We start from the raw sequence: 56457 nt of genomic DNA on the forward strand, positions 1-56457 counted from the left end.
ACGTAGCCCGAGCGCGGCATGATGTCGGCCCAGTCGCTGGCCTCGTTCTGCTGCAGCAGCCGGAAGTGCTGGTGCTCCTGCGCCAGCAGCCAGCCGACCGCGCGCTGCACGCCGTCGGCCCAGTGCGTGGCGCCCACCTTGCCGTGGCGGCGCACGTGGTCCACCGCGATCAGCCACCACAGCGTGGCGTCGATGCAGCCCAGATACCAGAAGTCGGCGTCCTGGCCCTCGGGGTCGACGTATTTCGGGATCTGCCCGTTGGCCGCCTGCTGCGCCGCGAGCGCGTCGAGGCTCGCGACCGCGCCCTGCTCGAGCGCAGGCACGCCGCTGCCGCACATCGCCATCACGCAGATCGCCGCGTCGCGCCCGAAGATGCGCGTGTAGCGCCGCGCCACCGCGGCCTCGGTGCGGCTCGCGGCCAGGATGCCGTGCGGCGTGAGGTTGGCTTCGAGCAGCGCGAGCGAGGCCTGGGTGCAGGCGTCGGCGAGCGCGAGGGAGGAGGTGTCGAGCGTCGTATCGGTCATGGGTCGGTGCGTTCGCTGGAGATCGTGGCTTCGGCCTCGGCCGCGCCATGGTGCAGGCCCATGCCGGCCCCGAGGCCCGCGCCCATGCCGGCGCCCATGCCGCCGCCGCCCATGCCGCCGCCTCCGCCCTTGCCACCGCCACCACCACCGGCACTGCCGCCGCCACCGCCCGCGCGCTCGCCGCGCGTGGCCGTGCCCTTGAGCCGCAGCGGCCCCTGCTTCGGGATGCCGAGCGTCGGCGGCACCGGATCGAGGTCGAGCACCGCGCGGATGAAGGTGCGCAGCGAGACCACGAGCTCGGCCGTCTCCACGCTGCGGCCCGCGACCATGTCTGCCGCGGCCTTCGCGGCCAGCCGCACCTGCTCCTCGGTGCCGAGCAGGATCACGTCGGACAGCGCGGTCTCGACCGCGTCACGGATGCGGCGGCGCCGGTCCGAGGCGGGCAGGCCGGCGTCGGCGCCGCCTTCGGCCTCGGCCTGCAGGCCGCGCGTGCGCAGCTCGCGCAGATGGCTGGGGTCGACCGCGAGCTCGCCGGTGAACGAGCCGCCGAGCACCTTGTAGGCCGCGATCAGGGTCTTGAGCCGCTCGTTGATCTGCCGGTTCTGCCGCTCGCGCCGCTGCTGCACGCTGAGCATCACGACGATGCGGATGCCCACCGCGACCAGCGACACGAGCACCAGGCCGAGCAGGGTCGAGAGCAGGCCTTGCCAGGATGTGAAGTCGAGTGAGTTGCGCATCGGGAAGCCGTGGCGTTCTGAAGAAAAGGCCCGCATCGCGCGCGGGCCGTGCGTCGGTTCACAGTATCCACAGGCGGGCAGCGCCCGGCTGTAGGTCGCGGCGCACGATGCGGCCCGCCCGAAAAAGCAGGCCGTCCCTCAGGGACACACCAGCTCCGTCTTCGCCACCGCGCACAGCCGCGCCTTCTCGGCCTCGGTCAGCGCCGGCCCCTTGACCATCCCGTCGAGCATCAGCACCGCGGGATAGAGCCGCCGGTCGCGCGGGTTCTTGCGGTAGGCCTGCATCACGCGCTGCTGGCTCTCGTCCTTGCAGACCTTGGCCATCTCCCGCTTCACCTCGCGGTCGCGCGCCGAGCCGTCACCGCCGAATTCACCGGCGAAGTGAAAGCACATCGCGGCATCCTCGACAGCCTGGCGCAACGGCTGCTCGTCCTTCGAAAAACGCGGCGGCGGCTCGCCAGCCGCGGCGGCAGGCAGCGAAACCAGCGCCGCGAGGGCTGCGGCAACGAAGGGGCGAAAAATGCGCTTCATCGAACGGATCCTCCAAGAAAAAAGGCCGCCCCGAAGGCGGCCTTGCCTGCATCGCGACGCGAAGCGGTTTGCTTGTTTACTTCTTGTCGCCGCCCGGCACCTTGCCTTCGACGCCCTTGACGTAGAAGCTGATGCCGGTCAGGAACTTGTCGTCGGCGACCGCGTCCTTGGCGACCACTTCTTTGCCGTCCTGGCCGAGGATCGGGCCCTTCCAGATCGAGAAGCTGCCGTCCTTCAGGCCCTTCTTGACCTCGTCGACCTTGGCCTTGGCCTCGGCCGGCACGTCCTCGGCGATCGACACGAGGTCGATGGCGCCTTCCTTGACGCCCCACCAGGCCTGGCCGGTGGCCCACTTGCCGTCGAGCGCGTCCTGGGTGGCCTTGATGTAGTACGGCGCCCAGTTGATGGTGGCCGAGCCCAGGTGGGCCTTGGGACCGTAGGCGGTCATGTCGGAGTCCCAGCCGAAGGCGCGCTTGCCCTTTTCCTGCGCGGTCTTGAGCACGGCCGGCGAGTCGGTGTTCTGGAACAGGATGTCGGCGCCGCCGTTGATGAGGGCGGTGGCGGCCTCGGTTTCCTTCGGCGGGCTGAACCACTCGTTGACCCACACGACCTTGGTCGTGATCTTCGGGTTGACCGACTGGGCGCCGAGCGTGAAGCTGTTGATGTTGCGCAGCACTTCGGGGATCGGCACCGAGCCGACGACGCCGAGCGTGTTCGACTTGGTCATGGCGCCCGCGATGATGCCGGCCATGTACGCACCTTCGTAGGTGCGGCTGTCGTAGGTGCGCATGTTCTCGGCGGTCTTGTAGCCGGTGGCATGCTCGAACTTGACGTCCTTGCTGTCGTTGGCGACCTTGAGCATGGGCTCCATGTAGCCGAAGGTGGTGCCGAAGATCAGCTTGTTGCCCTGGCCGACCATGTCGCGGAACACGCGCTCGGCGTCGGCGCCCTCGGGCACGCTTTCCACGAAGGTGGTCTTGATCTTGTCGCCGAATTCCTTCTCGAGCGCCTTGCGGCCGTTGTCGTGCGCGAAGGTCCAGCCGCCGTCGCCCACGGGTCCGATGTATGCGAATGCGATGTTGAGCGGCGCTGCCGGGGCCGGCGCGGCGGCGGCGGGTGCCGGAGCCGGTGCGGGCGCGGCGGCCGGTGCTGCCGCTTCTTCTTTCTTGCCGCAGCCGATCAAGGCTGCCGAAGCGACCGCCGTGAGGGCGGCGAGCTTGAGCAGGGAGCGCTTGTTCAGATCATTCATTGTCGGAAATCCTCAAAAAGGACGGGTTGGCGGAAAAACGAAAACCGCGATTATGAGCCGGGGTAGAACGGTTTCCCGATCGAAGCCGGCATGTTGACGCGAATGAATGCGGGGTTGCGCGAGATCAGGGCCAGCACCACGATGGGCGCGATGTACTGCAACATGCTGAGGAACTGCGAGGGCACGTCGACGCCGCTGCTCTGCAGGTGGAAGCCCAGCATCGAGACGCCGCCGAACAGGTAGGCGCCCAGCAGCACGCGCATCGGCCGCCAGGTGGCGAAGGTGGTGAGCGCCAGCGCGATCCAGCCGCGGCCCGCGACCATGCCCTCGACCCACAGCGGGGTGTAGACGGTCGAGAGATACGCGCCCGAAAGGCCGCACAGCGCCCCGCCCGCGATCACGGCCATGAGGCGGATGCGCCGCACCGGATAGCCCAGCGCATGCGCCGATTCGGGCGACTCGCCGACCGAGCGCAGCACGAGGCCGGCGCGCGTGCGGTAGAGAAACCAGATCAGGCCCACGGTCAGCAGCACGGCGACGTAGACCATCGGGTGATGGCGGAACAGCGCGGGGCCGAGCAGCGGAATGTCGGCCAGCACAGGAATCGCATAGCTGGCGCTCTCGGGCAGCTTGGCCTGCACGAAGTTGATGCCGGCGAAGGCCGAGAAGCCGACACCGAACAGGCTCAGCGCGAGGCCGGTGGCGTACTGGTTGGTGTTGAGCCAGATGACGAGCACGCCGAAGAAGGCGGCCAGCAAGGCCCCGGCGGCCATGCCGGCGAGCAGGCCGAGCCAGGGGTTGTGGGTGGTCACCACGGTGGCGAAACCGGCGATGGCGGCGCACAGCATCATGCCCTCGGCACCGAGGTTGACGATGCCGGCCTTCTCGTTGATGAGGAGGCCGAGCGCGGCGATGGCCAGGACGGTGCCGGCGCTCAGGGTGGAGCCGAGCAGGAGTGCGTAGCTGTCCATTTTTTTAGTGGCTCCTGTTGGTGTTCGAGAGGATGCGTTCGGGGCGCGTGCACAGGACAGCGGGTGCTTCCCTCCGCGAATGTCCCCCGCCTTCGGCTCCTCCTTTATTTCGCTGCGGGAAGCACCCACTGCCCTGTGCACGTAGGCGCAGTCGTTGTGTCGGCCGGTTCAACCGACCTGCCCCAGGCTCACGTCGATGGCGTACTCCCCGCAGCGAAATAAAGGAGGAGGCCGCAGGCCGGGGGACATTCGCGGAGGGGAGTACGCCGTCGGCGTGAGCCCACCCCGAACGAACCAGATCGAAAGCGCAGGACAACATCACAGCGCCCCCTCGGTCGTACGCGCAACCGGCGCAGTCAAAGGCGTACTCGCCTGCAAGGAACTCGTCGTGAGCACCGCAGCCTTCGCAGCCGCCTTGCGCCGAACCCGGTAGGCGATCAAGGTATCGCAAGCCAGCAGCGTGAACAGCAGCAGCCCCTGGAACACCCCCGTCAGCGACTTCGGCAGCCCGAGCCGCGACTGCGCGAGCTCGCCACCGATGTAGAACATGCTCATCAGGATGGCCGAGAACACCATCCCCACCGGATGCAGGCGGCCGACGAAGGCCACGATGATGGCCGCGAAGCCGTAGCCGGCCGGCACGTAGGGCGTGAGCTGGCCGAGCGGGCCCGCCACCTCGAGCGCACCGGCCAGGCCGGCCGCGCCACCCGAGGTCAGCAGCGCGATCCACACCGCGCGGCGCGCCGAGAAGCCCGCATAGCGCGCCGCCGCGGGCGCGAGGCCGCCGACCTGCTGCGCGAAGCCCGCGCGCGTGCGGAACAGGAACACCCACAGCGCCCCCACCCCCACCAGCGCGATGATCACCCCGATCGTCACGCGCGAGCCCTTGAACAGGCGCGGGATCTGCGTCACCGCCTCGAAGGTCTTCGACTGCGGGAAGTTGTAGCCGTTGGGATCCTTCCAGGGGCCGAACACCATGTAGCTCAGCAGCAGCGTCGCCACGTACACCAGCATCAGGCTCACCAGGATCTCGTTCGCGTTGAAGCGGTCGCGCAGCCAGGCCACGATGCCGGCCCAGACCATGCCGCCCAGCGTGCCCGCCACCAGGATCGCCAGCACGATCCAGCCGCCCGTGGTCTTGTCGGCCATCAGCGCCACGCCGCCCGCGGCGATCGCGCCGAACACGAACTGGCCCTCGGCGCCGATGTTCCATACGTTGGAGCGAAAGCACACCGCCAGGCCCAGCGCGATGATCAGCAGCGGCGTGGCCTTCACCGTCAGCTCGCCCAGCGCATAGCCGTTCTTGATCGGCTCGTAGAAGAACACCAGCAGGCCCTTGACCGGGTCCTTGCCGAGCGCGGCGAACAGCGCCACGCCGATCAGCACCGTGATCAGCAGCGCCAGGATCGGCGAGGCGAAGGTCCAGAAGCGCGAGAGCTCCGGACGGGGTTCGAGCTTAAGCATGGGCGGCCTCCTCGTTCTTGTTGCTCTTGCCGGATGGGCCCGGCCACAGCCCGCTCATCCATTCGCCGATCTGCGCCAGCGTCGCCGCCGCGCGGTCGATCGAGGGCGACAGCCGCCCCTTGGCGATCACGTGCAGCCGGTCGCTGATGTTGAAGAGCTCGTCGAGCTCCTCGCTGATCACCAGCACCGCGCAGCCCGCGTCGCGCAGCGCGAGGATCTCGGCATGGATCAGCGCGGCCGCGCCCACGTCCACGCCCCAGGTCGGCTGCGAGACGATGAAGAGCTTGGGATTGGCGTCGATCTCGCGGCCGACGATGAACTTCTGCAGGTTGCCGCCCGACAGCGAGCGCGCCGCCGCCTTCGGGCCACCGGCCTTGACCTTGAAGCGCTCGATGATGGATCTGGCCTGGCGCTCGAGCGCGCCGGTGCGGATCCAGCCGCCGCGGCCCACCGCGTCGCCGCGCGTCAGCAGCAGGTTGTGCGCGAGCCCCAGCGTGGGCACCGCGCCGCGGCCCAGCCGTTCCTCGGGCACGAAGTGCAGGCCCAGCGCACGGCGCGCGCGCGGGCGCAGCCGGCCGGCCGGCTGGTCGAACACCCGCACCATCGCCGCCTCGGCGCGCACGTCCTCGCCCGAGAGCGTGTAGAGCAGTTCCTTCTGGCCATTGCCCGACACGCCCGCAATGCCCACCACCTCGCCCGCGCGCACCTCGAAGGACACGCCCTCGAGGTCCACGCCGAACTGGTCCTCACGCGCCAGCGTGAGGCCCTGCACGCGCAGCGCCACCGCGCCCGCATGCACCGGCCGGTGCTCGAGCGGCGGCGGCTCGCTGCCGATCATCAGCCGCGACAGCGACTCGTTGCTCTCGTTCTTCGGGTTGCACACCCCCGTGACCTTGCCGCCGCGCAGCACCGTGCAGGCGGTGCACAGCTCGCGGATCTCGTGCAGCTTGTGGCTGATGTAGAGGATGCTGCAGCCCTCGGAGGCCAGCTTGTTGAGCACGCCGAACAGCTTGACCACCGCCTGCGGCGTGAGCACCGAGGTCGGCTCGTCGAGGATCAGCAGCTTGGGGTCGGTCAGCAGCGCGCGGATGATCTCCACGCGCTGCATCTCGCCCACCGACAGCGTGTGGACCGGCCGCGCGGGATCGATGTCGAGGCCGTATTCGCTCGCCTTGGCCGTGATGCTGCGCGCCACGTCGGCCAGCGCCAGCGACTTGTCGAGGCCGAGCCAGACGTTCTCGGCCACCGTGAGGGTGTCGAACAGGCTGAAGTGCTGGAACACCATGCTGATGCCCAGCGCGCGCGCCTGCTGCGGGTTGCGCAGGTTCACCGGCTGGCCGTCGAAAGCGACGCTGCCCTCGTCGGGCTTGACCGAGCCGTAGATGATCTTCATCAGCGTCGACTTGCCGGCGCCGTTCTCGCCGAGCACGGCGTGGATCTCGCCCGGTTGCACCGCCAGCGAGATGTCGCTGTTGGCGACCACCGCCGGGTAGCGCTTGGTGATGTGCGCGAGCTGGAGTCTGGGTGTTGTCATGCCGGTTCCGTGGGTTGTCTCGTTCGGTACAGGAATGGGCCTCGTCTCGCGGGTTCCGATGTACGTCGATAGCTATAAGTTTAATAGCGTCCCTGCGGAATCCGGACGATGGAAGACCCCGACTCCGGGGCTTGCGTTCGGTTTCCGGCTCAGTGGCCGGTCACATAGACGAACTTGAACAGGAAGATGGCGGCGATGACCCACACCATGGCATGCACTTCCCGTGCCCGGCCGGTGAACAGCTTGAGCACGGCGTAGGTGATGAAGCCGAAGGCCAGGCCGTTGGCGATCGAGTAGGTGAAAGGCATCGCCAGCGCGGTCACGGCCGCGGGGATGACCTCGGTGGTGTCCTCCCAGTCGAGCTCGACCAGGTCGCGCAGCATCAGGCAGCCCACGAACAGCAGCGCCGGCGCGGTGGCATAGGCCGGCACCGAGCCCGCGAGCGGCGAGATCATCAGGCAGGCCAGGAACAGCACCGCCACCACCACGGCCGTGAGGCCGGTGCGCCCGCCGGCCTGCACGCCGGCCGCGCTCTCCACGTAGGCCGTGGTGCTCGAGGTGCCGAGCAGCGAGCCCGCGAAGATCGCGCCGCTGTCGGCCAGGAGCGCCTTGTTCATGCGCTCCATCTTGCCGGGCACCAGCAGCCCGGCGCGCTTGGCCACGCCCATCAGGGTGCCGGTGGCGTCGAACATCTCGACCAGGAAGAACACCAGCACCACGTTGAGGATGCCGCCCTTGAGCGCGCTCAGGATGTCGAGCTGCATGAAGGTGGGCGCGATCGAGGGCGGCGGCGCGAACACGCCGTGGAACTTGTTGCCGCCGAAGAAGAAGGACAGCACCGTGACCGTGACGATGCCGATCAGGATCGCGCCGCGCACCTTGAGCTTGTCGAGCACCACGATGATCAGGAAGCCCAGCGTGGCCAGCACCACCGGTGCCGAGTGCAGGTCGCCCAAGGTCACGAAGGTGGCCGGCGAGGCCGCGACCACGCCCGCGCTCTTGAGCGCGATCAGCGCGAGGAACATGCCGATGCCCACCGTGATCGCCGTTCGCAGCGACTGCGGTATGCCCTGGATGAACAGCTCGCGCAGCCCCGTGACCGTGACGATCAGGAACAGGCAGCCCGAGATGAAGACCGCGCCCAGCGCGGTCTGCCACGTGTAGCCCATGCCGAGCACCACCACGTAGGCGAAGTAGGCGTTCAGGCCCATGCCCGGCGCCATCGCGATCGGGTAGTTGGCGTACAGGCCCATGATCAGCGTGCCCAGCGCCGCGATCAGGCAGGTGGCCACGAAGACCGCGCCCTTGGGCATGCCCGCGTCGCCGAGGATCGAGGGGTTGACGAAGATGATGTAGGCCATCGTCAGGAAGGTGGTGAGCCCCGCGATGACCTCGGTGCGCACGGTGGTGTTGTGTTCGTTGAGCTTGAACACCTTGTCGATCCAGTTCATGGGTTTCTTGTCTCCGGGATGTGTTGTCTCGTGTCGCGTCGTGCGGCGTTGTTCTGAAGAAAAAGCGGGCCGAGCCCGTCCCTGGCGCGAGCTCGGTCGCGCCTCGAGGTCCTTGGGGTTCTGGTGAGGGGGCCGGCGCCGTCAGGCGCCCAGGGGCGGCGGATCGCGCGCATCGCGCGCGGGCGGGGTGGGCGGACGCAGCGAGGCCGCCACGTCCTTGATGCATTCGCGCAGCCAGCGCGCCGAGCTCGACGAGTGGGTGCGCTCGTGCCAGAGCTGGTAATACATGAGCCGCGGCAGCGCCACCGGGCAGTCGAGGATCTTCAGCGGCAGCCGCGCGGCGAAGCGCTCGCAGTACTGGCGGCCGGTGGTCAGCACCAGGAGGCTCGAGGCCACCATGTCGGGGATCAGCCCGAAGTGCGCGCAGCGCGCCGTGATGTTGCGCTGGCGCCCGAGCTCGTCGAGCATCTGGTCGATGATGCCGCGCCCGCCCGGGTGCATGGGCGTGGGCGCGATGTGCTCGGCCTGCAGCCAGGTCTCCAGGTCCCAGCCGCGGCGCACCGCCGGATGGTCCTGGTTCACCAGCGACACCACCTCGTCACCGAACAGGCGTGCCATGTGCAGGTCCTCGGGTGGCTTGAGCCAGTTGCCGATCACCACGTCGACCTGCCCCAGCGACAGGTGGCCGTGGTAGTCGGAGTCGGGCGACAGCGGATGGATCTCGATGTGGCACAGCGGCGCCTCGCGCTTGACCTGCGCCACCAGCATGGGCAGGAAGATCGGGTCCATGTAGTCGCTGGCCGCGATGCGGAAGGTGGTGCTGGCCGATTGCGGGTCGAAGCCGCGCGCATCGGAGAACAGCATCTCGGCCGCGCGCAGGATGCTCGCGGCCGGCTCGATCATGCGCAGCCCCGCATCGGTGGGCACCATGCCCGAGCCCGAGCGCACCAGCAGCGGATCGCCCGAGAGCTCGCGCAGCCGCTTGAGCGCGGCCGACACCGCCGGCTGGTACATCCCCAGCCGGATCGCGGCGCGCGAGACGCTGCGGTCGGTCAGCACGGTGTGCAGCACCCGGATCAGGTGAAGGTCGATCTTGTCGAAAAGCGCCTGGTCTCTCATGGCCGCTCGCACGGAAGTGGTCGATGCGAGGCGTTATACAGCCGGGGAGCGGGATCGGACAGCCGGACGCAGAGGACGCGAAGGATCCGCGAAGGACGCAAAAGGAAGACATGGTGATGTTCAATCTGGCTTCTTTTGCGTTCTTTGCGAAATCTTCGCGTCCTCTGCGTCCGGAAATCCGTGTTCTCGGCGCTCATTCCACCTGCGATGTCGTCACGGCCGTCACGGCGCGCAGGATCGATTCGCTCGTGGCGGGCGCGCGCAGCGGCGGGTCGACACGGTGGCCGCCCGCGGCCGACACGGCGTCGCGGATCGCGAAGAAGACCGAGAACGGCAGCAGCAGCGGCGGCTCGCCCACGGCCTTGCTGCGGTGGATCGAGTCCTCGAAGTTCTGGCCCTCGAACAGCCGCACGTTGAACACCGGCGGGCAGTCGTTGGCGGTCGGGATCTTGTAGGTGCTGGGCGCGTGGGTCGTGAGCTTGCCGCTCTGCGGATGCCACACCAGCTCCTCGGTCGTGAGCCAGCCCATGCCCTGGATGAAGGCGCCCTCGACCTGGCCGATGTCGACCGCCGGGTTCAGCGACTTGCCCGCGTCGTGCAGGATGTCGGCGCGCAGCAGCTTCCATTCGCCGGTCAGCGTGTCGACGATCACCTCGCTGACCGCCGCGCCGTAGGCGTAGTAGTAGAACGGGCGGCCCTGCATCTTGTCCTTGTCCCAGCTCAGGCCGGGCGTGGCGTAGAAGCCGTCGGACCACAGCTGCTTGCGGTCGAGGTAGGCCTCGCCCACCACGGTGCTGAAGGCCAGCGTGCGGCCGTTGACCTCGACCTTGTCGTTGGCGAAGCGCACCGCGCCGGGCTCGCCGCCATGGCGCTCGGCCGCGCTCTGCGCCAGCCGCTCGCGGATCTGGCGCGCGGCGTCCTGCGCGGCCTTGCCGTTGAGGTCGGCGCCGGTCGAAGCCGCCGTGGCCGAGGTGTTCGCGACCTTGGTCGTGTCGGTGGCCGTGACGCGCACGCGCTCGAAGCTCACGCCGAGCTCGTGCGCCACCACCTGCGCCACCTTGGTGTTCAGGCCCTGGCCCATCTCGGTGCCGCCGTGGTTCACCAGAATCGAGCCGTCGGTGTAGACGTGCACCAGCGCGCCGGCCTGGTTGAAGTGCTTGACGTTGAACGAGATGCCGAACTTCAGCGGTGCCAGCGCCAGCCCGCGCTTGAGCACCGGGCTCGCGGCGTTGAAGCCGGCGATCTCCTCGCGCCGCGCGCGGTAGTCGCTCGTGGCCTCGAGCTCGGCCACCAGCTCGTGCACGATGTTGTCGGTCACGGTCTGGCGGTAGGGCGTCACGTTGTTCTCGCCCTTGCCGTAGAAGTTGACGCGCCGCACGTCGAGCGGATCGCGGCCCAGCGCGCGCGCCACCGAGTCCATGATGTTCTCGATCGCGATCGCGCCCTGCGGGCCGCCGAAGCCGCGGAAGGCCGTGTTGCTCTGCGTGTTGGTCTTGCCCGAGTAGCCGTGCATGCTGACGTTGGGCAGCCAGTAGGCGTTGTCGAAGTGGCACAGCGCGCGCGTCATCACCGGGCCCGACAGGTCGGCCGAGTGGCCGGCGCGCGAGACCATGGTGATCTCGGCGCCGAGCAGGCGGCCCTCGTCGTCGAAGCCCACCTCGTACTCGTACCAGAAGCAGTGGCGCCGGCCCGTGACCATGAAGTCGTCGTCGCGGTCCAGCCGCAGCTTGACCGGGCGGCGCAGCTTGCTCGCGGCCACCGCGGCCACGCAGGCGAACAGCGCCGACTGCGACTCCTTGCCGCCGAAGCCGCCGCCCATGCGCCGGCACTCCACGTGCACCTCGTTCGACTGCAGGTGCATCGCGTGCGCGACCAGGTGCTGCATCTCGCTCGGATGCTGGGTCGAGCAATGGATGTGCAGCGCGCCGCCCTCCTTCGGGATCGCGTAGCTGATCTGGCCCTCGAGGTAGAACTGCTCCTGCCCGCCGACGTCGAGCGTGGCCTTGAGCCGGCGCGGCGCGGCCGCGATGGCGGCGCGCACGGCGGCCTCGTCGCCGCCGTTGGCGGCACCGCCGCTGCGCACGATGTGCATCGGCGGCACCACGTACTGGCCGCGCGCATGCGCGTCCTGCGGCGTGAGCACGGGCGGCTGCGCCTCGATGGTCAGCGCGTCCTTGGCGCGCGCGGCGGCGCGGCGCGCGGCGTCGCGGGTGCGCGCGATCACCGCGAACACCGGCTGGCCCAGGTAGCGGATCTCGCCGCCGTCCTTCACCGACAGCAGGATCGGGTCGTCGTGGATGATCGAGCCGCAGTCGTTGGTGCCGGGGATGTCGTCGGCCGTGAGCACCGACACCACGCCCGGCATGGCGCGGATGGCGTCGAGCGAGAGCGCCGTGACGCGCCCGTTCGCCGCGGGCGACAGGCCCAGCGCGCAGTGCAGGGTGCCGGCGATCTCGGGGATGTCGTCGATGTAGGTGGCCTCGCCGGCCACGTGCAGGTGCGCCGATTCGTGCGGGCGGCTGATGCCCACGCGCACGCCCTGGTCGTGGGCGAGCGCCTCGGCACCCTGGTCGATGCGGGCGGCGGTGTTCTTCAGGTAGTCGGCAAAGGCCTCTGCGGGTTGCAGCAGGCGGGCATCGAGGGGCTTGTTCATGGTCTCAGACTCCTTGCGCGGCCGGCTTGGCGGTGGCGGCGTGCGGCATCACGCTCCAGACGCTGGTGGCGCTGCCGGGCAGCGCATCCTCGGCCCGGGTCTCGAGCCACAGGCGCTGGATCAGGTTCTGCGCCACCTGCATCCGGTAGTCGGCCGAGGCGCGCATGTCGGACAGCGGCTTGAAGTCCTGCGCCAGCGCCAGCTTGGCGGCATTCACGCTGGACTGGGTCCAGGGCTTGCCGACCAGCGCGGCCTCGGCCTGCGCCGCGCGCTTCACGGTGGCGGCCATGCCGCCGAAGGCCAGGCGCACGGCCTTGACCTTGTTGCCGCCGGGCTCGAGCTCGAGCGCGAAGCCCGCGCACAGCGCCGAGATGTCGCAGTCGAAGCGCTTGCTGATCTTGTAGGCGCGCACCTGGCGGCGCATCGCGGCCAGCGGCAGCCACAGGCCCTGCACGAATTCGCCGCTCTGCAGCTGGTTCTTCATGTAGTCGACGTAGAAGTCGGGCAGCGGCATGCGGCGCACCTCGGCACCGCGGCGCAGTTCGATCTCGGCGTCGAGCGACATCAGCACCGGCGGCGAGTCGCCGATCGGCGAACCGTTGGCGACGTTGCCGCCCATGGTGCCCGCATGGCGGATCGGCGGCGAGGCGAAGCGCAGCCAGACGTCGGCCAGGCTGGGCACGCGCTCGACCAGCGCCGCGAAGGCCGATTCGAGCGAGGCGCCGGCGCCGATGTAGAGGTGGTCGCCGCGGACCTCGACGGTCTTGAGCTCGGGCACGTCGCCCACGTAGATGATGTCGCCGAGGTCGCGGAACTGCTTGTTGACCCACAGGCCCACGTCGGTCGAGCCCGACAGCAGTTGCGCGCGCGGCTTCTGCTCGCGCAGCGCGGCCAGCTGCTCGAGCGAGCGCGGCGCGTGGAAGCGGTCGATGCGCGCGCCCAGCGGGGCCGCGTACTCGAAGCCCGCGGCGTCGGCGGGCGGGTTCAGCGCGGTGAGCGCGGCCACCACCGCGCGGCTGTCCAGCCGCACCGGCGGCAGGTCGAACATGCGCTGGCCCGCGTCGAGGATCGGGCGGTAGCCGGTGCAGCGGCACAGGTTGCCCGAGAGGTCGTCGGCCAGTTGCTGGCGCGAGGGCTGCGTGCCGCGCGCCTGGTGATGCTCGTAGGCCGACCACAGCGACATCACGAAGCCCGGCGTGCAGAAGCCGCACTGCGAGCCGTGGCAGTCGACCAGCGCCTGCTGCACCGGGTGCAGGCAGTGCACGGGATGCGGGCGCTTGTCGCCCTCTTGAAGCGCGGGGGCCGGGGCTGCCTGCGAAGCTTGGCACTGGTCCTTGAGGTCCTCGACCGTGAACAGCGCCTTGCCGTTGAGCGTGGGCAGGAACTGGATGCAGGCATTGACCGTCTGCAGCCGCAGGCCGCCGACCGCGTCGGGCGCGCCGGCCTCGGCCAGCTCGCCGATCACCACGGTGCACGCACCGCAGTCGCCCTCGTTGCAACCCTCCTTGGTGCCGGTGCAGCGCGCGTCCTCGCGCAGCCAGTCGAGCACCGAGCGGGTCGGGTGGACGCCACTGACGTCGACGACCTGTCCGCGATGGAAGAATCGGATGGGCTGGCTGGGGCTGTGGCTGCTGCTCTCGGTACTCATGCTGTCGTGCTCGTGGGGTGGCGCGTGGTGGCCAAGCCTGGACGTTAGCGGCTTGCGCCGCCGCACGCATACCGTGGTGCCCATATTGCGTATGCGGGGCCCGGTATGCGACGTACGGGGAAACCCTGGATTCCGGGGCAATTCTCGTGCCATGGGGGCGCGGGCGCCATGGCCGCGCCGAAAAAACGGGCCTGGCGCCCGCTCAGCCGCCGGTGCCGTGCACCAGCCGTTCGAACACGTCCTGCGACCCCATCTGCCCGCCCTTGAGCATGATCTCGACCCCGTCGAGCCCCGGCGCCTCGCTGTGCAGCCGGCACAGCGCGGTGCCGGGCGCGAGCTGCGCGAGATAGGACAGCCCCCAGGCGTCGAGCGCGCCCACGGCGAGGCTGGAGGTGTCGCCGCCGGCCACGCCCACGCGCGACAGCGGCACGGCCGCGAGCACGCGCGCCAGCAGTTCGCCGCCGGCCTCGGCCAGCGCGCGCGCGGGCACGCGGGTATGGCCGGCGCGCGCCGCCTCGGTGGCGGTGCAGGCCAGCACATGGGCGCCGGTCGAGAGCCGGTCGGCCAGCTCGCGCGCGGACTGCGCCAGGTGATCGGAATGGGGGTCGACCAGCCGCGCCGCGTCGAGCCAGACGGTCTCGAAGGACCGCGCGGCCGCCACCTGCCGCGCCGTGACCGGCGAGAGGCTGCCGGCCAGCACGAACACCGGGCCGCGCGCGGGCACCACGGCGGCCGGCGCCGCGGGCGCATCCGCCAGCCGCGGCGCGAAGGCCTGCACCACGCTGCTCGGGCCGACGGCCAGCAGTGGCGCTTCGGCGGTGGCGAGCGGCCACAGCGCCGCGCCGATGGCCTCGAGGTCCTCGGGCCGCGCGACATCGAACAGCACGGCCTCGGGCTGCTCGCCCAGCACGGCGGCCAGCGCCTCGCCCGTGGCCGCATGCCGTGGGTATGGCAGCAGCGCGGTCTCGCCCAGGCCCTGCGCCTGTAGATGCAGCCGCAGGTCCGACTCGCGCATCGGCGTGACCGGATGGCGGCTCATGGTCGGGTGGCGGTCGATGCGGTGCACCGTGCCGCCGCTGCCGGCCGCGGCGAACAGGTGGCCGAACAGGCAGTAGCGCTCGAGGTTCGGCTGGCCGCCGACGATCGCGGTCCAGGGCTGGCCGGCGGCGGGGCGCAGCGCCTCGATGGCGACGGCGATGTTGCCGACGCCGGGCGCGCTGTCGAAGGTGGAGCAGGTCTTGTAGTGCAGAACGCGCGCGCCGAGCCCGGCCATCAGCCGCGCGACCGGCGCGAGTTCCGCGCGCATCTCGTCCGGCGCCATCGAGCGCGCCGCGCCCGCGATGCCGAGGCAGTCGAGCGCGCCGGCGCGCGCGAGCAGCGCCTCGTCGGGCACGCGCAAAAACAGCAAGGCGCGCAGCCCGGCACGCGCCGCGGTGGCGAGCGTGTCGGTGGCGCCGGTGAAGTCGTCGCCGTAGTAGGCGAGCGGCACGGACGTGCCCGCTGCCGCGCTCATTTGGCGCCGAAGAAGGCCAGCGCCTGCGCCAGCTCCGGCGCTTCGCGCGCGGCGTCGGCCACCGGCACGCCCGCGCGCGCCGCGGCCCAGGCCTGGCGGATGCTCGCCACGCCCGCGGCCGCGCCGCCCGGATGGGCCAGGATGCCGCCGCCCGACATGAACAGCAGGTCGTCGCTGCCGACCGCGGCCCAGGTCGGCGCCACGGTGCCAGCCCACTGGCCCGAGGAGAAGGCGGGCATCACGCGGTCGTCGACGGCGCCCTCGCCCGCCACCAGCGGCGCCAGGCAATCGCGCGCCGACTCGATCACTTCCTCGTCGGGCTGCGAGAACTTGCCCTGCAGCCCGTGCACGTGCATGTGGTCGACGCCGGCCAGCCGCCACAGCGCCTGGTAGGCCTGGAACGAGATGCCCAGCAGCGGATGGCGCGACAGCGCGCCGTAGCCGTTGCGGTGGCCGTGCAGCGCCAGAGGCGTGTGGCGCCGCAGGGTCTGGATGCCCGAATGGCCGCACCAGTTGAGGCTGGCCATCACGCAGCTGCCGCCCTCGCGCTCGACCAGGTCGGCATGGCGCTTCATGGCGTCGGTCTCGTCGGTGATGTTGAAGGCCACCATCACCTGCTTGCCGGTGCGCTGCGCATGATCGCGCACCACCGCCATCACGGCCGGCACGCGCTCGGCCAGCGGCGCATGCAGCGGATCGGCCGAGACCTCGTCGTCCTTGATGAAGTCCACGCCGGCGGCGCACAGCCGCGCCACCAGCTCGGCGGTCTGCGCGGCCGAGAAGCCGACGTTGGGCTTGATGATGGTGCCCACCAGCGCGCCCGTGGCCACGCCGGTGGCGCGGCGGGTGCCGGCCACGCCGTGGCTCGGCCGCTCGAACTGCGCGCGGTAGGCCGCGGGCAGCTGCAGCGATTCGAGCCGCAGCCCCGTGACCTCGCCGAGGTCGTAGAGGTTGCCCGCGACCGTGGCCGCCAGCGTCGGCAGGTTGGCGCCGATGTTGGCGACGGGAAAGGAGATGTCGACCAGCGCGCGCCGCCACGGCCCGCGCCGGCCCTGGCGCTCGAGCAGCGCATTGGGCAGGCTGGGCGCCGCGGCCGGCTCGAGCTCGTCGATGGCCTCGACGGTGGCGCGCGCCCGCGCGCGCAGGTCGTCGGTCTCGCCCTCGACGCGCGTGAAGGTGCCGCACGACTGCTCGCCCGCCATCACCTCGGCCACCGCGGCCGGCTCGAGCGGCGTCTCGATGCGGTAGCGCGCGCGGATGCGCTGTTCTGCCTGCGCCATCGTCATCAGAGCTTCGACAGGTCGGGGAAGGGCCGCACCGGCTCGCTGCCGTCCCAGCCTTCGGAGGCCGCGCGAATCAGGTCGAACATCTTCCCCTTCGGCCCGGCCACTTCCGACAGCTCGATCACGGTGCCCGGGTGGTATTCGGTGTCGAAGTAGATGAAGCGGCCGCGCTCGCCCACCTCGCCGCTCATCACCGGCTTGAAGCCCTGCGCCGTGAGGCGCGCGAGGTCGGCGTCGTAGTCGGCGGTCCAGTAGGCCACGTGCTGCAGGCCGGTGCGGCCCGCGCGCAGGAAGTCGCGGTACATCGAGGGCACGTCGTTGCGGGTCTGGATCAGCTCGACCTGCACATAGCCCGAGTTGGCCAGCGCCACCGAGTTGTGCGGCTCGTGCGCTTCGCCGTTGTAGCGGTAGTTGCGGATCGGCACCTTGGGGTTGTAGAACCAGGGACCGACGCCGAGCTCGCGGCTCCAGTAGTCCATGGCGGCCTCGATGTCGGGCACCACATAGCCCAGTTGGCGGATCTCGCCGAGGAATCGACTCATTTTCTTGCGCGCTCCGTTGTGCGTGTTGTTGTCAGACTTTGAGAAAACCGGTGGAGAACCACGGGATCGCGGCGACCAGCACCAGCCCCGCGAGCAGCGCGGCCATGTAGCCCCAGATGTGGCGGATGCCCTCGTCGGGATCGACCTTGCTGACGGCGCAGGCGCCGTAGTAGCCGACGCCGAAGGGCGGCGCGAACAGGCCGATGCCCATCGCGAAGATCACGACCATGGCGTAGTGCACCTCGTGCACGCCGGCCGCCTTGGCGATCGGGAACAAGAGCGGCCCGAACAGCACGATGGCCGGGATGCCCTCGAGCACGCTGCCCAGCACGATGAAGGCCACGATCGAGACCGCGAGGAAGCCGTAGGCACCGCCCGGGATGCCGGCCATGAGCTTCGCGAGGTCCTGCGAGAAGCCCGACTGCGTGAGCCCCCAGGCCATGGCGGTGGCGCAGCCGACGATGAAGATGATGGCGCCCGAGAGCGAGGCGGTCTCGACCAGCATCGGGCGCAGCCGGCGCCAGTCGAACTGGCGGTAGATGAGCAGGCCGACCAGCGCCGAATAGACGATGCCGATGGTCGAGACCTCGGTGGCCGTGGCCACGCCCTCGACCACCGCGGCGCGGATCACGAAGGGCAGCAGCACCGCGGGCAGCGCCACCAGCAGCAGCTTGCCGATCTCGCGCGCGCCGTGGCGCTTCACCCGGCTCAGGTCCTCGCGGCGGTAGCGCCACCAGACCACCACGCAGAGCATGGCGCCGAGCACCACCGCGGGCATCAGGCCGCCGGTGAACAGCGCCGCGATCGAGATGCCGGTGACCGAGCCGATGGTGATCAGCACGATCGAGGGCGGGATGGTCTCGGTCTGCGCGCCGGTGGCCGACAGCAGCGCCACCAGGTCGCCGGGCTTGGCGCCGCGCTGGGTCATCTCGGGGAACAGCACCGGCGCGATGGCCGCCATGTCGGCGATCTTCGAGCCCGAGATGCCCGAGATCAGGTACATGGCGCCGATCAGCACGTACGACAGGCCGCCGCGCACATGGCCCAGCAGGCTCGCGAGGAACTGGATCATGGCGCGCGCCATGCCGGTCATCTCGATCAGCGCGCCGAGGAAGATGAACAGCGGCACCGCCAGCAGGATCAGGTGCGACATGCCCTCGTCGAGCCGCCCCACCATCACCAGCATCGGCGTGCGCGTGGTCAGCGCCAGGTAGCCGAAGGTGGCGAGCGCGAACGAGAAGGCGATCGGCACGCCGGCGAACACGGTGAAGGCCACCACGCCGACGAAGAAGATCAGCAGGTTGAGCTTGCCCAGCGGCGCCAGCACCGGCCCCGCGAGCCAGAAGGCGGCCACCAGCGCCACGGTGCCGAGCGCGGCCACGGCGATCTGCCGCAAGGTGCACACGCGCAGCAGGCGCAGCAGCGCCACCACCCCCATCAGCGCGATGCCCGCGGGGATGGCCGAAGCGCGCCAGGCGTTGCTGATCTCGAGCGCGGGCGTGACGACGAAGGACTCCTCGTGCGCGTAGTCGATGGCCGGCCAGGCCACCAGCGCGAGGAAGGCCACCGAGGCCGTGATGGCGAAGGTATCGAACAGCGCGCGCGTGTCGGGCCGCAGCCGCGCCACGAAGGCCGTCATGCGCATGTGCTCGCCGCGGCGCAGCGCCACCACGGCGCCGAGCATCGACAGCCACAGGAACAGGATCGAGGCCAGTTCGTCGGACCACACCAGCGGCGCATGGAAGGCATAGCGCGCCGTGACGCCCGCGAACAGCACCACGATCTCGGCCAGCACCAGCAGCGCGGCCAGCGATTCCACCGTGCCGCCGAGCCAGCGGTCGAGGCGGCCGGCCAGCGGCGCCAGCGCGTTCGGATGGGCCACGGCGGCGCCACCAGGGGCGAGCGCGTCGGCGGGAAGCACGTGCGAGGACATGGGTGACGCTCAGGCCAGCTTGCCCACGGCCTCTTCGAGCAGCGCCCAGGCCTCGGGGCCGAAGCGGCCCTTCCACTCGCCGTAGAAGCCCGAGTCGCGCAGCTTGGCGCGGAAGCTGTCGGCCGCCGGGCGGTTGATGGTCAGGCCCTTGGCCTGCAGGTCGCCCACCACCGACTCGTTGAGCTTGCGGATGTCCTCGCGCTGCTGCAGGCCGGCCTCGTTGACGGCGCGCGCGACGACGGTCTTCAGGTCGGCGGGCAGCGCGTCCCAGGCGCGGCCGTTGGCGATGAACCAGTAGCCGTCCCAGATGTGGTTGGTGAGCGAGCAGAACTTCTGCACCTCGAACAGCTTGGCGACCTGGATGATCGGCAGCGGGTTCTCCTGCGCGTCGACGATCTTCGTCTGCAGCGCCGAGTAGACCTCGCTGAACTGCAGGCTCGCGGGCGCGGCGCCCAGGCCCTTGAACATCGAGATCGACAGCGGGCTCACGGGCACGCGGATCTTCAGGCCGTCCATGTCCTTGGCGGTGGCGACCGCGGCCTTGCTGCTGGTGGTCTGGCGGAAGCCGTTGTCCCACATCTTCTCGAAGGCGTAGAGGCGCGACTTGGCGATCGCGCCGCGCACATGGGCGCCGAGCTTGCCGTCCATCGCGGCCCAGACCTGCTTGTAGTCGGCGAAGGCGAAGCCCACCGCATTGATCGCGGCCACCGGCACCAGGGTGGCGATCACCAGCGCCGAGGGCGTGAAGAACTCGATGCCGCCCGAGCGCACCTGGGCCAGCATGTCGGTGTCGCCGCCGAGCTGGTTGTTCGGGAAGATCTTGATCTCGACCCGGCCGTTGGTCTCCTTGGCGATGCGGTCGGCCGCCTCCTGCGCGCGGATGTTCAGCGGATGGCTCAGCGGCAGGTTGTTGCCGTACTTGTACGAGAACTCCGCCGCGCGGGCCGTGCGCGGCAGGGCCGAGAACACGCCGGCGGCCGGAACGGCCGCGATGGCGGGAAGGGCGGACAGGGTGCGAATCGCGCTGCGGCGGGTGACCGGTGCCATGCTGTGTCTCCGTTGTGTGGATGATGCGAATTGATGCATCATTGATTGAATTTCCTCGAAGATATAGGCCTCACCCTGTACCGTCAAACCACGGTTTGATGGTTTTTGATGTATGCGGGTTAACCCTTCAAACCAATCCTCCGAATCGGCCGACGGCACCGCGGCACGCGCCACCGTGGCCGACATCGCGCGCGCCGCGCAGGTCTCGACCGCCACCGTCGACCGCGTGCTCAACAAGCGCCCCGGCGTGCGCGACGCCACCGTGCAGCGCGTGCTCAAGGCCGCCGCCGAGCTCGGCTACCTGCCCGAGCGCGACCTCTACGCGGCGCTGGCGCCGCGGCCGCTGCGGCTGGTGTTCCTGCTGCCCAGCGGCACCAACCGCTTCATCCGCATGCTCGGCGACATGGTCGGCTACGCGCAGGAGCACTGGGCGCCGTTCAACGTGGTGTGCCGCACCGAGCTCACCGAGAGCTTCAACCCCGAGGCGCTGGCCGCCGCGCTGCTGCGCCTGGGCGGGCGCTGCGACGGCATCGCGATGATGGCGCTCGAGCATCCGGCCGTGCGCGAGGCCGTGGCCGCGCTGGCCGCGCGCGGCGTGCCGGTGGTGACGCTGATCTCGGACCTCGCGAACTCGCAGCGCGCGGCCTACATCGGGCTGGACAACCGCGCCGCCGGCCGCACCGCGGGCTACCTCATCGGCCGCTTCATCGGAGCGCGCGCCGCCAAGGTCGCGCTGATCGCGGGCAGCCTGCGCTACAGCGCGCACCAGGAGCGCGAGGCCGGCTTCCTGCAGGTGATCGACGAGATGTTCGAGCCGCTGCAGGTGGTGGGCCTGCGCGAGGGCCAGGACGATGCCGACAAGAACTACCGCCAGACCCGCGCGCTGCTCGAGCAGCATCCCGAGCTCGCGGGCATCTACAACATCGGCGGCGCCTCCGACGGCGTGGCGCGCGCGCTCAAGGAAGCGCAGCGCGACCAGAAGGTGGCCTTCATCGGCCACGGCCTCACGCCCGACACGCGCGCGCTGCTGATCGACGGCAGCATGGACGCGGTGATCACGCAGAGCCCGCATGCGACCCTGATGAGCTGCGTGCGCATCTTCACCAACCTGCGCGAGGGGCGCGACGTGCTCAGCGGGGTGGAGACGACGCGCAGCGTGGTGATCTTCAGGGAAAACCTGCCTTGAGGCGCGGGGGTATTCGCGGCTGATGGAAACTAGCATCGATGCCGCAAACCCCGACCCCACGCCCCTGCTACGCGATCAAGACCGAGGTCGCCGACCCGCGCGCCACGCGCTTCGAATTCGCGGCCCAGAAGACCATGTACGGCGGCAAGCAGATCGCGCCCGGCGACACGGTGTTCGTGTTCGCGAGCGAGAACGCGGGCGGCGCCGGCCTGGTCGCGATGGGCATCGTGACCGCGGCCGAGGCGCTGCCGCTGCTGCCCGACCTCGAGCGCCAGACGCCGCGCGTGAGCATCGCGGTACGGCGCACCGCGCTTGCCAAGGCCCCCCGCTCGGGCGGCGCGAGCTCAAGCCCCATGCCGACTGGAACGACGGCCGGCCCGAGACCGAGCTCAACTTCAAGTTCTACCGCCAGGCCACCGACAAGATCGTCGGCCTCTCCGACGCCGCGGCGGACTACCTGCGCGCGTTCTTTCGCTGAGCCGGCTCAGCGCTCGGCACGGCCCGCGCGCTCGGCGAACAGCTCCGCGATCACCTGCCGCAGCCAGCGGTTCGCGGGGTCTGCCTCGAAGCGCTTGCTCCAGTGCAGCGACACCGTGAAGTCGCGCAGCGGAAAGGCCGGCTCGACGATCGCGTAGCCGCCCTCCTGCGCGAAGCCGCGCGCGATGTTGCGCGGCATCACCACCGCGAGGTCGGTGGCGCGCACGATCGCCGGCAGCACCATGAAGTGCTCGGTGGTCAGGCGCACGCGGTCCTCGAGGTTCAGCAGCTGCAGGATGCGCAGGGTCTCGGCATGGGTGCGCACCGCCACGTACTCGAGCGTCTGCAGCGCCTCGATCAGCGCCTGGCTGGTGCGCCGGCCGCGCGCGAACGGGTGGCCCTTGCGCAGCAGCACGATGTAGCGGTCCTTCAGCAGGTGCAGGCGCTGCGTGTCGCGCACCTTGGGCAGGAAGCCGAAGGCGAAGTCGACGCGGCCGCTGTCGAGCGCGGGCGCGATCTCGCCGGGCGCGAGCGGCAGCGTCTCCATGCGCACGCCGGGCGCGAGCTCGCCGAGCCGCGCCATCAGCGCGGGCAGGAAGCGGCCCTCGCCGATGTCGCTCATGTGAATACGAAAGACCTTGCGCGAAGCCTGCGGCTCGAAGCGCGCGGGCTCGTGCAGCGCCTCCTCGAGCAGTGCGAGCGCGGCCTGCACGGCCGCGGCGAGGCGCTCGGCGCGCGGCGTGGGCGCCACGCCGCCGGGGGCGCGCGTGAACAGCGCATCTTTCAGCAGCAGCCGCAGCCGGCCCAGGCCGTGGCTGGCCGCGGGCTGGGTCAGGCCCAGCGACTCGGCGGCACGGCTCACGCTGCGCGCGCGGTAGACGGCATCGAAGAGGCGCAGCAGGTTGAGGTCTATGGTTTCAATATGCATGCCGTTCATATTGCTTAGCTCGCTTATTTTATTGAAGCCGGGCCGCAAGCTCCGCACACTGGCGCCCGGCGTGAATTCGCCGCCCCCGACGAAAGCGCCACCACGACGAGAAGGAGACACGACATGGCCAGACTGCGCCCGCATTCGATGTCAGCGGTGCTCGCGACCCTTGCAACCTCCCTGCTCCTCGCGGCCGGCGCCGCCTGGGCCCAGCAGCCGCCCACCGAGGAACCCGGCTGGGCCAAGGGCCGGCCCAAGAACGACGCGGCCACGCGGCTGGCGCCCGTGCCTTCCTTTCCGATCCCCACTGCGGCCGACCAGTTGCCCACCGCAAAGTTCAAGCTGCCGCCGGGCTTCAAGGTCGAGACCTGGGCCTCGGGCGTGCTCGATGCGCGCTCGCTGCGCCAGGGCGCCAAGGGCACGGTGTTCGTGAGCACGCTGTTCGTCGGCAACAAGGTCTATGCGATTGCCGAGAAGGGCGACCGCAAGCCGAAGACCATCGTCGACAAGACCGAGTTCGCCACCGGCATCGAATTCCACAAGGGCGCGCTCTACCTCGCGACGCACAAGCAGATCCAGCGCTACGACGGCATCGAGGACAAGCTCGACAACCCCGGCCAGCCGGTGGTGCTCTACGACAAGCTGCCCGGCGGCCAGGACCACAGCTGGCGCTACCTGCGCATCCGCGACGAGAAGCTCTACTACGCGGTCGGCGCGCCCTGCAACCTCTGCGAGCCCGACGATGCGCATGCGCGCATCTTCCGCATGAACCTCGACGGCAGCGGCATCGAGACCATCGCGCGCGGCGTGCGCAACACGGTGGGCTTCGACTTCGATCCGAAGACCGGCAACCTCTGGTTCACCGACAACGGGCGCGACTGGCTCTCCGAGGACCTGCCCAACGACGAGCTCAACGTGGTGACCAAGGCCGACCAGCACTTCGGCTATCCGTACTGCCACCAGGGCAACATCCTCGATTCGGAATTCGGCTGGGGCAAGAGCTGCGCCGACTACGTCAAGCCCGCCGCGCTGCTGGGCCCGCACGCGGCGGCGCTGGGCATGACCTTCTATCAAGGAAAGATGTTCCCGGCGAAGTACCGCGGCGCGATGTTCATTGCGCGCCACGGCCCCTGGAACCGCACCACCAAGTACGCCGACATCGCGGTGGCCTGGCCCGACGGCAAGGGCGGCGCGAAGGTCGAGCCCTTCATGACCGGCTTCGTCGAGAACAACACCTACCTGGGCCGGCCGGTGGACTTCCTGGTGCTCAAGGACGGCTCGATGCTGGTGAGCGACGACCACGCGGGTGCGATCTACCGCATCAGCTACGGCGGCAAGTGAGGCGCGCCGGATGACGAGGCACACGGCGATGGCGGCGACGGTGGCGATGCTGTGGGCGCTGGCCCTGCCCGCGTTCGCGCAGGCGACCAGGGGCGCGCAGCCCAAGGCCGCGCCGGCGGCGGCATCGGGCGCCAAGGTCTATGCCGAGCGCTACGCCGCGCTGTGCGCCGCCTGCCACGGTGCCGGCGGCCGCAGCGAGATGCAGGGCGTGCCCTCGCTCGCGGGCCAGCATTCGTTCTACGCGATCACGCAGCTGTTCCTGTTCCGCGAGGGCCGGCGCGCCAACGAGGCCATGACCGCGGTCGCCAAGACGATGAAGGACGAGGACCTGCGCGGCTTCTCCGACTTCATCGCGACGCTGCCCGCGCTGGCGCCGGCCGCCGCCGCACCGCCCGACGCGGTGCGCCTGGCGCGCGGCCAGGCGCTCGCGCAGGAGAACCGCTGCGTGATCTGCCACGGCGCCGACCTGAGCGGCGGCCAGCAGGTGCCGCGCATCGCGCACCAGCGCGAGGAATACCTCGCGCTCACGCTGCAGGAGTTCCGCACCGGCAAGCGCCCGGGCTACACGCAGGCGATGGGCGAGGCCGTGGGCCGCATGGCGCCCGAAGACCTCGACACCCTCGCCTACTACGTGGCGCGTTTTCCCACCGCGCCGCCCAAGCCCGGCGGCAAGTAGCACCGCCTCCAGCAACGATCAACGCCGGCCCGCACCCGGTGCGGGGACGCCTGCGTCCGCGCATTCCTTCATCCACCCACGCATCAACCCATCGGAGCCGATTCTTTTGGAAGTCTCATTCAGCAAGGAAGTCGAGGCGCTGCGCCTCGGCGAGGGCGACACCTTTCACGGCGAGGGCATCCTCGCGATCACCAAGGGCCTGCTGCAGTCGGGCGTGGCCTATGTCGGCGGCTACCAGGGCGCGCCGGTCTCGCACCTGCTCGACGTGATGGTGCAGGCCAAGGGCTACATGGACGAGCTCGGCGTGCACGTGGAGGCCTGCTCGAACGAGGCCTCGGCCGCGGCCATGCTCGGCGCCTCGATCCACTATCCGCTGCGCGGCGCCGTGACCTGGAAGTCCATCGTCGGCACCAACGTGGCGGCCGACGCGCTGTCGAATCTGTCCTCGCCCGGAGTGACCGGCGGCGTGCTGATCGTGGTCGGCGAGGACTACGGCGAAGGCGCCAGCGTGATCCAGGAGCGCACCCATGCCTATGCGCTCAAGTCGAGCATGTGCCTGCTCGACCCGCGGCCCGACCTGGCCGTGATGGTGCGCATGGTCGAGCAGGGCTTCCAGCTCTCGGAGACCTCGAACATGCCCTGCCTGATGGAGCTGCGCATCCGCACCTGCCACGTGCGCGGCAGCTTCGCGTGCAAGGACAACCTCGCGCCCGCCGTGTCGACGCGCGCGCTCATGACCGACCCCGCGGGCTTCGACTACATGCGGCTCGCGCATCCGCCCGTGACCTTCCGCCACGAGAAGCTCAAGGGCGACGAGCGCATTCCGGCCGCGCGCCGCCACATCGTGGCCCAGGGCCTCAACGAGCTGATGCCGGGCGGGCGCCATGCCGAGCTCGGCATCGTGGTGCAGGGCGGCCTGTACAACGCGCTGATCCGCGGCCTGCAGCAGCAGGGGCTGGCCGATGCCTTCGGCGAGAGCGAGATCCCGATCCTGGTGCTCAACGTCACCTATCCGCTGGTGCCCGAGCAGCTGGCCGACTTCTGCCTCGGCAAACGCGCGGTGCTGGTGGTGGAGGAAGGCCAGCCCGAGTACATCGAGCAGGACATCGCCACGCTGCTGCGCCGCCGCGACATCCAGACGCCGCTGCACGGCAAGGACCTGCTGCCCTCGGCCGGCGAGTATGGCGTGGAAGTGCTCTCGGGCGGGCTCGCCGCCTTCGTCGCGAAGTACGTCGGCGAGGGCGAGACGGCCGCATCGGCGCTGTCGGCCCAGGCATGGCTGGCCGGCAACCGCGAGCGCCGCGAGGCGGTGGCGCGCCGGCTCGACGTGCCGCTGCCGAACCGGCCGCCGAGCTTCTGCGTGGGCTGTCCCGAGCGGCCGGTGTTCTCGGCCCTCAAGCTCGCGCAGCAGACCACGGGCCCGGTGCACATCGCGGCCGACATCGGCTGCCATGCCTTCGGCACCTTCGAACCGTTCTCGATGGGCCACTCGATCCTCGGCTACGGCATGAGCCTCGCGAGCCGCGCGGGCGTGTCGCCGATGATGAACCGGCGCACGCTGTCGATCATGGGCGACGGCGGCTTCTGGCACAACGGCCTCTTGACCGGCGTGCAGAGCGCGCTGTTCAACGGCGACGACGCGGTGCTGCTGATCTTCAAGAACGGCTACACCTCGGCCACCGGCACGCAGGACATCATCTCCACGCCCGACGACGAGGCGAAGGAGCGCGCGGTCGACAAGCAGCAGAGCCTGGTCGACAAGAACCAGACCATCGAATCGACCTTGAAGGGCCTGGGCGTGCAATGGATGCGCACCGTGACCACCTACGACGTGGAGCGCATGCGCCGCACCCTGACCGAGGCGCTGACCAGCGACTTCGACGGCCTCAAGGTGGTGATCGCCGAGGGCGAATGCCAGCTCGAGCGGCAGCGCCGCATCAAGCCCTGGATCGCGGGCCTGCTGCAGCGCGGCGAACGCGTGGTGCGCGTGAAGTACGGCGTGGACGAGGACGTGTGCAACGGCGACCATGCCTGCATCCGGCTCTCGGGCTGCCCCACGCTCACGCTGAAGGACAACCCCGATCCGCTCAAGCTCGACCCGGTGGCGACCGTGATCGACGGCTGCGTGGGCTGCGGCCTGTGCGGCGCCAACGCGCACGCCGCCACGCTGTGCCCGAGCTTCTACCGCGCCGAGGTGGTGCAGAACCCGAAGTGGCACGAGCGGCTGCTGCATGGCCTGCGCGGCGCGGTGGTGCGCGCGCTGCGCCCGGCTTGAGGAGGAACAGACGATGGAACGACATTCCTCCCCGGCATCCACGCAGCGCCCGATCACGCTGCTCGTCTGCGCCCTCGGCGGCGAAGGCGGCGGCGTGCTCACCGAATGGCTGGTGGAGACCGCGCGCCACGCGGGCTTCGCGGCGCAGAGCACCTCGATCCCCGGCGTGGCGCAGCGCACCGGCGCCACCACCTACTACATCGAGGTGTTCCCGGTGCCACTCGAGCAACTCGGCGGGCGCCGGCCCGTCTTCAGCCTGAGCCCGGTGCCGGGCGCGCTCGATGCGATCGTGTCGTCGGAGCTGCTCGAGACCACGCGCCAGATCGGCAACGGCATGAGCGCGCCGCCGCGCACGCTGGTCATCAGCTCGTCGGCGCGCGTGCTCACCACCGCCGAGCGCATGGTGCCCGGCGACGGACGCGCCGATGCGCAGCGGCTGATCGACGTGGTCAAGGCCTTCAGCCGCGAGCACCACGTGCTCGACATGGGCGCGATGGCGCGCGAGGCCGGCACCGTGGTCAGCGCCGTGATGCTCGGCGCAATCGCGGGCAGCGGGCTGTTCCCGTTCGATCGCGCGGCCTACGAGCACGCGGTGCGCGGCGGCGTCGCGCACGACAAGGTCGGCAAGGCGGCCGCGGCCAGCCTGCGCGGCTTCGCGGCCGCCTTCGAGGCCGTGAGCGCGCCGCGCGCGCAGGCCGCCTTCGTGCGTGGCGTGCTGGCCGAGGAAGGCCGCGATGCTCCGCCGCCCGCGCGTGCGCTGCCCGCCGAGCTGGCGCAGCGCTTTCCGCCGGCCGTGCACGACCTGCTGGCGCTCGGCCATGCGCGCGTGCTCGACTACCAGGACGAGGCCTACGCCGCGCTCTATGCGCAACGGCTGGCGCGCGTGCTCGATGCCGAGCGCGCGGCCGACCCGGCCGGCGCACGCGGCTTCGCGATCGTGCGCGAGACCGCGCGCTGGCTCGCGCTGTGGATGGCCTTCGACGACATCGTGCGCGTGGCCGCGCTCAAGGGCCGCGCCAGCCGCGCGCAACGCGTGCGCCGGGAAGTGCGCGCGGGCGAGGCCGACATCGTGAAGGTCTACGACCACTTCAAGCCCGGCGCGGCCGAGTTCGCGGCGCTGCTGCCGCCCACGCTCGCGCGCCGCGTGACGGCCTGGGACCGCGCGCGCCAGGCGCGCGGCCGCGAGCCCTGGGCGCTGCCGCTGCAGGTGGGCAGCCATGCCGTCTGGGGCATGGCCTCGCTGCGCCTGCTGGCCTCGCTGCGCTGGCTGCGCCGCCGCGGCAGCCGCTTCGCGGAGGAACAGGCGCTGATCGAGCGCTGGCTCGCGGCCGTGGAAGCCGGCGCGCGCGAGAACTGGGTGCTGGGCCGCGAGCTCGCGCTGTGCGGCCGGCTCATCAAGGGCTACGGCAGCACCAACGAGCGCGGCAAGCACACGCTGCTGCACCTGGTCGGCGAACTTGCGGGCCGCACGGCGATGCCCGCGCCGGCACGCGCCGAGGCCATCGGCGCCGCGCGCGAGGCCGCGCTGGCCGACGAAGGCGGCAAGGCGCTCGATGCCGCGCTCGCGCAGCACGGCGCGGCGCCACGGCCGGTGCAGGCGCAGCCCATCCGCTGGATGAAGCGGCCGCCGGCCGCCACGCCCTCGCGCCCCGCCTGAGCCTCATCGCATCCCCAAGAAGAAACCGGAGACACACCATGACCCTCGACGCTTTCCCCTGGCGACGCCGGCTGCTGCTGGCGGCCGCTCTCGCCTCTCTTGCTTGTGCCTCGGCGCAGGCCAACACCGCCACCGCCTGGCCCGCCAAGCCGGTCAAGGTGATCGTCAACTTCCCGCCCGGCGGCGCGGCCGACCAGATCGCGCGCGCCGTCGCGCAGCCGCTGCAGGAGGCGCTCAGGCAGCCGGTGGTGATCGAGAACCGCGGCGGCGCCAACGGCAACGTCGGCGGCGAGGCCGTGGCGCGCGCGCCGGCCGACGGCTACACGCTGCTGATGAGTTCGGGCGGCATGGTGTCGGTGAACCCGCACCTCTATGCGCGCATGAGCTTCGACCCGGCAAAGGACCTGGTGCCGGTGGCGGCCGCGGCGCGGGTGCTGGTGTTCCTGGTCGCCAAGCCCTCGCTGCCGCCGGCCAACGTGCGCGACTTCATCGCCTATGCCAAGGCCAACCCGGGCAAGCTCTCGTATGCCTCGCCGGGCAGCGGCAGCTCGCCGCACCTCGCGGGCGAGATGTTCAAGAGCCAGGCCGGCCTGTTCGCGCTGCACGTGCCCTACCGCGGCGCCGCGCCCGCGCTGCAGGACCTGCTGGCGGGCCAGGTCGACTACGCCTTCGATCCCGGCATCGGCCTGCAGCAGGTGCGCGCGGGCAAGCTGCGCCTGCTGGCCGTGGGCAGCCCGCAGCGCTCGCCGCTGTTCCCCGACGTGCCCACGCTCGACGAGGCCGGCCTGCGCGGCTTCGACGCCGACACCGTGTTCGGCTTCTACGCGCCGGCCGGCACGCCGCCCGAGGTGGTGGCGCAGCTCAATGCGCAGATCAACCGCGCGCTCGCATTGCCGGCCGTGAAGGAACGCATCGCCTCGCTGGGCGGCGAGGCCGTGCCCGGCACGCCGGCCGAGTTCCAGCAGCGCGCCGCGGCTGATTCGCAGCGCTTCGGCGCGCTGATCCGCGAACGCCGCATCGCGGCGGACTGAACACGCGAGGAGCCCAACCAGACCTCGAGACCTTGCCCGATCCCCTTGCTCACTGAATCCACAACACGCAGAACGAAAGAGAGACAAGCCATGCAGACTTCCTTCCATCGCCGCCCCGGCGCCCTCGCGCTCACGCTGGCACTCGCGGCCTCGGCCATGGTCCCCGCGCTCGCGCAGGACAAGCCGGTGCAGATCAAGCTGTCGAGCTGGGTGCCCGCGCAGCATCCGCTGAACCCGGCCCTGCAGGCCTGGGCCGACGACATCAAGAAGGCCTCGAACGGCTCGATCACCGCGATCCTTTTCCCGTCGGAGCAACTGGGCAAGGCCTTCGACCACTACGACATGGCGCGCGACGGCATCGCCGACTTCTCGTACGTGAACCCCGGCTACCAGCCGGGCCGCTTCCCGGTGATGGCCGGTGCCTCGCTGCCCTTCCTGTTCGCCAACGGCAAGGAGGGCTCGGCCGCCATCGACGACTGGTACCGCGCCTATGCCGCCAAGGAGATGAAGGACGTGAAGTACTGCTTCGCCTTCGTGCACGACCCCGGCACCTTCCATTCGCGCAAGAAGATCGTGCTGCCCGCCGACGTGAAGGGCATGAAGGTGCGGCCCGCGACCAGCACCGTGGGCCAGCTCATCACCTCGCTGGGCGGCACCAACGTGCAGGCCTCGGCGCCGGAGTCGCGCGACATGCTCGAGCGTGGCGTGGCCGATGCCATCACCTTCCCCTGGGGATCGATCGGCCTGTTCGGCATCGACAAGGTGGTCAAGTACCACATGGACGTGCCGCTGTACGTCACGCCCTTCGTCTGGGTCATGAACAAGGGCAAGTACGACGCGATGTCGGCCGGCCAGAAGAAGGTGATCGACGACCACTGCACCAGCGAATGGGCGCAGAAGGTGGCCGCGCCCTGGGCCGACTTCGAGTTCGCGGGCCGCGGCAAGATCGCCGCGCAATCGGGCCACGAGGTCTACAAGCTCACGGCCGAGCAGCTCGAGGCCTGGCGCAAGGCGGCCGCGCCGTCGGAGGCGCAGTGGTCCGACAGCGTGAAGAAGACGGGCGAGGATCCGAAGGCCGTGATGGACGCGCTGAAGGCGAGCCTGGCGAAGCACAAGTCGGCGCTGTGACGTCCATGAGCACGCGTCCGGCCAGTGCCATGGACCGCGTGATCAACACGATCGAATGGCTGGCCGCCATCTTCGTGGGGATCGTCGCGCTCAACATCTTCGTGGCCGTGGTGCTGCGCAAGTTCTTCGACACCTCGATCCCCGACGCCTACGACTTCGGCCGCATGCTGCTCGGGATCCTGATCTTCTGGGGCATCGCGGCCACCAGCTACCGCGGCGGCCACATCACGGTCGACCTGGTCTGGACCGCGGCAGGCCCGCGCATGCGCCGCGCGATCGACATCTTCGCCACGCTGGTGCTGCTGCTGGTGGTGGCGGTGCAGACCGCGATGCTGTTCGACAAGGTGCGGCTCACCTACACCGACAACGTGCTGACCTACGACATGAACATCCCCACCTGGCCGTTCTATGCCGTGGCCTGGGCCGGCGACGTGTCGGCCGTGATCCTGATCGCGGTGCGCACCTGGCGGCTGATCTTCCATCCCGAGCTGCTGCACGACGAGCACGTCGAAGAGAAGGTGAGCGAATGAGCACCGATGCAGTCGCCCTGCTGGGCTTCGTCGCCCTGTTCGTGCTGATGCTGCTGCGCGTGCCCGTGGGCATGGCGATGGGGCTGGTCGGCGTCACCGGCTACAGCTACCTCGTGGGCCCCGGCCCCGCGCTCAAGCTGGTGGGCCAGACCTCGATGCGCACCGTGACCGACTACACCTTCGGCGTGATCCCCATGTTCATGCTGATGGGCGCGCTGGTCTCGGTGTCGGGCGTGAGCCGCGAGCTGTTCCGCGCCGCCAACTCGATGATCGGCCACCTGCGCGGCGGCCTCGGCGTGGCCACGGTGGTGGCCTGCGGCGGCTTCGCCGCGATCTGCGGCTCCTCGGTCGCCACGGCCGCCACCTTCTCGTCGGTGGCCTATCCCGAGATGCGGCGCTTCGGCTACCCGCAGTCCTTCGCCACCGGCGTGATCGCCGCGGGCGGCACGCTGGGCGCGATGCTGCCGCCGTCGACCGTGCTCGCGGTCTACGCCATCCTCACGCAGCAGGACATCGGCAAGCTGTTCATGGCCGGCATCGTGCCGGGCCTGCTTGCGATGCTGATGTACGTGCTGACCATCGTGGTCATCGTGCGCGTGAAGCCCGGCTGGCTGCCGCGCGGCGAGGCGCGGGCGTGGAGCGAGCGCGCGGCCGAGCTCAAGAACGTGTGGGCGCCGATCGTGCTGTTCCTGTTCGTGATCGGCGGGCTGTACGGCGGCTTCTTCACGCCCACCGAGGCCGGCGGCGTGGGCGCGAGCGGTGCCTTCATCCTCGGCGTGCTGCGCGGCCGGCTCGACCGCGCGAAGATCCGCGAGGCCCTGCTGTCGGCCACGCGCACGGCGGCGGCGGTGTTCACCGTGCTGATCGGCGCGCTCTTGTTCGGCTACTTCCTCACCATCACGCAGAGCCCGCAGAAGCTCACCGAGTTCCTCACCGGCCTGGGCGTGGGCCGCTACGGCGTGCTCGCGCTGATCATGGTGATGTACCTGGTGCTCGGCTGCCTGATGGACGCGATGGCGATGATCATCCTCACGGTGCCGATCATCTATCCGGTGATCGTGCACCTGGGCTTCGACCCGATCTGGTTCGGCATCATCATCGTGATGACGGTGGAGCTCGGGCTGATCCATCCGCCCGTGGGCATGAACGTGTTCGTCATCAAGAGCGTGGTGAAGGACGTGAGCTTCACCACCATCTTCAAGGGCGTGCTGCCCTTCGTGGCGACCGACATCCTGCGGCTGGTGATCCTGATCGCGTTCCCGGCGATCGCGCTGTGGCTGCCCGGGCGCATGGGATGAAGGCAGCAAGCAGAATCGAACACATGAGCAACAAGGAAATCGTCTACACCGTCCGCGTCGAATTCGGCGACTGCGACCCCGCCGGCATCGTCTGGTTCCCGAACTTCTTCCGCTGGATCGACGCGGCCTCGCGCCACTTCTTCCACCAGTGCGGCGTGCCGCGCTGGGAGGAGACCACGAAGACGCTCGGCGTGATCGGCACGCCGCTGGTCGACACCCACACGCGCTTCGTCAAGACCGCGAGCTACGGCGACACGCTCGAGATCGCGGTGCGCATCGCCGAGTGGCGCGAGAAGAGCTTCGTGCAGGCCTACCGCGTGACGCGCGGCGCCGACCTCATCCTCGAATGCGAGGAGGTGCGCATCTTCGGCGGCAAGCGCGAGGACGGCAGCCTGCGCGCGCTGCCGGTGCCGCCGTCGATCCGCGCGCTCTGCGAATAGGGCGGCGCCGGGGCCGCGAGGGGCGGCGGGCGGCTTTCATCGCGGTGTCATGGCGCTCGCGCAGATTCGTGCGCGCCCCGCCATCGACCCCACACGCGAAAAGAAATCCCCCATGGAAAGACGTTCCTTCCTGCGCCGCGGCCTGTTCTACACGGTCGCCGCCGCCACCCCTCCCGTGCTGAGCGCCTGCGGCGGCGGAGGCAGCGACGGGATCGTGTTCCCGATCGTGCCGCCGCCCGCTCCCGCGCCGGCACCGCCGCCACCCGCGCCCGAACCCGCGGGCCGCTATGCCTTCGGGCAGGGCGTGGCCTCGGGCGACCCGAAGGACACGAGCATCGTCTTCTGGACCCGCTGCGTGCGCACCGGCACCGCCGCCGACAGCGCGGCCATCGCGCTGCGGCTCGAGGTGTCGGACACCTCGGGCTTCGGCAACCTGGTGGCGAAGGTCGCGCTCGAGGCCTCGGACCGCTTCGACCGCACCGTGCGCGCCAAGGTCACGGGCCTCTCGCCCGACACGCGCTACTTCTTCCGCTTCGTCGCGGGCAGCGACGTCAGCGCCACCGGCCGCACGCGCACCGCGCCGGCCGCCGACAGCCAGCGCCAGCAGCTGCGCTTCGCCTGGTTCACCTGCCAGGACTGGCTGATCAACCACTGGGGCGCGCTCGACCTGCTCGCGGCCGAGGACGACCTCGACTTCACGGTGCACGTGGGCGACTACGTCTACGAGACCGTGGGCGCGAAGTTCCAGGCCGGCGTGGCCGAGCCCGCGCACCAGGCGATCCAGCTGCCCAACGGCGTGGCGCTGGCCGACGGCAGCGTCTACGCCAACACGGTCGACGACTACCGCACGCTCTACCGCACCTACCGCGGCGACGCGCGGCTGCAGGCGGTGCATGCGAAGTTCCCGCTGATCGCGATCTGGGACGACCACGAGTTCTCGGACGACTGCTGGCAGGACCACCAGACCTACACCAACGCCAACACCCAGCAGACCGCGCGCCGCCGCGGCGCGAGCCAGGCCTGGGCCGAGTACATGCCGGTGGACTTCGGCGATGTCTCCTTCGACATGGCAAACCCGGCCTACGACAACATCAAGATCTACCGCGACTTCCGCTTCGGCCCGCTGCTGCACCTGGTGATGACCGACGAGCGGCTGTACCGCGACGACCACGTGATCTCCGAGGCGCTGGTCGCGCAGCAGACGGGCGGCGATCCGGTCAATGGCAACAGCTCGATCGGCTCGCGCTACTTCGCGCCGCAGACGACGCTGCTGGCGCTGGAGGCTCAGCGCACGCAGCAGCTCGGCCGGGCGCCGAGCATCCTCGGCCCGACGCAGACCGACTGGTGGAAGACCACGCTGAAGAACTCGAACGCCACCTGGAAGGTCTGGGGCAACGAGGTCTCGCTGAGCCGCATGTGGGTGGACCTGACGCAGATGGCGCCGCCGCCCTACAACCAGCGCTACGTCGTCAACTGCGACGCCTGGGACGGCTATCCGAGCCACAAGGCCGACCTGATGGGCTACCTGAAGGCACAGAACATCCGCAACGTGGTGGCGATCACGGGCGACCTGCATGCCTTCCAGTGCGGCCTGATCCGCGACCTGCCCGATCCCGCGGCCGGCACGCCGGTGCTGGTCGACTTCGTCTGCGCGGGCGTCAGCAGTTCCTCGTTCTACAGCTACATCAAGGCCGGTTCGCAGGGCACGCCGCTCACGGCGCTGACCGCCACGCCCGCGGCCTTCGAGCAGGTCATGCGCGGCAACAACCCCGACCTGCTGTTCTCCGACCACGACGCGCAGGGCTACGCGAGCGCGACGGTCACGGCGCAGGCCTTCACCGTGGTCTTCAACAAGGTCAAGCCGCTCGACGCGGGCAAGGCGCCCGCGAGCCCGCTGCTCAAGCGCACGCGGATCCGCGTGAATGCCGGCAGCACGACGCCGGTGATCGAGGACAACGTCTGAGACGGACGGGCTGCGGATACGGACAGCCGAACGCAGAAGGAAGACCAAAGCGCGCAGAGGTCGCAGAAGGAACAACCGATCTCCAGATGTCCTTCTGCGACTTCTGCGAGACCTTCGCGCCTTCTGCGTTCGGCTGCCCGCCTTTCCTGCGACCTCAGGATCTCGTGACCGTCAGCTTCGCGAGCAGGCCGTCGACGCCGCGCTCGATCAGGTCGAAGGCCTCGACGAAGGCCTGCCGGTCGCCGTACCAGGGATCGGGCACGTCGCCCGAGAGCCCGTCGGCGAAGTCGGTCAGCAGATGGATCTTGTGCGCCGTGCCCGCGGGCGCGAGGCGGCGCAAGGCCGCGCAGTGCTGGCCGGTCATGCCGACGATGGTGTCGAAGCGCTCGAAGTCCGAGGCCCGCACCTGCCGCGCGCGATGCGCGGGCATCTCGATGCCCCGCCGCCGCGCCTCGGCCACCGAGCGCGGGTCGGGCGGATTGCCGCGCTCCTCATCGGAGATCGCGGCGCTGTCGACCTCGAGCGCGAGCTGCGCGGCGCGGGCCTTGTGGGCGAGCAGGGCGTGGGCGGTGGGGGAACGGCAGATGTTGCCGGTGCACACGAACAAGATGGCGGTTTTCTTCAACGGATGTTCCTGCTGGCGTGACTCTGGCGCATTGGCTGATCATGTCCGATGGGCCTTTTGTCCCATCGGCCCTCCTTTGTACACACAGAACATTAGCAACGCTTGTCGATAGTAACGCCAAGCGTTACTATTCGTCCTCATGACAATCCAGAGCTTCAAATGCGAACAGACTCGCCAGCTGTTCGAGGGCGGCCGGGTTGCTCGCTGGGTGAATATTCAGACCGTCGCGATGCGAAAGCTGGCCATGCTGAATGCCGCTGTCGTTCTCGGCGATCTGCGCATTCCGCCGCAGAACCGATTGGAAGCACTGGCCGGCGACCGCAAGGGACAGCACAGCATCCGCATCAACGACCAGTGGCGCGCTTGCTTCAAATGGACCGCCGCGGGTCCCATCGAAGTGGAGATCGTCGACTATCACTGAGTTCGCGACCGACCTCGCCGGCTTGACGAGGCCCTGTTCAACCTCATCTGCTACGCAGGAAGACACCATGACGCGCCAAGTACCCTACCCGCACCCCGGCGAGATCCTCGCCGCGGAGTTCCTGGAGCCGATGGGCATCACCGCCTACCGTCTCGCCAAGGCGATCCACGTGCCGCAGACGCGCGTGGCCGCCATCATCGCCGGCACCCGCGGCATCACGGCCGATACCGGCCTGCGCCTGGCACGTGCATTCGGCGTGAGCGACGAGTTCTGGATGAACCTTCAGCGCGACTATGACGCCGCGCAGGCGCGCGATGCGCTCGGGGATGAGTTGAACGAGATCGAGCCCCTGACCGCTTGATGGAGCGTACCGACTTAACGCAGCCTGACCACCACACGGGCCCGTGTCGCATCGAGGCGCCATCGCAACACCGTGGCCTTAAAACCCTGCATCGAACGCTGAAACGCGCATTTCGGGTTGCCCTCGCGATGACGCAGTGCAACAATCCTGCATCTTCACTTCGGAGCCTCGTGCGTGGACAGTGCCAGTTGGATCAGTGACCAGACGCGTGCCGTGGCATGCGCGGCACACCCGGCTCCGTAGCGCAGGCTTCTTGCGCGCCGCGGCCGACGTGCCCGCGGCGTGATGCCTGCCCTCCCCGGCAGGCTCTCCCTCCCCCGACATCCGTTTCGTCACTGGCGTCTCTTTGCCAGCCAGCGTGGTCCATGCCACGAGGTCCTCTCGCCCGTCACGGGTCGAAGGAGCCTTGTCATGCGTCAACTCGTTCTTCATCGCCAGCCCCTGCATCGTGGCCACGTCGCCACGCATGACGCCGACCCGCGCGCCGCGTCGGCGCGCCAGCCCGCGGCCGACGTGCTGCAGCCCGAGGCCGACCAGGAGCTCGACAAGTCCGCTTCGTTCTGGAGCACGCGGCGCATCCGCTGCTTCCTGCTGCTGGTGCCGGGCCAGGGCAGACGTTCGTAGCGCCTGTCCACCGGCACGTCGCACCGACCGTTGCATTCGAACGAAGCACCGCGCTTCCATCCACCCATCTTCACGGAGGCCTCATGGACCCAGACCCTCGCTGGCGCCGCTGCGCGCCTCCCCTGCCTGACCGCGCCATGCGCCGGTCGGCCTTCATCGCCATGAACCATCCGCGGCACACCGAGCCGCGAAGGACCGTCACCTCCGGCTGACCCGCGGGAGGTTCTCCTTCGCGCGCCCCGTTGCGCGCATCGCCAGGAGAACTTCGAATGAACCGCCAACAATGCCTGCGGCCCGCCACCAAGGCCGCCCTCCTCGTCCTCATGGTCCGCCTTGCAGGCGACCCGCGTCCTCCACGCCACGAAGGAGAAGGCGCATGAAGAACGTCTTCAAGTCCTTCTTCGAAAGCTTCCTGCGCAGCCGCCGCATGCTGCATCACTTCGAGCGCTGGCAGACGCTGCTGGGCTCGAAGCCGGTGGGCACCGCCTCGGCCGCGATGCCGCCCGAGATCGCGAACGCGCTGAGCGCCGCCTCGCTGGCCGATGCAAGCGACATGCTCGCGCAGCTCGACAGCTCGCCCCAGGGCCTGAGCGAGGAACACGCCACCGCGCTGCGCAAGCGTCTGGGCGGCAACGAGGTGAACCACGAGAAGCCGCTGCCGTGGTGGACCCACCTGTGGCAGTGCTACCGCAATCCATTCAACCTGCTGCTGACCGTGCTCGCGCTGGTCTCCTACGTCACCGAGGACATGAAGGCCGCGGTGGTGATCGGCAGCATGGTGGTGCTGTCGACGGTGCTGCGCTTCCTGCAGGAGTCGCGCTCGAACAAGGCGGCCGACGAGCTCAAGGCGATGGTCAGCAACACCTCGACCGTGCTGCGGCCCGAGGAAGGCACGGGCGGCGCGCTGCGCATCGAGGTGCCGATGCGCGACCTGGTGCCCGGCGACCTGATCGCGCTGTCGGCCGGCGACATGATCCCGGCCGACTGCCGGCTGCTCTCGGCCAAGGACCTGTTCATCAGCCAGTCGGCGCTGACCGGCGAGGCGATGCCGGTCGAGAAGTTCGCCAGCGTGCCCGCCACCGGCAGCACGAGCGGTGTGCTCGAGCGCGACAACCTGCTGTTCATGGGCACCAACGTGATCAGCGGCACCGCGACCGCGCTGATCGTGCACACCGGCGCGCGCACCTTCTTCGGCGCGCTGGCGCAGCGCGTGAGCGCCACCGACCGCGGCACCACGGCCTTCCAGGCCGGCATCAACCGCGTGAGCTGGGTGCTGATCCGCTTCATGCTGGTGATGGCGCCGCTGGTGCTGGTGATCAATGGCGTGACCAAGGGCGACTGGTGGGAGGCGGCGCTGTTCGCGCTGTCGATCGCGGTCGGGCTCACGCCCGAGATGCTGCCGATGATCGTGACCGCCACGCTCGCCAAGGGCGCGGTCGTGATGTCGCGCCAGAAGGTGATCGTCAAGCGCCTCGAGGCGATCCACAACTTCGGCGCCATGGACGTGCTGTGCACCGACAAGACCGGCACGCTGACGCAGGACCGCATCGTGCTCGAGCGCCACACCAACGCCTGGGGCGAGGGCTCCGACCACGTGCTGCAACTGGCCTACCTCAACAGCTTCCACCAGACCGGCCTGAAGAACCTGCTCGACAAGGCGGTGCTGAGCCATGCGCAGATGCAGCTCGACACGCGGCTGCAGACCGACTGGCGCAAGCTCGACGAAGTGCCCTTCGACTTCTCGCGCCGCCGCATGTCGGTGGTGGTGGCCGGCAGCGACGCGGCCGAGGAACACCTGCTGATCTGCAAGGGCGCGCTCGAGGAAGTGCTGGCCGTGTGCAGCGCGGTCGAGCGCGGCGCCGAGGTGCTCGCGCTCGACGCGGAGGTGCTCGCGCGCATCCACGCCGTGGCCTCGGAACTCAATGCCCAGGGCCTGCGCGTGGTGGCCGTGGCCAGCCGCGCGCTGCGCGGCGAGGAGCGCCGCGCCGCCTACGGCGTGGCCGACGAGGCCGGCCTCACGCTGCTGGGCTACGTGGCCTTCCTCGATCCGCCGAAGGAATCGACCGCGCCCGCGCTGCGCGCGCTGGCCGAGCACGGCGTGGCGGTGAAGGTGCTGACCGGCGACAACGAGCTCGTGACGCGCAAGGTCTGCGCCGACGTCGGCATCGAGGCCGGCCGCATGGTGCTGGGCCACGAGGTCGAGCGCATGAACGAGGCCGAGCTGCGCCAGATCGTCGAGAAGCGCCAGGTCTTCGCCAAGCTCACGCCCGCGCACAAGGAGCGCATCGTGCAGGCGCTGCATGCCAACGGCCACGTGGTCGGCTTCATGGGCGACGGCATCAACGACGCGCCCGCGCTGCGCGCGGCCGACATCGGCATCTCGGTCGACGGCGCGGTGGACGTGGCCAAGGAATCGGCCGACATCATCCTGCTCGAGAAGAGCCTGATGGTGCTCGAGCAGGGCGTGGTGGAGGGCCGCCGCACCTTCGCGAACATGCTCAAGTACATCAAGCTCACCGCGAGCTCGAACTTCGGCAACGTGTTCTCGGTGCTGGTGGCGAGCGCCTTCCTGCCCTTCCTGCCGATGCTGCCGCTGCACCTGCTGGTGCAGAACCTGCTGTACGACGTGTCGCAGATCGCGATCCCGTTCGACAACGTCGACGAGGAGTTCCTGCGCAAGCCGCAGAGCTGGAACCCGGGCGACCTGGGGCGCTTCATGGTGTTCTTCGGTCCGCTGAGCTCGGTGTTCGACATCCTGACCTATGCCGTGATGTGGTTCGTGTTCGCCGCCAACTCGCCCGAGCACCAAACCCTGTTCCAGTCGGGCTGGTTCGTCGAGGGACTGCTCTCGCAGACGCTGATCGTGCACCTGATCCGCACGCGCCGGATTCCTTTCCTGCAAAGCCGCGCGGCCTGGCCGCTCTTGATCATGGGCGCGGCGATCGCGGCCGTGGGCATCTGGCTGCCGATGGGCCCGGTGGCGCACTACTTCAAGCTCGAGGCGCTGCCGCTCGGCTACTTCCCGTGGCTCTTGCTGATGCTCGGTGGCTATGCGGCGCTGGTGCAGGCGGTCAAGGGCTGGTACGCGCGGCGCTACGGCTGGCAATGAGCCGATGACGACAGGAGGGGGTGGCGGTTGTCACATGCCGCCGCTACCCTGGTTCGCGAACGACGAGGAGGAGATCCGCATGGAAGCAATACAGAACTTCAACCTGCCTTCGCTGCTCGACACCCTGCTGAGCGTCTTCACGGCCTTCCTGCTGGGCTCGCTGATCGGCTTCGAGCGCCAGGTGCGCCAGCGCACCGCCGGGCTGCGCACCAACACGCTGGTGGCCGTGGGCGCGGCCGTGTTCGTCGACATGGCCAACCGCCTGCACGGCCACGACGGCGCAGTGCACGTGGCGGCCTACGTGGTCTCGGGCATCGGCTTTCTCGGCGCGGGCGCGATCATGAAGGAAGGCGCCAACATCACGGGCCTCAACACCGCGGCCACCCTGTGGGGATCGGCCGCCGTGGGCGCCTGCGCGGGCGCCGACCTGATCGGCGAGGCCGTGATCGCCGCGCTGTTCGTGCTCGCGAGCAACACCCTGCTGCGGCCCGTGGTCAACCGCATCAACCGACAGCCGGTGAAGGAGGAGTCGGGCGAGGCCAGCTACACCGTGCGCGTGATCTGCACGCGGGCCTCGCGGCCCGAGGTGATGGACCAGGTGCTGCTGCTGCTCGAGGAAGCCAACTACCCGGTGCGCGACGTCGACCAGCATGCCTTCGGCGCCACCGACACCGAGATCGAGGCCACGCTCTATGCGACCGCGGTCGAGGCCGAGGAGCTCGACCGGGTGGTCGCGGAGCTCGAGGCCCTGGAGGGGGTGCAGCAGGCGTTCTGGAACGCGAGCGCGGAGGACTGAACGCGCCCCGGTCGCCGGAAAGCGCAGCGAACGCACTATCCTGTGCGCTCACGCCGCTCCCCAGGACCGCCATGGACAGACCGCCGATCCCCGATGCCGCATCGACCGCCCGCCCCGCGGCCGCGGTGCGCGCGGGCTCGACGCCCGGCGCATCGAAGCTGCTGGTGCTGGACCTGGACGAGACCTTGATCCACGCGCGGGAGACGCCGCTCGACCACCCGGAAGACTTCCGGGTGGCGGGCTACCACGTCTACCTGCGGCCGCATCTCGCGGACTTCCTGGCCCGCATGTTCGAGCGCTTCGAGGTCGGCGTGTGGACTGCCTCGGGCGAGATCTACGCCACCCAGGTCGTGGAGCGGATCTTCCCGCCCGGCAAGCTGGCCTTCCTCTGGTCGAGCAAGCGCTGCACCACCACCCGCGACTGGATCACGGGCGGCTACCAGACCGTGAAGAACCTGCAGAAGCTCAAGTCGCGCGGCTATCCGCTCGAATCGATCATCGCCGTGGACGACACGCCCGCGAAGTACGCGCGCAGCTACGGCAACCTGGTCACGGTGCGCGAGTTCCTCGGCGAGCGCGAAGACGCCGAACTGCCGCTGCTGGCGCAGTACCTGCTGCAGCTGGCCGATGTGCCGAACGTGCGCGCGGTCGAGAAACGCAATTGGCGCGGGCGCGTCGGGTTCGATGCGACTTCGCGTGCGTCGCTGGATGGCCATGGCTGATTCATCGAAGGCACCGAGGTGACGCGCGGCACCAAGTACGCGCTGCGCTCCGACGTGATGTTTCTCTGACGATCTCCCTTGCGCGGCGCGCCATGAAAAAAGCGGCATCGCCTTCCAGCGATGCCGCCCTCTTCGAGACAGCGGATCGAAGCGTCGCGCTCAGACGCCGAGGATCGACACCGCCTTGGTGTTGAGGTAGGCCTCGAGCGCCTCCGGGCCGCCTTCCGAGCCGTAGCCCGAGTCCTTCACGCCGCCGAACGGCATCTCGGGCGACGGGGTCGCGGGCTGGTTGACCCACAGCATGCCGAGTTCGAGTTTCTGGCTCAGCAGGTGCGCGTTCTTGATCGACTTGGTGAACGCGTAGCCGGCCAGGCCGAAGGGCAGGCGGTTGGATTCGGCGATGGCCTCGTCCAGCGTGTCGAAGCCGCGGATGGCGGCGATCGGGCCGAAGGGCTCGTTGTTGAACACGTCGGCGTCCAGCGGCACGTCGGTCAGCACGGTGGGGGCGAAGAAGTTGCCGGCATCGCCGACGCGCTCGCCGCCGGTGGCGATGGTCGCGCCCTTCTTGCGGGCGTCGTCGAGCACATGCGCCATGGCCGTGAGGCGGCGCGCATTGGCCAGCGGGCCCAGGGTGGTGCCATCGGCCAGGCCGTCGCCGAGCTTCAGGCCTTCGGCGTGCTTGACCATGGCCTTGGCGAATTCCTCGCGGATGCTGTTGTGCACCAGGAAGCGGGTCGGCGAGATGCAGACCTGGCCCGCGTTGCGGAACTTGGCGGCACCGGCGGCCTTGGCGGCCAGCGCGACGTCGGCGTCCTCGGCCACGATCACCGGGGCGTGGCCGCCCAGCTCCATGGTCACGCGCTTCATGTGCTGGCCGGCCAGGCCGGCGAGCTGCTTGCCGACGGGGGTCGAGCCGGTGAAGGTGACCTTGCGGATGATCGGGTGCGGGATCAGGTAGGCCGAGATCTCGGCCGGGTTACCGAACACCAGGCCGACGGTGCCGGCAGGAATGCCGGCGTCGACGAAGGCCTGCAGCAGGGCGGCGGGCGACGCGGGGGTCTCCTCGGGCGCCTTCACGAGGAAGGAGCAGCCGGTGGCCAGCGCGGCGCCGAGCTTGCGCACGACCTGGTTGATCGGGAAGTTCCAGGGCGTGAAGGCGGCCACGGGGCCCACGGGCTCCTTGATGACCAGCTGTTGCGCCGCGAGGTTGCGCGAGGGAACGATGCGGCCGTAGACGCGGCGGCCTTCGTCGGCGAACCATTCGATGATGTCGGCGGCGGCCAGGGTCTCGCCCTTGGCTTCGGCCAGCGGCTTGCCCTGTTCCTGCGTCAGCAGCTTGGCGATGTCGCCGGCGCGTTCGCGGATCAGGCCGGCGGCGCGGCGCATCACGGCGGCGCGCTCATGGGCCGGGGTGTTGCGCCAGGCGTCGAAGCCGCGCTGGGCGGCGGCCAGGGCGCGGTCGAGGTCGGGGATGCCGGCATGCGCCACCTTGCCGATGACCTGGCCCGTGGCCGGGTTCACCACGTCGAGGGTCTTGCGGCTGGCGGCGTCCACCCATTCGTTGTCGATCAGCAGGCGGGTGTCGGTATAGGAGGAGGCGGTCATGGCGAGCTTTTCCTTCGGCAGGGGATGGGAGTGGAAACGGGGAGTTCGGATGGCGGCACGGCGCCCCGAAAGGCGCGTGCGGCTGGGCGGCAGCGGGCTGCCGGGGCGCATAGGTTAACCCGAGTCGGGGATGCGCGCAGGACGGTGCCGCTCCTTCCCCCGCTGGGGGAGGGAGACGTCTCGGTTATCGATGGGGCTGCGCGCCACCGCATCGCATCGCATGAAACGGCGGATGCATCCGAAGACGGGAGCGGACTTCCGGACGCAGAGGACGCGAAGGTTGCGCGAAGGACGCAAAAGGAAGGCAAGAAAAATTTGAATTTCTCTTTCGCGCCCTTTGCGAAATCTTCGCGTCCTCTGCGTCCGGCTGTTGGTGTTCTATTTCAGAGCACCAGCAGCGCCCGGAAGTCGTTGACGTTGGTGTGCGTCGGCCCGGTCACGAACAGGTCGCCGATGGCGTCGAAGTAGCCGTAGGCGTCGTTGCGGTCGAGGTGATCGGACAGCTTGCGGCCCGCGTTGGCGGCGCGCGCCAGGGTGTCGGGCGTGACGTAGGCGCCGGCGTTGTCCTCCACGCCGTCGATGCCGTCGGTGTCGGCCGCCAGTGCCCACACGTCGACCTGGCCCAGCAGCGCGCCCGCGAGGCCCATGCAGAACTCGCCCGCGCGTCCGCCCCGGCCCTTGGCCTGGCCGGGTTGGCGCGGCCGGATGGTGACGGTGGTCTCGCCGCCCGAGAGGATCACGCAGGGCCTGGCGAACGGCGCGCCGCGCTGGGCCACGGCGCGCGCGAGCGCGGCATGCACCTTGCCGACCTCGCGCGATTCGCCTTCCATCTCGTCGCTGAGGATGTGGGCCTCGATGCCGGCCGCGCGCGCGGCCGCGGCGGCCGCCTCGAGCGACTGCTGCGGCGCGGCGATCATGTGGGTCTCGTGGCCCTGGAACACGGCATCGCCGGGCTTGGGCGTCTCGAGCGCGCCGCTCTCGAGCTGCGCGCGCACCGGCGCCGGCACCTCGATGCGGTAGCGGTCGAGGATGGCCAGCGCATCGGCGCAGGTGGTGGCGTCGGGCACGGTGGGGCCGCTCGCGATCACGGCCGGGTCGTCGCCGGGCACGTCGCTGATGGTGAGCGTGACCACGCGCGCCGGCGCGCAGGCCGCCGCGAGCCGGCCGCCCTTGATGCGCGAGAGGTGCTTGCGCACGCAGTTCATCTCGCCGATGTGGGCGCCGCTGTCGAGCAGCTGCTTGTTGATGCGCTGCTTGTCGGCCAGCGTCAGGCCCTCGGCCGGCAGCACCAGCAGCGAGGAGCCGCCGCCCGAGATCAGGCACAGCACGAGGTCGTCGGCGGTCAGGCCCTCGGTCAGCGCGAGGATGCGCTCGGCCGCCTGCTGGCCGGCCGCGTCGGGCACGGGATGCGCGGCCTCGACGATCTCGATGCGGCTGGGCAGCCCCTCGGGCCGCGGCGGGATGTGGTCGTAGCGCGTGACCACCAGGCCCGACAGCGGCGCGTCGGCCGGCCACAGCGCCTCGAGCGCCTGCACCATCGAACCGCCGGCCTTGCCGGCACCGAGCACCAGCGTGCGGCCCTTGGGCGGCTTGGGCAGGTGCGCGCCCAGGGTGGACAGCGGCAGCGCGCGGTCGACCGCGACGCGGTAGAGGTGTTCGAGGAAGGCGCGCGGCGCCTGGCGGGGATCGGGAGCGGTCGCGTCTTGCAGCGAGGGGGTCGGGGTCTTGGCGGTCATGGGTGGCGTTGTCTCCGGGGCCTGCATTTTGCGGCGAACCGAGGTCCGCCCTCTTGACCGCGGTCTAGTTCGTCGTCTTTGCGCCGCCCTGGAACCAGCGGCCGATCAGTGCACGCTCCTCGTCGGTGATCGAGGTGGCGTTGTTCATCGGCATGATCTTCGTGACCACCACCTGCTGGTAGATGGCCTGGGCGTGGGCGCTCACCTGCTCGGGCGAGTCGACGCGCACGTTCTTCATCTGCACGCTCGCGCCGTGGCACATGTAGCAGCGCTGCTCGAGCACCTTCTGCACGTCCTGGTAGGCCACGGCCGGCGCGCTCGGCGCGGCGGCGGCCACGGGGGCGGCGGGCTCGGGCTTCATCCAGACGATGGTGAGGCCCAGCACGGCCACGCCGACCATCGCATAGGGCAGCGGGTTGCGCGCGTTGCCGAGCTTGAAGCGGTGGCGCACCACGAAGAACTGCCGGATCGCCGCGCCGCCGAGCATGATCAGCAGCAGCACGATCCAGTTGTACTTGTGGGTGTAGGTGAAGCTGTAGTGGTTGCTCAGCATCGCGAACAGCACCGGCAGCGTGAAGTAGGTGTTGTGCACGCTGCGCTGCTTGCCGCGCTGGCCGTGCACCGGGTCGACCGGGCGGCCTTCGCGCAGGGCCTGCACGTTCTTGCGCTGGCCCGGGATGATCCAGAAGAACACGTTGCCGCTCATGGTCGTGGCCATCATGGCGCCGACCAGCAGGAAGGCCGCGCGGCCCGCGAACCACTGGCAGGCCAGCCAGGCCGCGAAGGCCACGAAGATCGCGACCAGCACGCCGACGATGGTGTCGCCGTTCTTGCGCCGGCCGAACAGCTGGCAGATGCTGTCGTAGACCATCCAGAACACGACCAGGAAGGCCAGCGCCACGGCGATCGCCGCGCCCGGCTGCCAGTCCATCTTCGACTTGTCGATCAGGTAGGTGCTGGCGTTCCAGAGGTACGACATGGTGAAGAGCGCGAAGCCCGTGAGCCATGTGGAGTAGCTCTCCCAGTACGACCAGTGCAGGTGGTCGGGCAGCTTCTTGGGCGCCAGCAGGTACTTCTGCATGTTGTAGAAGCCGCCGCCGTGCACGGCCCACTGCTCGCCGCCCACGCCCTTGTCGAGCGATTCCTGGTCCTGCGGCTTCTCGAGGCTGTTGTCCAGCATCACGAAGTAGAAGGAGGCGCCGATCCAGGCGATGGCGGTGATGACGTGGACCCAGCGCAGCAGCAGGTTGGCCCAGTCGAGGTAGTAGCTTTCCATGAGGTGCTCTCTCAATCCGCTCGGCGCGGGGGAACGCCGGGCGCGGATGTCTTCGTCCTGCTCACCACTGCGGGCGCTGTAAGCAGAGAAAGTGCCGCGAACGCAGGCTCCGGGTGGGCCTCGCTCCGCTGCGGCAGATACTTGTGGACTGAAAGTGTATACAGTTTTGGCGTGGGGCGGCGTGGTTTTTTGCGGAGCCGGTGCCGGGAAAACCCTCTTCGTGCACCGAAGCGCCCGGCTCAGCCCAGCGATTGCAACAACTGTGCCGCCACCGCGACCGCGATCACCTCGGGCTCCTTGCCCGTGATGCCCGGCACGCCGATCGGACAGGTGATGCGCGCCAGCTCGGCCGCCGTGAAGCCGCGCGCCTCGAGCCGGTGGCTGAAGGTGGCCCACTTGGTCTTGCTGCCGATCAGGCCGATGTAGGGCAGGTCGTCGCGCTCGCGCAGGCGGCGCAGGCAGGCGATCACGATGTCGAGGTCCTCGGCATGGCTGAAGCTCATGATGAGCACGCGGCTGCCGGGCGCGAGCGAGGCCACCGCGTCCTGCACCGGCTCGGAATGCTCGGTCTCGACCTGGGCGGGCAGTTCTTCGGGGAACACGCCGTCGCGGCTGTCGATCCAGCGCACCGAGAACGGCAGGCCCGCGAGCAGCCGCGCGATCGCCGCGCCCACATGGCCGCCGCCGAACAGCGCCACCGGCCGCAAACGCTCGACCAGCGCGCGCCTCAGCTCGGGGATGTCGGTGGCCGAGACGCGCCGGAACGAGAGGAACACCACGCCGCCGCAGCACTGGCCCAGGCTCGGGCCCAGCGGATAGCGCTGGATGCCCTCCATCGCGCGCGCGCCGGCCAGCAGCTCGCGCGCTTCCTGCGTGGCCTGGAACTCGAGCTGGCCGCCGCCGATGGTGGCCGTGAGGCCCTCGGCCCAGACCGCCATCCAGGTGCCGGCCTCGCGCGGCGCCGAGCCCTGCGTGGATTCGACGCGCACCAGCACCGCGTCTTCGTCGCGAAGACGGGCCAGCAGTTGGTCGACCGCGCCGTTCATGAGGGATACCTTCGGTTGCCGGCGAGTGAGGGACTCACGGTATAAACCCGGCGATGAATTTTCAGCCCACGACGCGCCGCCTTGCCCTGGCGGTGTCTTTCCTCGCCGCACTCTGGCTCGCCGGATGCGGCACCACCGGTTCGGTGCCCGGTCAACTGAGCAAGGCCACCGCCGAACCCGGCGCCAGCGGCCGGCCGGCGCCGCGCGCATCGAATGCCACCAGCGCGCGCGACTACCGGCGCGACGCCGCGCGCCATGTCTACGACCTCAACAGCCGCCGCATCTATGGCGGGCAACTGCCGCCGGTGCTCTACGCGGTCGGCACACTGCAGGTCAGCCTCGACGGCAGCGGCCGCGTGGTCTCGCTGCACTGGCTGCGCGCGCCCCAGCATGCGCCCGAGGTCATCGCCGAGATCGAGCGCACCGTGCTGCAGGCCGCGCCCTTCCCGGCCGCGTCGCGGCTCGGGCCGGTCGTGTGGACCGACACCTGGCTCTGGGACAAGAGCGGGCGCTTCCAGCTCGACACGCTGACCGAAGGGCAGCTGCAGCAGTAGCGCCCCCGCCGCTCCCCGGACGGGGAGCGGCGAAAAGCCTCCGACAGTCACGCTGTCGGCGTTCACGACCCCCGGTAGGTCGAATAGCTCCACGGGCTCACCAAGAGCGGCACGTGGTAGTGCTGGTCGGCATGCGCCACGCCGAAGTCCAGCGACACCTTGTTGAGGAAGTTCGGCTCGGGCAGCGCCACGCCGCGCGCCTTGAAGTACCCCGCCACGTCGAACACCAGCCGGTAGGTGCCGGTCTTCAGCGTGCTGTTGTCGTAGAGCGGGCCGTCGCTGCGGCCGTCGGCGTTCAGCGTGAAGCGCTTGACCAGCGTGGCGGCATCGCCCTCGGTGGTGAAGAGCGCGACCTCCATGCCGGCCGCGGGGCCGCCATGCATCGTGTCCAGTACGTGGGTGCTCAGGCCCATGGGAGTTTCCTTCGGTCGGTCAGGTGAGAGTGCGGGATATTCCGGTGGACAAAAGTGTATACAGTTGTCGGCTTTCGGTCTATCATGAAAAACATGGAGTCCTCCACCACCCGTTCGATCGTCGATGCGCTCACCCGCGCGATCGTCGACCACCGGCTTCAGCCCGGCACCAAGCTGGCCGAGCAGAAGCTGGCGGACCATTTCGGCGTGTCGCGCACGCTGGTGCGCCAGGCGCTGTTCCAGCTCGCGCAGAACAAGCTGATCCGGCTCGAGCCCGCGCGCGGCGCCTTCGTGGCGGCACCCGCGGTCGACGAGGCCAAGCAGGTGTTCGCCGTGCGCCGCATGCTCGAGGCCGAGATGACGCGCGAGTTCGTGCGCACCGTCACGCCGGCCAAGATCAAGGCGCTCAAGGAACACGTGGCGCTCGAGAAGTCGGCCGTGTCGGGCGAGGACGTCTCGGGCCGCACCGAGCTGCTCGGCGACTTCCACGTTCGCATGGCCGAGCTCATGGGCAACCAGGTGCTGGCGCAGATCCTCGGCGAGCTGATCTCGCGCTGCGCCCTCATCACGCTCATGTACCAGAGCACCAGCGCCGCCGAGCATTCGAACGACGAGCACGCCGACATCGTCAAGGCGCTGGCCGCGCGCGACGAGGAGCGTGCCGTGCGCCTGATGACCGAGCACCTGCAGCACGTCGAGGCCAACCTGGTGTTCGACCGCAAGGTGCCCACCAGCGACATCTCCCTCGCATTGTCCTGACCCCTTCCACCATGACCGTCTACGACACCACCCTGCCCTACCCGCGCGACCTCGTCGGCTACGGCCGCAACCCGCCCCATGCGCAGTGGCCCGGCAACGCGCGCATCGCGGTGCAGTTCGTCCTCAACTACGAGGAAGGCGGCGAGAACGCCACGCTGCACGGCGACGCCGGCTCGGAACAGTTCCTCTCGGAGATGTTCAATCCCGCGAGCTATCCCGACCGCCACATCAGCATGGAAGGCATCTACGAATACGGCTCGCGCGTGGGCGTGTGGCGCCTCTTGCGCGAGTTCGAGAAGCGCGGCCTGCCGCTCACCGTGTTCGGCGTCGGCATGGCGCTCGAGCGCCATCCCGAGCTCACGGCCGCCTTCAAGGAACTGGGCCACGAGATCGCCTGCCACGGCTGGCGCTGGATCCACTACCAGAACATCGACGAGGCCACCGAGCGCGAGCACATGCGTCTGGGCATGGAGGCGATCGAGAAGCTCACGGGCGAGCGCGCCCTGGGCTGGTACACCGGCCGCGACAGCCCGCGCACGCGCCGCCTGGTGGCCGACTACGGCGGCTTCGAGTACGACAGCGACTACTACGGCGACGACCTGCCGTTCTGGATGAAGGTGCGCAAGAGCGACGGCAGCACCGTGCCGCAGCTCATCGTGCCCTACACGCTCGACTGCAACGACATGCGCTTCGCGCTGCCGCAGGGCTACTCGCACGCCGATCCCTTCTTCCAGTACATGAAGGACAGCTTCGACGCGCTCTACGCCGAGGGCGACGAGGCGCCGAAGATGATGAGCATCGGCATGCACTGCCGCCTGCTCGGGCGCCCGGGCCGCATCGTGGCGCTGCAGCGCTTTCTCGATCACATCGCCAGCCACGAGCGGGTGTGGGTCTGCCGCCGCGTCGACATCGCGCGGCACTGGAAGAAGACCCATCCGTTCGAAGCCTCTTCCCAAGCCTCGCAAGCTTGATCCGTACGGAGGACACACACGCCATGAGCCTGACCATCGAACAACTGAACGCCGCGGGCGCCGACGAAGCCGTCGCGCTGCTCGACGGCACCTACGAGCACTCGCCGTGGATCGCGCGCCAGGCGCTGGCCGCGCGCCCATTCCGTTCGCTGCAGCACCTGAAGTACGCGCTCGCGCAGGCCGTGAACACGGCCACCAGGGAAGAGCGCCTGGCCCTGATCCGCGCCCACCCCGAGCTCGCGGGCAAGGCGATGGTCAGCAAGACGCTGACGGCCGAGTCGACCAACGAGCAGGGCAAGGCGGGCCTTACCGACTGCACGCCCGAGGAGTTCGCGAAGATCCAGCGGCTCAACGCCGACTACAACGCGAAGTTCGGCTTCCCCTTCATCCTCGCGGTGCGCGGCCCGCGCGGCACGGGCCTGTCCAAGCGCGAGATCATCGACACCTTCGAGCGCCGCGCCTACAACCATCCCGACTTCGAGCTCGCCGAGGCGCTGCGCAACATCCACCGCATCGCCGAGATCCGCCTGAACGACAAGTTCGGCACCGAGCCGGCGCTCGGCAACCACGTGTGGGACTGGCAGGAGGCGCTCGCGGTGCACAGCGACCCGGGCTTCGCCGAGAAGGGCCAGCTCACCGTGACCTACCTGACCGACGCGCACCGCGCCTGCGCCGCGCAGATCGCGCGCGAGATGCGCGAGGCCGGCTTCGATTCGGTGGAGATCGACGCGGTCGGCAACGTGGTGGGCCGCTACGAGGGCGCGACGCCCGATGCGAAGACGCTGCTCACGGGCTCGCACTACGACACCGTGCGCAACGGCGGCAAGTACGACGGCCGGCTCGGCATCTTCGTGCCCATGGCCTGCGTGCGCGAGCTCAAGCGCCAGAACCGCCGCCTGCCCTTCGCCTTCGAGGTGGTGGGCTTCGCCGAGGAGGAAGGCCAGCGCTACAAGGCCACCTTCCTCGGTTCGGGCGCGCTGATCGGCCACTTCAACCCGGCCTGGCTCGACCAGAAGGACGCCGACGGCATCACCATGCGCGAGGCGCGCGCCCATGCGGGCCTGCGCGAGGAAGACATCGCCAAGGCGCAGCGCGATCCCTCGAAGTACCTGGGCTTCGTCGAGGTGCACATCGAGCAGGGCCCGGTGCTCAACGAGCTCGACATCCCGCTGGGCATCGTGACCTCGATCAACGGCAGCGTGCGCTACGTGGGCGAGGTGATCGGCATGGCCAGCCATGCGGGCACCACGCCGATGGACCGCCGCCGCGACGCGGCCGCGGCCGTGGCCGAGCTGATCCTCTACACCGAGCAGCGCGCCGCCAAGGATGGCGACTCGGTCGGCACCGTCGGCATGCTCGAGGTGCCGAGCGGCTCGATCAACGTGGTGCCCGGGCGCTGCAAGTTCAGCCTCGACCTGCGCGCGCCCAACGACGCGCAGCGCGATGCGCTCGCCGACGACGTGGTGAAGGCGCTGCAGGACATCTGCGAGCGCCGCGGCGTGCGCCACACGCTCGAGGAGACCATGCGTGCCTCGGCCGCGCCGAGCGCGCCCGAATGGCAGCAGCGCTGGGAACGCGCGGTCGATTCGCTCGGCGTGCCGCTGTTCCGCATGCCCAGCGGCGCCGGCCACGACGCGATGAAGCTGCACGAGGTGATGCCGCAGGCCATGCTGTTCGTGCGCGGCATCAACTCCGGCATCAGCCACAACCCGCTCGAATCGAGCACCAACGACGACATGGAGCTGGCGGTGCAAGCCTTCCAGCATCTGCTCGACAACCTGAACGGCGCGCCGAGCGCCGCCTGAACCCCATGACCGACTACGCAAAGCTCGACGCCTGGATCGACGCCCACTTCGACGAGGAAGTGAAGTTCCTGCAGCAACTGGTGCAGGTGCCCACCGATACCCCGCCCGGCAACAACGCGCCGCATGCCGAGCGCACTGCCGAACTGCTCGAGGGCTTCGGCCTCGTGGCCGAGAAGCACGCCGTGCCCGCGCAGGACGTGAAGGACTACGGCCTCGAATCGATCACCAACCTGATCGTGCGCCGCAGGTACGGCAAGGACGGCGACGGCGGCCGCACCGTGGCGCTCAATGCGCACGGCGACGTGGTGCCGCCCGGCGAGGGCTGGACCCACGACCCCTACGGCGGCGAGATCGCCGACGGCTCGCTCTACGGCCGCGCGGCCGCCGTGAGCAAGAGCGACTTCGCGAGCTTCACCTTCGCGCTGCGCGCGCTCGAAGCAGTAGCGAAGCCGACCAGGGGCGGCGTCGAACTGCACTTCACCTACGACGAGGAATTCGGCGGCATCCTCGGCCCGGGCTGGCTGCTGAAGAACGGCCTGACCAAGCCCGACCTCATGATCGCCGCGGGCTTCAGCTACGAGGTGGTCACGGCCCACAACGGCTGCCTGCAGATGGAAGTGACGGTGCACGGCAAGATGGCGCATGCCGCCATTCCCTCCACCGGCATCGACGCGCTGCAGGGCGCGGTGAAGATCCTCGAGGCGCTCTATGCGCAGAACACGCTCTACCAGCAGGTCAGCTCGCAGGTCGAGGGCATCACGCACCCCTACCTCAACGTCGGCCGCATCGAGGGCGGCACCAACACCAACGTCGTGCCCGGCAAGGTCGTGTTCAAGCTCGACCGCCGCATGATCCCCGAGGAGAACCCGGTCGAGGTCGAGGCCTCGATCCGCCAGGTCATCGCCGACGCGGCCGCCTCGTTCCCGGGCATCACGGTCGAGATCAAGCGCCTGCTGCTGGCCAATTCGATGAAGCCGCTGGCGGGCAACAAGCCGCTGGTCGAGGCGATCCAGAAGCATGGCGGCGAGCTGTTCGGCGAGCCGATCAAGGCCATGGGCACGCCGCTGTACACCGACGTTCGCCTCTATGGCGAGGCCGGCATTCCGGGCGTGATCTACGGCGCCGGCCCGCGCACCGTGCTCGAGTCGCATGCCAAGCGCAGCGACGAACGCGTGGTGCTCGAGGACCTGCGGCGCGCGACCAAGGTGATCGCGCGCACGCTGAGCGACCTGCTGGCCTGAGTCTCAGGCGGCCACGCGATACCGCCCCGGCGCCACCCCGAAGCAGCGCCGGAACCAGCGCGAGAAATGCGCCTGGTCGGCGAAGCCGCATTCGGCCGCCACGTCCTTCAGGGCCACGCCCTCGCGCAGCAGCGCCTTGGCGCGGCCGATGCGCGCATGCCGCGCGTAGTGCGCGGGCGTCATGCCCACGGCCTCGCGGAAGGCACGCTGGAAGTGCTCGCGCGACACGCCCATGCGGCGCGCGAGCGCGGCCGGGTCGACGCGGCAGGCATCCTCCCCGGCGAGCAGCGCGCAGATCTTCGCCACGCGCGCATCGGGCGCCGGCGGCTGCAGCGCCATGAGTTCGGGGCCGGCCTGGGCACGCAGGATGCGCTCGACCAGGCGGGCGATGCCCGCGCCGTCCGCTGCCGTGGCGGCGGCAGCGAGGGCCCCGGCCAGTTCCGAATCGGGCAGCACCTTGCGCCGCAAGGCACCGCGCGAATCCGCCGGCCAACCCAGCCGCGCCGCGACCCAGCCGTGCGGCACATAGAGCATCACCATGCGGAAGCTGCGCCGGCTCACGCCCGCGGTGTGCAGCATGTAGGGCGCCATCAGCACCAGCTCGCCCGCATGGGCCACGAGCGCCTCGCCATCGCAGGTGAACTCGCAGTGGCCCTCGAGGATGGCGCCCACGCTCCATTCGGGATGCCAGTGCGGCGCGAAGCGGGCGCGCGGCTCGGCCGCGAACAGCGCCTCCACGCGCAGGCCCTCGCCCGAGGGCAGCACGACCAGGCGGGAGGACGGCGGCGGCGCGGCGACGGCGGTCATCGCGCGAGGGTAGCGCAGCAGCGCCCTCGACACGATCGCCGCGGGCATCGGCTTCGACCTAGGCAGCGAAGGCACCGCGCACCGTGAGCCCCATCCAGCCGGCCGTGGCCTGGGTGGCGCGCACCTCGCCGAGCAGCGAAAGCTCCTCCACCGGATGGTCGTGGAAGCGCAAGGTGGCGCTGCCCGCGCTCCAGCCCGACTCCACGCGGTCGACGATGTCGGCGCGCAGGTGGCGCGGCACCGGAACCTCCCGCGGCCGCGTCAGGTCGGGCCAGCCGATCGCGCCGATGGTCGGCGCGCGCAGGAAGCCCAGCCGTTCGCCGGGCTCGCCGTTCAATGTGACGCTGGCATCGACCAGCCGGCGCTCCTTCACGCTGAGGCTGGCGCCGAGCCGGCCGCCGCGGCCCAGCGACGCGGCCGCCGGATGGGCGATCGGCAGGCTGCGCGTGACCCAGGTCTGGCCGATCTTCTTGGGCCAGCCCTGCAGCCAGCCGCGCAGCAGCGAGATGTCCTGGTCGACGTAGATGAAGGGGCAATAGAAACGCTGTTCGCCCGGCGGGCCTTCGATCTCGAGCACCACGATGGTCTCGCGGTACTGCGCATAGACGGGATCGAGCAGCTCCGCGCCATCGGCGCCGCAGAACTGCCAGTCGGCGAAATGCACGCAGCCCTGGCCGGTGGCCCGGCCGAGCCCGGCGGGCAGCAGCGCGGCGGCGCGTTCGGCCTCGAAGGCGAAGGCCACGTTGACCAGCCAGCCGGCATAGTGCCAGGGCGGCGCCTGCACGAGCGCGCTGCGGCCGGAGGCGGTGAAGGGGGGCGAGAACGGGGTGGGCATCGGGAGGCGGTTCACGAAAGTGGAAGACCGCCTCACGATAGGACGCCCGCGCGCGGGCGTCTTGTACGCCAGTGATCCCGCCGCGGCGCCCCTTGCCTCAGTCCGCCGTCGCGAACGCGCGCGCGATCTCCTGCGTCACCTGGAGGAAGCGCGCCATTTCCGCCATCGAGTTGCAGTGCAGCGGCGACACGCGCACCGTGCCCTCGAGCCCGAAGGAATCGAGCATGCGCTTCGAGTAGATGCTCGCGGCCGTGCGCTCGTAGACCGTGACGCCGCGCAGCCCGTACTCGTGCACGGCGCGCGTGCAGTCGAGGCCGTCGAAGCCGATGCCCAGGATCAGGTCGCGCCGGCTCAGGTCGGGATGGTCGAGGAACACGCGCACGCCTGGCATGGCGCGCAGGCCCGGCTGGCCGTCCACGCCCTCGAGCAGCGCCGCGAGCAGCGCGCGTTCGTGCAGCTCGATGTGCTCGATGCCGGCCGCGAACAGCTCGCGCCGCCCGGTGGCCTCGCTGAAGTGGCCGCCGAGCCAGCAGACGTAGTCGACGATCTCGCTGACCACCGCGAACTGCCAGGGCGCCACGCTGCCGAGGTCCCAGTGGCCGGCCTTCTTGCCCGCGAGCTTGTGGTGCGGCAGGGCCGCGGCGCGCTCCGACATCCAGGCGATGCCCGAGCCGCGGCAGCCGAAGAACTTGTAGGGCGCGAGGTTGATGCCGTCCACCGGCGTCTTCTGCAGATCGATCAGCCCGTGCGGCGCATGTTGCACCGCGTCCACCACGATGTAGAGATCGGGCTTGACCTCGCGCGCGCGCCGCACGATGGCCTCGATGTCGAGCTTCGCGCCCGAGATGTTCGAGGCGTAGATCACGTTGAGCAGGCAGGTGTTGGCATCGACCAGCCGCACGATCTCGTCGACGTCGATGCCGCCGGTCTCGGGGTTGCTGCGCGCCACGCGCAATTCGCGGCCGGTGCGCTCGGCATAGAGCGCCATCGCGTCGTAGGCCGAGGGATGCTCGAGCACGGTGGTCACCATGTTCGTGCCGCCCACGTTCTCGGCCACCGCGCGCACCATGTCGAACATGGCGCCCGAGGCGGTGAGCGCCGCGAAAATGCTGCCGCCCTCGGCATTGAGGATGGTGCGCACGTCGTCCCAGCCGCGCGCCTGCACGGCCTGCAGCTCGAGCGCGGTCTCGTGGATGCGCTCGGTGTTGTCGGGCACCGCGTCGATGGCCGCGAAGCGCTCGATGGCGGCCTTGAGCCGGAACGAGCCGCCCGCGTTGTCGAAGTACAGGCGCTCGCGCCCGTGGTGGTCGCGCTCCACGAGCAGGAAGCGCTCGCGCACCTCGCGCATCAAGGCGTCGGAGAAGGCCAGGCCGCGCGGATGCCGCGCGCCGTTCGGGGAAGAAGAAGCGCTCACGCTCACACGCCCTTGTTGTTCGGGTTCTTGTAGGTCTCGCGCACCGCGTCCGACATCGGGAAGTCGAGGCTCACGTTGCGCGGCGGGATCGGCTGCGTGAACCAGCGCGCATAGAGCTTGTCGATCTCGCCCGACTTCATGAGGCCGGCCACGGTCTGGTCGACGATCGCCTTGAACTCGGGATCGTCCTTGCGCAGCATGATCCCGT

Annotated in this window: 49 protein-coding genes and 1 pseudogene (2 of these 50 cut by a window edge); 23 read left to right on the forward strand and 27 right to left on the reverse strand. The window is 69.9% G+C overall.

Annotation, left to right across the window (positions count from 1 at the left end; genetic code table 11):
* The 16 genes from AC1HIL_RS28495 to AC1HIL_RS28570 all read right to left on the reverse strand — a co-directional run.
* Window positions 1-524 carry the start of a glycoside hydrolase 100 family protein gene (locus tag AC1HIL_RS28495; RefSeq protein ID WP_479670578.1) on the reverse strand. The gene continues 667 nt to the left of window position 1, outside the view, so only the first 524 of its 1191 coding nucleotides appear in the window; the start codon lies at window positions 522-524; the stop codon falls past the left edge of the window.
* Window positions 521-1261, reverse strand: coding sequence for a hypothetical protein (locus AC1HIL_RS28500; protein WP_422096179.1), 741 nt, complete (start codon window positions 1259-1261; stop codon window positions 521-523). The genes AC1HIL_RS28495 and AC1HIL_RS28500 overlap by 4 nt, the downstream gene beginning before the upstream one ends.
* A gap of 138 nt (window positions 1262-1399) precedes the next feature.
* Window positions 1400-1792 (reverse strand): hypothetical protein, encoded by a 393-nt coding sequence (locus AC1HIL_RS28505; RefSeq protein ID WP_479670579.1) that lies wholly within the window; start codon window positions 1790-1792, stop codon window positions 1400-1402.
* A gap of 76 nt (window positions 1793-1868) precedes the next feature.
* Entirely contained in the window at window positions 1869-3041 is a 1173-nt protein-coding gene (locus tag AC1HIL_RS28510) for a BMP family ABC transporter substrate-binding protein (protein ID WP_479670580.1), read from the reverse strand.
* A gap of 50 nt (window positions 3042-3091) precedes the next feature.
* On the reverse strand, window positions 3092-4012 hold the full coding sequence (locus AC1HIL_RS28515; RefSeq protein WP_057591998.1) for an ABC transporter permease: 921 nt from the start codon (window positions 4010-4012) through the stop codon (window positions 3092-3094).
* A 318-nt stretch (window positions 4013-4330) separates the two neighbouring features.
* Window positions 4331-5476, reverse strand: coding sequence for an ABC transporter permease (locus AC1HIL_RS28520; RefSeq protein ID WP_057591999.1), 1146 nt, complete (start codon window positions 5474-5476; stop codon window positions 4331-4333).
* Window positions 5469-7010, reverse strand: coding sequence for an ABC transporter ATP-binding protein (locus AC1HIL_RS28525; RefSeq protein WP_422096176.1), 1542 nt, complete (start codon window positions 7008-7010; stop codon window positions 5469-5471). The genes AC1HIL_RS28520 and AC1HIL_RS28525 overlap by 8 nt, the downstream gene beginning before the upstream one ends.
* A 149-nt stretch (window positions 7011-7159) precedes the next feature.
* On the reverse strand, window positions 7160-8461 hold the full coding sequence (locus AC1HIL_RS28530; RefSeq protein WP_093340442.1) for an NCS2 family permease: 1302 nt from the start codon (window positions 8459-8461) through the stop codon (window positions 7160-7162).
* 141 nt (window positions 8462-8602) lie between these two features.
* Entirely contained in the window at window positions 8603-9580 is a 978-nt protein-coding gene (locus tag AC1HIL_RS28535) for a LysR family transcriptional regulator (RefSeq protein WP_057592004.1), read from the reverse strand.
* A gap of 193 nt (window positions 9581-9773) precedes the next feature.
* The gene (gene xdhB, locus AC1HIL_RS28540; RefSeq protein WP_422096175.1) at window positions 9774-12233 is read right to left on the reverse strand and encodes a xanthine dehydrogenase molybdopterin binding subunit; all 2460 of its coding nucleotides are present in this window, start codon (window positions 12231-12233) and stop codon (window positions 9774-9776) included.
* A gap of 4 nt (window positions 12234-12237) precedes the next feature.
* Window positions 12238-13881 (reverse strand): xanthine dehydrogenase small subunit, encoded by a 1644-nt coding sequence (xdhA, locus tag AC1HIL_RS28545; RefSeq protein ID WP_479670581.1) that lies wholly within the window; start codon window positions 13879-13881, stop codon window positions 12238-12240.
* 202 nt (window positions 13882-14083) lie between these two features.
* Window positions 14084-15394 (reverse strand): four-carbon acid sugar kinase family protein, encoded by a 1311-nt coding sequence (locus AC1HIL_RS28550; protein ID WP_479670582.1) that lies wholly within the window; start codon window positions 15392-15394, stop codon window positions 14084-14086.
* On the reverse strand, window positions 15391-16674 hold the full coding sequence (locus AC1HIL_RS28555; protein ID WP_479670583.1) for a ribulose-bisphosphate carboxylase large subunit family protein: 1284 nt from the start codon (window positions 16672-16674) through the stop codon (window positions 15391-15393). The genes AC1HIL_RS28550 and AC1HIL_RS28555 overlap by 4 nt, the downstream gene beginning before the upstream one ends.
* 5 nt (window positions 16675-16679) lie before the next feature.
* On the reverse strand, window positions 16680-17219 hold the full coding sequence (locus AC1HIL_RS28560) for a VOC family protein (RefSeq protein ID WP_057592011.1): 540 nt from the start codon (window positions 17217-17219) through the stop codon (window positions 16680-16682).
* Between the two features lie 31 nt (window positions 17220-17250).
* Window positions 17251-19152: a TRAP transporter large permease gene (locus tag AC1HIL_RS28565; protein ID WP_093340452.1), complete on the reverse strand. Its 1902-nt coding sequence runs from the start codon at window positions 19150-19152 to the stop codon at window positions 17251-17253.
* Window positions 19153-19161: 9 nt separating this feature from the next.
* Window positions 19162-20199: a TRAP transporter substrate-binding protein gene (locus tag AC1HIL_RS28570; RefSeq protein WP_479670584.1), complete on the reverse strand. Its 1038-nt coding sequence runs from the start codon at window positions 20197-20199 to the stop codon at window positions 19162-19164.
* 112 nt (window positions 20200-20311) lie between these two features.
* Here AC1HIL_RS28570 and AC1HIL_RS28575 point away from each other — a divergent pair, with 112 nt between their 5' ends.
* Together AC1HIL_RS28575 and AC1HIL_RS28580 are read left to right on the forward strand one after the other, a co-directional pair.
* Window positions 20312-21385 carry a LacI family DNA-binding transcriptional regulator gene (locus AC1HIL_RS28575; RefSeq protein ID WP_479670585.1) on the forward strand — a complete coding sequence of 358 codons (1074 nt, stop codon included), beginning with the start codon at window positions 20312-20314 and terminating at the stop codon, window positions 21383-21385.
* Between the two features lie 38 nt (window positions 21386-21423).
* Window positions 21424-21863, forward strand: a pseudogene (locus AC1HIL_RS28580) (hypothetical protein).
* A 6-nt stretch (window positions 21864-21869) separates the two neighbouring features.
* Here the strand turns inward: AC1HIL_RS28580 and AC1HIL_RS28585 are convergent.
* Window positions 21870-22799: a LysR family transcriptional regulator gene (locus AC1HIL_RS28585; protein WP_093340459.1), complete on the reverse strand. Its 930-nt coding sequence runs from the start codon at window positions 22797-22799 to the stop codon at window positions 21870-21872.
* A gap of 114 nt (window positions 22800-22913) precedes the next feature.
* On the opposite strand from AC1HIL_RS28585, the gene AC1HIL_RS28590 reads away from it, so the two are divergent.
* The 10 genes from AC1HIL_RS28590 (at window position 22914) to AC1HIL_RS28635 (ending at window position 35129) form a co-directional block, all read left to right on the forward strand.
* Complete coding sequence (locus AC1HIL_RS28590; protein ID WP_296725189.1) at window positions 22914-24131, forward strand: PQQ-dependent sugar dehydrogenase; 1218 nt, start codon at window positions 22914-22916, stop codon at window positions 24129-24131.
* A 10-nt stretch (window positions 24132-24141) separates the two neighbouring features.
* The gene (locus tag AC1HIL_RS28595) at window positions 24142-24807 is read left to right on the forward strand and encodes a c-type cytochrome (protein ID WP_479670586.1); all 666 of its coding nucleotides are present in this window, start codon (window positions 24142-24144) and stop codon (window positions 24805-24807) included.
* A 106-nt stretch (window positions 24808-24913) separates the two neighbouring features.
* Window positions 24914-27082: a thiamine pyrophosphate-dependent enzyme gene (locus AC1HIL_RS28600; RefSeq protein WP_479670587.1), complete on the forward strand. Its 2169-nt coding sequence runs from the start codon at window positions 24914-24916 to the stop codon at window positions 27080-27082.
* A 13-nt stretch (window positions 27083-27095) separates the two neighbouring features.
* Window positions 27096-28739 (forward strand): indolepyruvate oxidoreductase subunit beta family protein, encoded by a 1644-nt coding sequence (locus tag AC1HIL_RS28605; RefSeq protein WP_479670588.1) that lies wholly within the window; start codon window positions 27096-27098, stop codon window positions 28737-28739.
* Window positions 28740-28777: 38 nt separating this feature from the next.
* Entirely contained in the window at window positions 28778-29770 is a 993-nt protein-coding gene (locus tag AC1HIL_RS28610) for a Bug family tripartite tricarboxylate transporter substrate binding protein (protein ID WP_261210801.1), read from the forward strand.
* 90 nt (window positions 29771-29860) lie between these two features.
* Window positions 29861-30898, forward strand: coding sequence for a TRAP transporter substrate-binding protein (locus AC1HIL_RS28615; protein WP_296725175.1), 1038 nt, complete (start codon window positions 29861-29863; stop codon window positions 30896-30898).
* Window positions 30899-30903: 5 nt separating this feature from the next.
* The gene (locus AC1HIL_RS28620) at window positions 30904-31428 is read left to right on the forward strand and encodes a TRAP transporter small permease (protein WP_261210800.1); all 525 of its coding nucleotides are present in this window, start codon (window positions 30904-30906) and stop codon (window positions 31426-31428) included.
* Window positions 31425-32726: a TRAP transporter large permease gene (locus tag AC1HIL_RS28625; RefSeq protein WP_057592022.1), complete on the forward strand. Its 1302-nt coding sequence runs from the start codon at window positions 31425-31427 to the stop codon at window positions 32724-32726. Before AC1HIL_RS28620 ends, AC1HIL_RS28625 begins: the two co-directional genes overlap by 4 nt.
* Window positions 32727-32749: 23 nt before the next feature.
* Window positions 32750-33166 (forward strand): acyl-CoA thioesterase, encoded by a 417-nt coding sequence (locus AC1HIL_RS28630; RefSeq protein WP_479670589.1) that lies wholly within the window; start codon window positions 32750-32752, stop codon window positions 33164-33166.
* Window positions 33167-33278: 112 nt separating this feature from the next.
* Window positions 33279-35129, forward strand: coding sequence for an alkaline phosphatase D family protein (locus AC1HIL_RS28635; RefSeq protein WP_261210799.1), 1851 nt, complete (start codon window positions 33279-33281; stop codon window positions 35127-35129).
* 154 nt (window positions 35130-35283) lie between these two features.
* Here AC1HIL_RS28635 and AC1HIL_RS28640 read toward each other — a convergent pair whose 3' ends face one another.
* The gene (locus AC1HIL_RS28640; RefSeq protein WP_422096161.1) at window positions 35284-35754 is read right to left on the reverse strand and encodes a low molecular weight protein-tyrosine-phosphatase; all 471 of its coding nucleotides are present in this window, start codon (window positions 35752-35754) and stop codon (window positions 35284-35286) included.
* A 139-nt stretch (window positions 35755-35893) separates the two neighbouring features.
* On the opposite strand from AC1HIL_RS28640, the gene AC1HIL_RS28645 reads away from it, so the two are divergent.
* The 6 genes from AC1HIL_RS28645 (at window position 35894) to AC1HIL_RS28670 (ending at window position 41787) form a co-directional block, all read left to right on the forward strand.
* On the forward strand, window positions 35894-36175 hold the full coding sequence (locus AC1HIL_RS28645; protein WP_057596541.1) for a type II toxin-antitoxin system RelE/ParE family toxin: 282 nt from the start codon (window positions 35894-35896) through the stop codon (window positions 36173-36175).
* A gap of 67 nt (window positions 36176-36242) precedes the next feature.
* The gene (locus AC1HIL_RS28650; protein WP_208512678.1) at window positions 36243-36536 is read left to right on the forward strand and encodes a HigA family addiction module antitoxin; all 294 of its coding nucleotides are present in this window, start codon (window positions 36243-36245) and stop codon (window positions 36534-36536) included.
* Between the two features lie 411 nt (window positions 36537-36947).
* The gene (locus tag AC1HIL_RS28655) at window positions 36948-37160 is read left to right on the forward strand and encodes a hypothetical protein (RefSeq protein ID WP_479670590.1); all 213 of its coding nucleotides are present in this window, start codon (window positions 36948-36950) and stop codon (window positions 37158-37160) included.
* A 376-nt stretch (window positions 37161-37536) separates the two neighbouring features.
* Window positions 37537-40269, forward strand: a complete 2733-nt coding sequence (mgtA, locus tag AC1HIL_RS28660) for a magnesium-translocating P-type ATPase (protein ID WP_479670591.1) — start codon at window positions 37537-37539, stop codon at window positions 40267-40269.
* A gap of 79 nt (window positions 40270-40348) precedes the next feature.
* Window positions 40349-41065: an MgtC/SapB family protein gene (locus AC1HIL_RS28665; RefSeq protein ID WP_479670592.1), complete on the forward strand. Its 717-nt coding sequence runs from the start codon at window positions 40349-40351 to the stop codon at window positions 41063-41065.
* A 71-nt stretch (window positions 41066-41136) separates the two neighbouring features.
* Window positions 41137-41787, forward strand: a complete 651-nt coding sequence (locus tag AC1HIL_RS28670; RefSeq protein WP_082322063.1) for an HAD family hydrolase — start codon at window positions 41137-41139, stop codon at window positions 41785-41787.
* A gap of 159 nt (window positions 41788-41946) precedes the next feature.
* Here AC1HIL_RS28670 and AC1HIL_RS28675 read toward each other — a convergent pair whose 3' ends face one another.
* From AC1HIL_RS28675 to xdhC, 4 genes are all read right to left on the reverse strand, one after another.
* On the reverse strand, window positions 41947-43392 hold the full coding sequence (locus AC1HIL_RS28675; RefSeq protein ID WP_057596537.1) for an NAD-dependent succinate-semialdehyde dehydrogenase: 1446 nt from the start codon (window positions 43390-43392) through the stop codon (window positions 41947-41949).
* Window positions 43393-43775: 383 nt separating this feature from the next.
* Window positions 43776-45128, reverse strand: coding sequence for a glycerate kinase type-2 family protein (locus AC1HIL_RS28680; protein WP_422096156.1), 1353 nt, complete (start codon window positions 45126-45128; stop codon window positions 43776-43778).
* A gap of 64 nt (window positions 45129-45192) precedes the next feature.
* Window positions 45193-46404, reverse strand: a complete 1212-nt coding sequence (locus AC1HIL_RS28685; RefSeq protein ID WP_057596535.1) for a urate hydroxylase PuuD — start codon at window positions 46402-46404, stop codon at window positions 45193-45195.
* A 239-nt stretch (window positions 46405-46643) separates the two neighbouring features.
* Window positions 46644-47450 carry a xanthine dehydrogenase accessory protein XdhC gene (gene xdhC, locus AC1HIL_RS28690; RefSeq protein WP_479670593.1) on the reverse strand — a complete coding sequence of 269 codons (807 nt, stop codon included), beginning with the start codon at window positions 47448-47450 and terminating at the stop codon, window positions 46644-46646.
* A 53-nt stretch (window positions 47451-47503) separates the two neighbouring features.
* Between xdhC and AC1HIL_RS28695 the strand changes: the two genes are divergently transcribed.
* Window positions 47504-48004, forward strand: a complete 501-nt coding sequence (locus AC1HIL_RS28695; RefSeq protein WP_261210794.1) for a hypothetical protein — start codon at window positions 47504-47506, stop codon at window positions 48002-48004.
* Between the two features lie 62 nt (window positions 48005-48066).
* Here the strand turns inward: AC1HIL_RS28695 and uraH are convergent, their stop codons facing one another.
* A complete protein-coding gene (gene uraH, locus AC1HIL_RS28700) occupies window positions 48067-48417 on the reverse strand; it encodes a hydroxyisourate hydrolase (protein WP_203202341.1) in 351 nt (116 codons plus the stop codon).
* A gap of 84 nt (window positions 48418-48501) precedes the next feature.
* On the opposite strand from uraH, the gene AC1HIL_RS28705 reads away from it, so the two are divergent.
* Genes AC1HIL_RS28705 through AC1HIL_RS28720 form a run of 4 tightly spaced genes read left to right on the forward strand, consistent with a single transcriptional unit; the run spans window position 48502 to window position 53193 of the window.
* Window positions 48502-49176, forward strand: a complete 675-nt coding sequence (locus tag AC1HIL_RS28705) for a GntR family transcriptional regulator (protein ID WP_057596531.1) — start codon at window positions 48502-48504, stop codon at window positions 49174-49176.
* A gap of 11 nt (window positions 49177-49187) precedes the next feature.
* Window positions 49188-50147: an allantoinase PuuE gene (gene puuE / locus AC1HIL_RS28710; RefSeq protein ID WP_479670594.1), complete on the forward strand. Its 960-nt coding sequence runs from the start codon at window positions 49188-49190 to the stop codon at window positions 50145-50147.
* Window positions 50148-50170: 23 nt separating this feature from the next.
* Window positions 50171-51952, forward strand: a complete 1782-nt coding sequence (gene uraD, locus AC1HIL_RS28715; protein ID WP_413762624.1) for a 2-oxo-4-hydroxy-4-carboxy-5-ureidoimidazoline decarboxylase — start codon at window positions 50171-50173, stop codon at window positions 51950-51952.
* Between the two features lie 5 nt (window positions 51953-51957).
* Window positions 51958-53193, forward strand: coding sequence for a M20 family metallopeptidase (locus AC1HIL_RS28720; RefSeq protein WP_093340503.1), 1236 nt, complete (start codon window positions 51958-51960; stop codon window positions 53191-53193).
* 3 nt (window positions 53194-53196) lie between these two features.
* On the opposite strand, the gene AC1HIL_RS28725 is transcribed toward AC1HIL_RS28720, so the two are convergent.
* The 4 genes from AC1HIL_RS28725 to AC1HIL_RS28740 all read right to left on the reverse strand — a co-directional run.
* Entirely contained in the window at window positions 53197-54048 is an 852-nt protein-coding gene (locus AC1HIL_RS28725; RefSeq protein ID WP_479672787.1) for a helix-turn-helix transcriptional regulator, read from the reverse strand.
* A 10-nt stretch (window positions 54049-54058) separates the two neighbouring features.
* Complete coding sequence (locus tag AC1HIL_RS28730; RefSeq protein WP_057596526.1) at window positions 54059-54835, reverse strand: acetoacetate decarboxylase family protein; 777 nt, start codon at window positions 54833-54835, stop codon at window positions 54059-54061.
* A 97-nt stretch (window positions 54836-54932) separates the two neighbouring features.
* On the reverse strand, window positions 54933-56183 hold the full coding sequence (locus AC1HIL_RS28735; RefSeq protein ID WP_261210858.1) for an aminotransferase class V-fold PLP-dependent enzyme: 1251 nt from the start codon (window positions 56181-56183) through the stop codon (window positions 54933-54935).
* A gap of 68 nt (window positions 56184-56251) precedes the next feature.
* Window positions 56252-56457, reverse strand: partial view of an amino acid ABC transporter substrate-binding protein gene (locus tag AC1HIL_RS28740; RefSeq protein WP_057596524.1) — the 3' portion only. 685 nt of this gene lie beyond the right edge of the window; 206 of the gene's 891 nt are visible here — the last part of the coding sequence; its start codon lies off the right edge, out of view — the gene reads right to left on this strand; it ends in the stop codon at window positions 56252-56254.

The organism is Variovorax sp. ISS6, assembly GCF_056523145.1.

What these genes read in the sequence shown, in the direction of transcription:
- AC1HIL_RS28515 (WP_057591998.1), bottom strand. Translation starts at nt 4,012, where the DNA reads ATGGACAGCTACGCACTCCTGCTCGGCTCCACCCTGAGCGCCGGCACC.
- AC1HIL_RS28570 (WP_479670584.1), bottom strand. Translation starts at nt 20,199, where the DNA reads ATGGCACCGGTCACCCGCCGCAGCGCGATTCGCACCCTGTCCGCCCTT.
- AC1HIL_RS28705 (WP_057596531.1), top strand. Translation starts at nt 48,502, where the DNA reads ATGAAAAACATGGAGTCCTCCACCACCCGTTCGATCGTCGATGCGCTC.
- AC1HIL_RS28620 (WP_261210800.1), top strand. Translation starts at nt 30,904, where the DNA reads ATGAGCACGCGTCCGGCCAGTGCCATGGACCGCGTGATCAACACGATC.
- xdhB (WP_422096175.1), bottom strand. Translation starts at nt 12,233, where the DNA reads ATGAACAAGCCCCTCGATGCCCGCCTGCTGCAACCCGCAGAGGCCTTT.
- AC1HIL_RS28735 (WP_261210858.1), bottom strand. Translation starts at nt 56,183, where the DNA reads ATGCGCGAGGTGCGCGAGCGCTTCCTGCTCGTGGAGCGCGACCACCAC.
- AC1HIL_RS28585 (WP_093340459.1), bottom strand. Translation starts at nt 22,799, where the DNA reads ATGAACGGCATGCATATTGAAACCATAGACCTCAACCTGCTGCGCCTC.
- AC1HIL_RS28655 (WP_479670590.1), top strand. Translation starts at nt 36,948, where the DNA reads ATGCGTCAACTCGTTCTTCATCGCCAGCCCCTGCATCGTGGCCACGTC.
- AC1HIL_RS28650 (WP_208512678.1), top strand. Translation starts at nt 36,243, where the DNA reads ATGACGCGCCAAGTACCCTACCCGCACCCCGGCGAGATCCTCGCCGCG.
- AC1HIL_RS28605 (WP_479670588.1), top strand. Translation starts at nt 27,096, where the DNA reads ATGGAACGACATTCCTCCCCGGCATCCACGCAGCGCCCGATCACGCTG.
- AC1HIL_RS28630 (WP_479670589.1), top strand. Translation starts at nt 32,750, where the DNA reads ATGAGCAACAAGGAAATCGTCTACACCGTCCGCGTCGAATTCGGCGAC.
- puuE (WP_479670594.1), top strand. Translation starts at nt 49,188, where the DNA reads ATGACCGTCTACGACACCACCCTGCCCTACCCGCGCGACCTCGTCGGC.
- AC1HIL_RS28665 (WP_479670592.1), top strand. Translation starts at nt 40,349, where the DNA reads ATGGAAGCAATACAGAACTTCAACCTGCCTTCGCTGCTCGACACCCTG.
- AC1HIL_RS28625 (WP_057592022.1), top strand. Translation starts at nt 31,425, where the DNA reads ATGAGCACCGATGCAGTCGCCCTGCTGGGCTTCGTCGCCCTGTTCGTG.
- AC1HIL_RS28535 (WP_057592004.1), bottom strand. Translation starts at nt 9,580, where the DNA reads ATGAGAGACCAGGCGCTTTTCGACAAGATCGACCTTCACCTGATCCGG.
- AC1HIL_RS28575 (WP_479670585.1), top strand. Translation starts at nt 20,312, where the DNA reads ATGCGGGTTAACCCTTCAAACCAATCCTCCGAATCGGCCGACGGCACC.
- AC1HIL_RS28670 (WP_082322063.1), top strand. Translation starts at nt 41,137, where the DNA reads ATGGACAGACCGCCGATCCCCGATGCCGCATCGACCGCCCGCCCCGCG.
- AC1HIL_RS28520 (WP_057591999.1), bottom strand. Translation starts at nt 5,476, where the DNA reads ATGCTTAAGCTCGAACCCCGTCCGGAGCTCTCGCGCTTCTGGACCTTC.
- AC1HIL_RS28525 (WP_422096176.1), bottom strand. Translation starts at nt 7,010, where the DNA reads ATGACAACACCCAGACTCCAGCTCGCGCACATCACCAAGCGCTACCCG.
- xdhC (WP_479670593.1), bottom strand. Translation starts at nt 47,450, where the DNA reads ATGAACGGCGCGGTCGACCAACTGCTGGCCCGTCTTCGCGACGAAGAC.
- mgtA (WP_479670591.1), top strand. Translation starts at nt 37,537, where the DNA reads ATGAAGAACGTCTTCAAGTCCTTCTTCGAAAGCTTCCTGCGCAGCCGC.
- AC1HIL_RS28615 (WP_296725175.1), top strand. Translation starts at nt 29,861, where the DNA reads ATGCAGACTTCCTTCCATCGCCGCCCCGGCGCCCTCGCGCTCACGCTG.
- AC1HIL_RS28695 (WP_261210794.1), top strand. Translation starts at nt 47,504, where the DNA reads ATGAATTTTCAGCCCACGACGCGCCGCCTTGCCCTGGCGGTGTCTTTC.
- uraH (WP_203202341.1), bottom strand. Translation starts at nt 48,417, where the DNA reads ATGGGCCTGAGCACCCACGTACTGGACACGATGCATGGCGGCCCCGCG.
- AC1HIL_RS28590 (WP_296725189.1), top strand. Translation starts at nt 22,914, where the DNA reads ATGGCCAGACTGCGCCCGCATTCGATGTCAGCGGTGCTCGCGACCCTT.
- AC1HIL_RS28565 (WP_093340452.1), bottom strand. Translation starts at nt 19,152, where the DNA reads ATGTCCTCGCACGTGCTTCCCGCCGACGCGCTCGCCCCTGGTGGCGCC.
- AC1HIL_RS28500 (WP_422096179.1), bottom strand. Translation starts at nt 1,261, where the DNA reads ATGCGCAACTCACTCGACTTCACATCCTGGCAAGGCCTGCTCTCGACC.
- AC1HIL_RS28675 (WP_057596537.1), bottom strand. Translation starts at nt 43,392, where the DNA reads ATGACCGCCTCCTCCTATACCGACACCCGCCTGCTGATCGACAACGAA.
- AC1HIL_RS28530 (WP_093340442.1), bottom strand. Translation starts at nt 8,461, where the DNA reads ATGAACTGGATCGACAAGGTGTTCAAGCTCAACGAACACAACACCACC.
- AC1HIL_RS28510 (WP_479670580.1), bottom strand. Translation starts at nt 3,041, where the DNA reads ATGAATGATCTGAACAAGCGCTCCCTGCTCAAGCTCGCCGCCCTCACG.
- AC1HIL_RS28635 (WP_261210799.1), top strand. Translation starts at nt 33,279, where the DNA reads ATGGAAAGACGTTCCTTCCTGCGCCGCGGCCTGTTCTACACGGTCGCC.
- AC1HIL_RS28720 (WP_093340503.1), top strand. Translation starts at nt 51,958, where the DNA reads ATGACCGACTACGCAAAGCTCGACGCCTGGATCGACGCCCACTTCGAC.
- AC1HIL_RS28505 (WP_479670579.1), bottom strand. Translation starts at nt 1,792, where the DNA reads ATGAAGCGCATTTTTCGCCCCTTCGTTGCCGCAGCCCTCGCGGCGCTG.
- AC1HIL_RS28550 (WP_479670582.1), bottom strand. Translation starts at nt 15,394, where the DNA reads ATGAGCGCGGCAGCGGGCACGTCCGTGCCGCTCGCCTACTACGGCGAC.
- xdhA (WP_479670581.1), bottom strand. Translation starts at nt 13,881, where the DNA reads ATGAGTACCGAGAGCAGCAGCCACAGCCCCAGCCAGCCCATCCGATTC.
- AC1HIL_RS28610 (WP_261210801.1), top strand. Translation starts at nt 28,778, where the DNA reads ATGACCCTCGACGCTTTCCCCTGGCGACGCCGGCTGCTGCTGGCGGCC.
- AC1HIL_RS28730 (WP_057596526.1), bottom strand. Translation starts at nt 54,835, where the DNA reads ATGCCCACCCCGTTCTCGCCCCCCTTCACCGCCTCCGGCCGCAGCGCG.
- AC1HIL_RS28560 (WP_057592011.1), bottom strand. Translation starts at nt 17,219, where the DNA reads ATGAGTCGATTCCTCGGCGAGATCCGCCAACTGGGCTATGTGGTGCCC.
- AC1HIL_RS28595 (WP_479670586.1), top strand. Translation starts at nt 24,142, where the DNA reads ATGACGAGGCACACGGCGATGGCGGCGACGGTGGCGATGCTGTGGGCG.
- AC1HIL_RS28685 (WP_057596535.1), bottom strand. Translation starts at nt 46,404, where the DNA reads ATGGAAAGCTACTACCTCGACTGGGCCAACCTGCTGCTGCGCTGGGTC.
- uraD (WP_413762624.1), top strand. Translation starts at nt 50,171, where the DNA reads ATGAGCCTGACCATCGAACAACTGAACGCCGCGGGCGCCGACGAAGCC.
- AC1HIL_RS28680 (WP_422096156.1), bottom strand. Translation starts at nt 45,128, where the DNA reads ATGACCGCCAAGACCCCGACCCCCTCGCTGCAAGACGCGACCGCTCCC.
- AC1HIL_RS28645 (WP_057596541.1), top strand. Translation starts at nt 35,894, where the DNA reads ATGACAATCCAGAGCTTCAAATGCGAACAGACTCGCCAGCTGTTCGAG.
- AC1HIL_RS28725 (WP_479672787.1), bottom strand. Translation starts at nt 54,048, where the DNA reads ATGCCCGCGGCGATCGTGTCGAGGGCGCTGCTGCGCTACCCTCGCGCG.
- AC1HIL_RS28555 (WP_479670583.1), bottom strand. Translation starts at nt 16,674, where the DNA reads ATGGCGCAGGCAGAACAGCGCATCCGCGCGCGCTACCGCATCGAGACG.